The organism is Sporomusa rhizae (genome assembly GCF_041428845.1).
In the GTDB taxonomy this organism is placed as follows: domain Bacteria; phylum Bacillota; class Negativicutes; order Sporomusales; family Sporomusaceae; genus Sporomusa; species Sporomusa rhizae.
The window spans coordinates 175,344-233,014 of the sequence record NZ_CP156925.1 but is presented as its reverse complement, the minus strand read 5'-3'; the positions used below and the strand labels follow the sequence as shown (position 1 = coordinate 233,014).

The following is a 57,671-nucleotide window of genomic DNA, read 5'->3' as shown; positions in this document are numbered from 1 at the left end:
ATTTCTATCATTTATTTACTCAGATCAAAATTAATGGGTACATTTACCCGAGCTGACACAGGCTGGCCATCCCGGTAAGCAGGATTAAACCGCCACCGATATACGGCTGTTACTGCCGCCGCATCCAATGCATCATATCCGGAACTTTTGACTACACTGGCCTCGGCTACGCTTCCCGAAGCCGTTACCCTAATACTAACGAGTACAGCTCCCTCCCACTGATTCCGTCTGGCCACAGTAGGATATTCCGGCGGAGGTGCATAAGCTATAGACGGTCGCCGGTCAGGTTCACGCTCTGCGCCAGATGACCCAGCCGCAGCTGCACTGCCTGCCCCCTCACTTCCAGTACCACCTGCTCCTGCCGTCACACCATATCCACCGCTTATTGCTGCGACTGCACCTGGTTCGCCCCCGGATGCTACCGCAGCGGCAGGCATAACATCACCAGGAGTTGCAGCAGCACCCGGACTAACCGCAGGCAATGTGGCTCTCCCTTGAGCAGTATTAACTACGCTATTGTTTGGACGACCAGCCGGCACAACCGCCGCAGCCTGCGCCGTAGCCTGAGATTGAGGCACAGGCCTGGCAGGTGGCGTCATTTCGATTTCCATATATTCGATTTTAGGCTCCAAGGCTACTTCCCCGAGCAGCCCTTGACCCACACCTGTCCACACTGCAATATGGATGATAACGGCAAGGGAAAAGGCCGCCCACCAGCCGTCCAACCGCATACCCACTATCTTCCTTTCTCCTCGATAGCGATAGCCAGCTTCGTCACCCCGGCTTTATGGAGTTCGTCCATGACCTCCACTACCCGCCCATGACTGGCTTCTTTATCGGCCTGAATGGATACCGTTGGTTTTCCCATACTGCTTATCGCCGCTGCTATTTCCTCTTTTGCTACCGGCTGACCATTAACCGCAATCCGTCCATCCTTGGCTATTAACACTACAATTTGTTTTTCTGCCTGTTTTTCCGCAGACGCCTGGGGCAAATTCACAGCAAAACCAGGATAGACAGTAACAAACGCCGTAGTCATCATGAAAAAAATGACTAGCAGCATCATTACGTCGACCATCGGCGTCATATCCACATGTACCCCGATTTGGTGTCTCCTTGTTTTACCGGCCACTGCAAATTTCCCCTTTAGTAAGCAATGCCGCAAACTCTTTCACTCTGGTCTCCAACATACACAACCGCCGTGCTGACCAGTTGCGGTAATGGTTGTGGCAGATAATGCAAAAAATTGTGACAAACAAACCGGCAGCTGTGTTATATAGAGCTTCAGAAATGCCCTCGGCCAACAATTGCGGATTACCCGCCCCACTGAGCGCGGCAACGTGGAAGGTCTTAATCATCCCTAAAACCGTACCCAATAAACCAAGCAGTGGCGCAATGGTAGCAATTGTCGCCAATACATATAAATATTTCTCTAACCGTAAATTCTCTTTATCCAAAACTACTTCGGCGGCGACACCCATTTCACCAACTGCACCTGTAGAACATTCCTGCATAATAGCCCACAGCCTTGCCAGCGGTCCGTCGCTATCACCAAAAGGCCGGGTATTACCGGCAGCAACCGTTTGGCCCAGTCCTGGCATATATTTGGCGTCTTCCTGCTCTACCGAGCGGTAAAACCACCAGCGCTGAATTACAATTGTCATTGCCAGCAGCGAGCAAGCAATAATGATACAAAATACAATTCCGCCCTTTGCCACAATCTCATACATTCCAACCATCTCCTCAGGCTTTGCTACTAAAAATGCTCAATAATGAACAACTCTTTTTCCGGCAACTCCCTTGCTGCATGTAAATCAATATCCGGCCTTATTGTCAGCATAAGTTTCTGGTCTCCCTTAACCCACTGCACGGTTGCACGCTGGGTATTATTAAGATAAAAAAACCTATGAGGATTGGCGAGCCGTGCTCGGGTTAACCCCTGGAGAACATCGGCTAAGCACGCATCACCTTCTACCATTAGCGTTACGTCTGGTGACTGTAGTTTTCCAAAATGTGTCTCAACCAGCAGCGCCATCTTTACCGCCAGCTCCAACCCCAGGCATTGTTCGCCATGATGCGACAGCGCCTGCTTATAAAACTGCTCGCGGCGCGTTTGGTATTCGCGCGGCGGCAAATATGGAGTTGTCGGCGAAAAAATGATATCAGGCTCAAAGTATGGTTTTATATCCAGCACCAACGTACCATCCACCGCATCCAACCCCCGCACGTATAGCCGATCTTCTTCGATCTTTTCCAGTTTGACCAATGTCAAGGCTATAGGATTGGGCCTCGCGGCACTCCTTAGCCCGAACACTCCACGTTCCGGCAACCCCGGATCAACTTTGGACGGCACAACCCGCAGCACCGACCTGTTGGCTTGTCCAAACCAACTCAATACCCACAGATGGCTATGCTCGCCAATACGATACAAGCCAGGCTGAACCTCCGGCTTAATATGAATAACTGCCGATACCCCGCCAAGCGGAACCGCCATGGTACTCTGCCAGGGACTTTCAACATACCCTATCGGTCGTATTGTGCTATCATCGATGCCTGCTATTGTTAATTTAGTCATAACTACACTCTCCCCTTTGAATTACAAAAGCACCCGGCTACGACGAAGGCTTGTATAAGCCGCAACAGCACCCCTCCAGCTTTTGTCATAGGAATAATCCAATACAACGCGTCAAGACTTTGCAGACGGGTGGTGTGTTGGCAAAAGCGGAAGTCAAGCAGCTTACTCCCACCCACGTTTAGCCCTAGCCAGCAGAAAAACAAAGAAAGGCGCACCAATCAAGGACGTAAGAATACCAACCTGAATTTCCAGCGAGGCAATACTGCGGCTTAAATTATCCATGATCAACATAAATGTACCGCCCAAAACCATTGTTGCAGGCAGCAGTGTCGCAAAATTTGCCCCGAACAGCATCCGCGCCATATGGGGAATTAGCAAGCCGACCCACTGAATAATGCCACCCATACTGGTCGCAGCTGCTGCCAGCATTGTAGCACACGCTATTACCACAAGGCGTGTACGCCGGACATTAATGCCCAGCGTATGCGCTTCTTCTTTGCCAATACTTAGCACATTAATCTGCCAGCGCATAAAGTACAGTACTACCATGGGAAGGATTACCGGGATCAGCGCGTATAGCACATCCTGATCTTTCACCTTAGAAAGCCCGCCCATTAGCCAAAAACTAATCTCCGGCAGCGTGTTCATGGGATCAGCCAAATATTTCAACGCTGAAACCAGGGCCTGAAAAAAGGCCGAAACCACAATACCTGCCAACACCAACGATATTGTCGACTTATTGCCGAAATAAGAACTAATTATAACTGCACAAAAAACGGCAATTAAGCCAAAGACAAAGGCTGACGCCTCCACCCATATCCAGGACAAATGAAGAATCATCCCCAAAACCGCGCCGAAACCTGCCCCCCAGGAAGCTCCTAACAAAGATGGCGATACCAACGGGTTGCGAAACAAATTCTGATAAGCCAGCCCCGAGACCGACAATGCTCCACCCACTAATAAAGCGGCAACGATACGAGGTAAACGAATTTTTAACACAACCGTTTCCATAGTGTCAGTCCAATACTGGGACAGCGGCAATACCTTAGAGCAGAGAATAGCCAGTACTATATCTGGTGCAACCGGGTAACGTCCAATCAGAAAAGATCCAAAAAAGGCGATTACAAGTACGGCCAGCATGACCGATATCTTCAATAGCCCGCCACGCTTCTGCCGCGTCCGGCTGTCCCGGTTAATTTGTTCTGCCGGCATATTTATCTGTCTTGTCGTAACTAAGCCATCTCCTGTCTCCATTGTTCCTCCTAACTAACGCTTCTGAAAACTTCAGGTGACGCACATTGGCGCTATACTACCTGACAATAGTTACTGCGCAAGCTATGCAGGCAATTTTACCCTCACGCATCCTCGTCCACGGTTCCATTACTTGTTCACCACAAAACTCACAGCACGGCGAATGGAAAATGGGTTCTTTTTCTGGCAGAGTTACACTAACCGCTTCCACTTTTAACAGCTTTTCGTCCGGTTGTGTCAAAATCTCCCGTATCCGCGCTTCACGCTCACTCTTATAGCGGCGGTACTCCTCATCCGACACCCTGCCGCTCATTACTCTTCTCGTCAATGCGTCACTTTCCGGTGAATACTTATAGGGCAGTTGTATTACCCGTACAGCCTTGCCGCTTTTCCGGCAGCCCACCGTAAAAGCCTGTTTTCCGGTCGAATTTATATACAGTTTGCCTTTGCCAATAGTACAGCCAAGAACAATTTGGAAGGGATCAATTGTGCAGCGGTCACTCTCCGCAATTGTCACCAAGTCGCCCTCCTCCGGGTCCTGATACCCCAGAGCCTTGAGCGCCGCCTTGGCTAAACGGTAGCCGGTGGCCAAACCCGGACACACATGTCCGTGAAACTCCACAACCTTTTGCCAATCTTCTGAATATGTTAATTCCATATTTATCAACCTCTCTCCATTTGTATCTGTACCTAACCCGCAAACAGGTCTTCCTATTTCCCCAAATGATTGGGGACTAGCGATGAATTACCCCCAAACATCCCTGATTGGATAAATTCCTGGCAAAACATTCGATAGCAATATCAGTGCCTGTCACTGTATGCATAAACATGCTGCGATTGCCCACAGCAATACTCTTGCCGCCAAACCTTTCCCCGACCGTACCGGATGGCAGCGAAGTCAAATACCCCGAAAAAGGATATCCCTTATTTTCATCATCTTCTTGGTATGATTTATAGCCGGGGGGATACGCAAAAACTTGATGCTTGCCTGTGCTTATTGTCAAGTACTGGGCTTCCCCGTTTTCGTAAGTATACCAGCCTTTACTGTTACTACAGGGGGTATACGGCAAACGAAAATCTCTAATCCCCACTCCCTCAACCAAAATAAGTGCCACTTTTTTCCCCTGTAACAAAGCTTCAATACTGCTGCTGACATCGGCGATAGAACTTACCTTGCCCAGTTCTGCCGATACTGGAATAAAATAATTATGAGACGGTATCATAACCGGCCGCCGCAGTAATGTCGACCGAAAGCAACAGCCTTCTCTGGCTACTGCCAAGTATTCCGGCAAGTGCTCGGCATCAACAGGCTCATCACTAAATAAAGACATAAACTCTTCTTTTTTTACTAACCGTTCAATCCCCGCAATCTCCTGCAAATAACGCATATCTTGAGAGCTCATCCCATAAAGTCCGGCATATCGCGTCAACCAATGACTGGTAATCGCCAAGCCATCCAGCCTGCTCAAGTCTATATACTCATCAACCGGAATCATGTCACCTGTTCCCACAACCACCGGAAAGAATCCGGATTCCTTGCTAAACCGCTCGACTTCGGCAAAGACGGAATCAATAAGGTGTTCACGCTTAGCCTCTCCCGGGTGCTCAAAGCGAAATGAATAATATTGCTGCGCATAGATTAAAAAAGCAAAACTTGGGTCATATCGGTTAACTAAATCTAATGCCGTATCTGTCACCCATTGATTGCCTTGGTCGGCAATATCACCCGGAAAGGGGTGCTCTCTCAGTACAGCTTTTAGCATTTGGCTTTTGGGAGAATTGTCCTGCCGCTTGCGACCGGTTCTAAGATCGAATACATTTTGCCATTCTCTCGCATCAATAATTGCTAAGCTCATAGCTGTCCCCCTTGTGCATTCCACTCAACGCGATCGCCATACAACTTAATCTCATAACCACAGTCAGGACATGCTTTATCCCTGCAGTTATAGCGATCCAATCTATCGCCGCCGCAGCCCAGACTAAACCGTTCTATTACTGCCGTACCGCATCTTGGGCAAAGAGTGTTGACCCAGTCGGAACCAACAAAATTATGAAAATAAATATAAGGCAGCAACTCACGGCTTTTCTCCAAGGCAGCATTGATCGCCTCAATGTTGGGATACAGGGCTTCCTTCATTTTGTATTCTGGCAATAGACGAAAAACATGCCAGGGAATTTGCCGGTCAACGTCGGCCAGAAAAATTGCGATTTGATCCATTTCATGATCATTGACGGACTGAATTACCGGAGTTGTAACCTCAACATGGGTCAACGACGCCAGCTTGTCTATGTTGCGCAAAACAGGGTTAATATCAGGAATTCCTAAATATTCCCGGCAAAAGTCATTAGCCAGACCCTTTAAACTTACATTAACAAACGAAAATATCGAGGCCAAAAGTTCTGTTGCTTCTTCCGTGGTATACGCGTTAGTAAGACAGCCCATCGGAATTCCTGCCACCCGTGCCACCTTGGAGACTTCTACCAGCGAAGGCAACGAAACTGCCGGTTCATTAACATTAAATATGATATTATGGCACCCGCGTTTTACCGCCATCCGGACAAGCGCTTCCGGAGCAAACGCATACATTTTGTCCTGAAGTGCAGCCGGCTCTTCTTTGGCAACAAACGCATTAACGCAATACCGGCACGCCATGTTGCACCCGGTTGTACCAATAACCATACTTCTACTCCCCGGGTAAGCATGATAAAACGGCACCGATTCCACCCGCGAGATAGCATAGGTACACCACTTATGCGGAAAACGCTCTTTTATTGCCCCATTTTCCTCATGATACATGCGGCAAACACCGTAGTTATCATCTCCCAACTCACAATGCCATTCACAATAATTGCACTTCATGCCAACCCCTCTTTCTCCGTTTCCCCCGTAGATAAACAACAAAACTTTATCTCCGCTGCGTTCTATCTGCCAATTCATCTAACTCCTTTTCAGAAAGCTGGTAGTTATAAAATAGCGAATAAAACCGCTTAACCTCAGAACGAAACTCAAAAGGGTATACATCAGGGTACAGCAAATTCGCAACCCATCTGATGCCGATAAGACGACTTACCGCCGGTGGCCGGTCAAACCAGTTAAAGGGGCCTGTAGGAATTTCATAAACTCTTTTGTCTTGAACTGCCCGGATGTTCTGCCATGCCTTGTCACCCATGATCGCCGGAAAGCTGCTGCTCTCGCCGTCACGGAAGTAACCTATTAGTATAACCTCCGGATTCCAGGTCATCACTTGTTCCATTGACACCGGACTGCGGCCAATCATCCCCCGGCTCGGCAATCCCGGTTCAGCCACATTTACCCCGCCAACAAATTCAATAATCTCGGCATGCCACGACCCGCGCGGCTCAGTTTCCAAACCACTGCGCCCCTCGGCATAATAAACTGAAACCGGCTTACGATCAGCTAAAAGCGTTTTTTTCTCTTTTACCATGGTAAGAGTCTCCCGACAATATGCCGCAAGATCAACTACTCGCTTTTGACGATCCAAAACCTCGCCGGCAACCAGGTAGGTTTCTTCCATTTTGGTCATTTCTTTGTCCAGAAAAACTACCGGTATTTTGGTCAATTGCTGCAGTTCATCCGCATAATCCTTATTGGCCTGATTTATATCGCTTACCATCAGGATGATATCTGGCTTTAACTTCATAACTTCTTCAACATTGCCGGTAGAACCGCGAGAAATCCAGCCAAGTACCGGCAAATTACGATAGGCCGGTAAAATAAAGTCAGACTGGTCTGCGCCCATATGGTAACCCCATCCGGCCAAAAGCTCAGGATCAATCGTATAAATCAGCACGGCTTCTGCCGGCGAGACCGGATACACCTTCTTTATTTGCTGCGGTAATGTGACCTTACGGCCAGCCATGTCGGTAATAATCCTGCCGCCATTTGCCGTGACTGCCCCCTCGGGACGTAAGCTGGTTTGCTTACCGCATCCCGTTAAAACAACAAGCATCACAACGATAATCACTACCCGCACCACGTAAAACTTTTTCATATTTCCCTCCAAGAAAAAGTGTTTTACCATTTTTTCTTTCTTTTTATCCCGAAAATAGAATTTACCACAATCACTTAGTTTGAATTTTTTGTTTATTAAGATTTTTTATCTTAAATAAGTTGCTTTATGGGTAATAAGGAAAAATATCCTTGTTAAACATAATACTATCAAAACAAACACAAAGCAATAATATTTAGTTCATATAGTTTGTTTTTGTTCGTTTTTGTTAGTATTTGTTTGTTTTAACAAAAATCATAACTCAGCAAGCCTATTAATTCCTGTAAATTTGGATTAATTAATAAACCCCCTGCGTATTCCGCAGAGGGTTTATGAGATATGTTCATCATTTTCGATTTAATCCAAAAAACAGATCAAGTATACACCAAATTTCTTTCAAAAATGCAGCATTTAACTTTCCACAATTTAAAGAATCGTTAATGCCAAACATATCAGGTTGATTTCGTAATTCTTCCGCTCTTTTCGTCGCTGCGGCAAACTTAATTCGATGCAGGCTACAAATGTCGCCAAGTTCACTTTGTTGTGGCAATTTAATCTCCGGCCGGTTTTTCCGTATCACCCGCTCCCCCACGGTTTCCACCTCCTTGCAATTATTGACCTCATTTATCGACGTTCGTATTTAGTATAGTCACAAATTATATAAATTAAAAATATACTGTGTTTATATTTGTATAATTTATATTTATGAAACAGAAGATGTGTTGTTGCAAAGCCATTTTTTAAAACTGAAGAGCTATCATCATAATACCAATCGGTTTAAAAAAAAAGACTTCTCGATCATGAGAAGTCTTTTTTTGCCGGTTGATCCCAATTGAAGTCAGCAAAACCTTTACAGGATCCAACAAGAATAGTTTACTCCAAATTAAGATGTATGCTGGAAATAAAATCAATAAAAGCACGTGAAGCACTAGTAAGATATCTTTTCCTGTTCCAGGTTAAAAAAATAGGAGAAGTAATAGGTTCTTCCAAAGGAAGACTCTTAATAGCGGGGTATTTTCGGGCAATCGCATCAAATAAAAAAGTGATGCCAACTCCCATTTCTACCAGGTTGATGATGGTACCAATCTGACTGGAGGAAAAAATGATTCGTGGCGTAAAATGATGTTTTTGACATTCATTCATAACTATCTGGTAGTTATAGGTATCTTCTTTTAGCAAAATAAAGGGTTGGCCGCTTAACTTGGCAAAAGGTATGCTGGTAAAGCTATTTAGCGGATGGCTGTGAGGTAAACATACATGGAGCTGAGCCATAGTAATAGGCTGAGTTTCTAATACTAAGGACGAACTGGCTTTGGTGATAATGCCAATATCGATTTTTCCCTCTTCGAGTAATTTGGGAATAGATAACGAACCCGCTTCCACAGCGACGAGTTCGATCTCAGGATATTGCTCGCGGAATTTGGCAAAAATGTGCGGAAAAAGAAATACCCCGATCATTGGGGGAATACCTATCTTTATGGAACCCCCTTGGCAGGGCTTAAAATCCTTTACTTCATTAACCGAATCACCAATGCGCATGAGTATATCATTGACGCACCGAAAAAAAATACGACCTTCATCCGTCAGGGCGATTTGCCGCTGACTGCGGTCAAGGAGCTGAACGCCGAGTTCTTCTTCCAGCTTTTGAATAGCAATCGAAATAGAGGGCTGGGTAACATGCAGCTCAGCAGCCGCTTTGGAAATGCTGTTTAACTTGCAAACTGAATGAAAATATTCTAACTGACGTATTTCTATTTGTCTCAATCCCTTTATAGTTTTTAACTATCCTTATACAAATACAATATAATATTTATTAATATATTGTCAAATTGTTTTGAATAAAAAAGTATCCGTTCTTATTCCAGGTTGAAACTTTATACCGATTAAAAAAAGACACCCTTCTGCAGCTTCAATAGGCAGGAGGGTATCTTTATATAGACCACACAACGAATGGGAATTAAAAGCATATAATACGCGGAATTATGTTATAAATTAGTTACTTGCCTGTACTTGTCTTTTATAAGCATTGACAACAGCAGCGGATCTATATTACCGCCGCTGACTACCACTGCCACCTTCCGTTCCGGCAGGTTGATCTTATGTGCTAAAAGTGCGGCTACTCCAGCTGCTCCTGCCCCTTCGGTAATGATTTTACCTCTTTCCAACATAAATAATATTCCGGCGGTAATTTCTTCCTCATCTACCAGGACAAGCTCATCCACATATTTTTCCGTATAGCTAAAAGTAATATCTCCCGGCTGTTTTACGGCAATGCCGTCGGCAAGGGTACTGACGGAAGGCAGGCAGTGCGGCAAACCACAAGCCAGTGATTTCGCCATAGACGGCGCTCCCGCAGACTGTACGCCAATAACTTTTATTTTAGGGTTATGCTCTTTGGCAGCTACCGCCAAGCCGGCAATTAAACCACCCCCGCCGACCGGTGCGACAATGGCATCCACGTCATACATCTGAGACATAATCTCAAGCGCAATAGTACCTTGTCCGGCAATAATGGCTGGATCATCGAAGGCATGAATAAAGGTCAGATTCTTCTCCCTTTGCAGCTTTCGGGCATGTTGATAGGCTTCATCATAATTCTGGCCGTGTAATACTACTTGGGCACCGTAGGACTGAGTTGCCCGAACCTTGGCCACCGGTGCCTTTTCCGGCATAACCACAATAGCCGGTACACCTGAGGCTTTTGCTGCCCACGCTACCCCTTGCGCATGGTTACCAGCCGATGCTGAAATAACACCATATCCCATTTCCTCCGCAGTCAAACTAAATATCTTATTAACTGCTCCCCTAATTTTAAAAGACCCTGTCTTCTGCATATTCTCTAGTTTTAAATGAACATAACAATTAGTTATTTCACTCAATGTCCGGAACTGCTGCAGCGGAGTCTGGTGGACAAAGGGGGTAATTCGCTGTTTTGCCTCTTTTATCATTTGTAAGTTAAGATTATAGTCGCTCATAATTACCTCCTGAATAAAAATATATAAAAATAAAAACCTCCGTCCCCTTGATGCAAAGGGACGGAGGTTAATCCGCGATACCACCCTAATTATTGCAACCTATAAATAGCTGCAATCTCTCATAAAGTACGGAGCAAAGCTCGATACCCCAGCGCGATAACGGGCACTGTTTCCTTCTCACGAAGGCCCGGCGTGGCTTACTATTGTTCAGCCTGCAACTCACAGATGATTTTCGGTCATATTAAGCATTACTGGCTCACACCAAACCCAGCTCGCTGAAAATATCTATTTTATGCCTACTCTTCTGATCATCGTCTTTTATTCTGTATTATAATACATTGTATACAAAAAACCTATATTTTGTCAACTTTTTCCCGAAAAAGTGTAAATTGTTTTACTAAAATCATTTTGTTCTAACCTATGAATATCTTTGTGACATTAAATAAACAACTCCGGCTCTCGGCGAACGGAAAAATTAATTTCTAATTCTTCTTTATGCCATAGATAATCCCGATCATCATAATACTTTGCCTGAACAGGGCATTTTTTTATACACGCGCCGCATTTAATACAAATACCCGTTACAGTTGCTACGTCTTCATACATGATGGAACCCATCGGACATAATGATGCGCAACGTTTGCAATCTGTGCAGCTGCTGTTGGTTTTAGGCGTCACCTTTCTAATATCAGCAGGTTCGCCTTTTTCATTTTTAGGTATATAGTGCTTGCTATATGGTCTGCTGCCTTTTATAGCGACGTCCTTTGTTTGGTGCCGTCCGCGTATTTTTTTGCCAATTTGCTTAGCGAAATTTTTGACTATGACCATATCCTGTTCATCCGGACGGTCTTTTGCAAGACTCCTGGAAAAAGAATGCTCACCGATAAAAGCGCCGGCAGCAATCACCTTAAAACCGGTTTCTTCCAGAATATCCTGCAATTCTACCAGTGCATCATCATAGTTCCTATTGCCGTAAACAACCACAGCAACCGCAAGTGCACCATTACCGGTAATGCTTTTTAGGTAGTTTACCAGTACATTCGGAACTCGCCCTGCATAAACAGGGACCCCAGCTATGACAATATCCTCCGTATTGAAAGTCGGTGGCACTTTTCTTTTGTCCGGCAAAGTAAAGTCTATATTCAATCCGTCCTCATTGCCGGTATTCGCAGCAAGTTCTGTCCTTACACCTGTTACTACTTTTTTCGTTGTATCTGTGGCACTAAAGTACAGTGTATTAATTCGCATTATACTAAAACCCTCCCTTGAGACAGTGGTAATTATTTTACCTGTTCTCTATGGGAGGGCCGTATTCCTGTTACTTTACAGGCTATATCTTACAATTGCTGCGTCCACTGGCCTGCGTCCAACCTGTCAAACGCCCGGCAATATCAGCCGTAAGCATTCCTGGTGCCAGCCGCCAATTCCAGTTGCCGCCGACGGTACCGGGAGTATTCATCCGGGCCGTCGACTCCAGTCCCAGAATATCCTGCAACGGCAGGATAACCGTTTGTGCCTGGCTCTGGTACGTCAGCCTAATAAGTAATTCACATACCCCGGTATCACTCCGGTTATACCCCGGTTCCCACCGTTCCAGGTACTCCACCACAAGATGTTTTAACCAGGGCTCAGTTTTATCAAGCTTTTGCCACCAGCCCCGCAGAGTGTCATTGTCGTGCGTCCCTGTATAGGCAATGGTACTATAGCCAGTGTTATGCGGGAATAATGGTGCCGACCGGCCATCACCAAAACTAAACTGCAATACTTTCATCCCCGGATAACTAAACTTATGTTTCAACCTGTTAACGGCAGGAGTAATTACCCCCAAATCCTCAGCCACCAACGGCAGTTTGCCGAGATACTTTTCTAAAACGGTAAAAAAATTGGCTGCCGGCCCGGCTACCCAACGGCCGTTGACGGCCGTCGGTTCACCGGCCGGAATTTCCCAGTAGGCTTCAAAGCCCCGGAAATGATCAATACGAATAGCATCGACCAATGTAAGCAAGACTTCAATGCGGCACCGCCACCAATAGTAATCGTCTTCCGCCATGGCTTCCCAGTTATATAGCGGATTGCCCCACAACTGCCCGGTCTCACTGAAGTAATCTGGCGGTACACCGGCCACCTTAGCCGGGCTGCCGGTTTGGTCCAGTTCAAACAAACCAGGATTTGCCCAGACATCAGCACTGTCATGAGCAATGAACAACGGTAAGTCCCCGATTAACTGGATAGAATTCCTGTTAGCATAGGTTTTGAGCTCACTCCATTGTGACCAAAAAGCAAACTGCAAGAAGGTTTGATAAGCAATTTCCGCTTCCAGCTCCTGCCGGTAAAAGTCCATAGCCTCAGGCTGACGCAGGCTGATGTCCCTGTCCCATTCATTCCAGGGCAAGTTGCGGAAATGTTTCTTGAGTGCAATAAACAACGTATAATCAGGCAGCCATTCTGCTGTCGTTTCTAAAAAATGCCGGTACCTGTCATCCGCTTCCCGCACCTGAAAGCCGACATAAGCTTGACGAAGCACCTTTTCTTTTAACAATTTAACCTTAGGAAAATCAATCATGCCTGGATTGGAGTCAGCAAATTCGTTCACAGATAATTGACTTTCCGCCAGCCAGCCGGCCTCTACCAGTTTTTCCGGTGATATTAACAGTGGATTACCGGCAAACGCCGACAAACATTGGTACGGCGATTCACCAAAGCCAACCGGGTTCAAAGGCAGAAACTGCCAGTAGTGCTGGCCGCTGTTTGCTAAAAAATCGACAAATTTATAAGCCTCTGATCCCAAATCACCAATGCCGAAGGGTGATGGCAACGAAGTGGGATGCAGCAAAACGCCACTTGCACGGGTACATTCTTCAGCCTTTGGCAAGGCGTCGGCCAACAGCAACCGGCCAGTTAGCGGCGGCAGGGTAATACTAAGACGGCCGTCGTCAGGCACTCCGATTTGTTCTCCTGTCAGCACATCGGTAACATAGTCCTGGTCTGCGAACCATCTTGCCGTATCGATTGTGACCGTAGCCGATGTATGGCGGCTGCGATTTAAGATAACAGCAGCCGTATTATCGGCGGCTAACTCACCGAAGACATCCCTGCCGCCCTGAATCCGGCGCACATAACTGTATAAATCGCCTTCGGCGGCAAGCAGCAGCCACTCACCTGTCCCCAGCACGGGATAACTGTTGCGCAACCCGACAAGTTGTTTATACCAAGCCATTAAGCTGGTGTCTTCCTTCCCCCAGGGATAGGTGCGGCGGTTCAAAGGATCGCTATAGCCTTCCACACCGGCTTCATCGCCATAGTAGATACAAGGGGTGCCCGGAAAAGTCATTTGCCAGAGAACCGCGAGCTTCAGCCGCGCCATTCCCAAGGCGCGCTGCTCGGGTGTTAACTTATATTTATAGGCACTGAGAGGGCTGTGAGACTGCTCCGGGGCCGCCTCAGCCAATAGCGTCAAAATACGCGGCACATCATGACTACCAATAATATTAAGGCTGGCGTAAAAATTCTCTCTCGGATAGTTTTCATAGAGGCTGAACAAATCTCTGTGCACTGCCTGCGCTTCCCGCCAACCTAACATATAATCAAGCACCAATTTGCGAAACGGGTAGTTCATTACAGAATCCAGCTCGGTACCGTTGAAGTACTGGCGAAGATATCCGTAAGCAACCTTGTGCGAAGCATCTTCCCATACTTCACCAATTAAAACAGCTTCCGAGTCATGCTCTTTCAGCGTCTTATAAAACTTTTTCAAAAACGATTCCGGCAGTTCATCGGCAACATCCAGCCGCCACCCTTTCACGCCGGCCTTACACCAATGGTTGAGCACACTGTCAGGCCCGTCGATAATAAAATGCTGATAGGAAGGGGCTTCTTCATTGACGTTGGGTAATGTGCCAACGCCCCACCATGATTCGTATTTTTCAGGATAATCGGTAAACTTGTACCAGGAGTAATATGGTGATTCCTTTGATTGATAAGCCCCTACCTCGGGGTAGGTTCCTTCGGCATTAAAATAAATGCTGTCGCTGCCGGTATGGCTGAATACACCGTCTAAAATAATGGCAATACCAAGCTCGCTTGCTTTGGAACAAAGCTCGGCAAACACCTCATTATTGCCAAACATCGGGTCAATTGTCTTATAGTCGGCAGTATCATACTTATGATTAGACGGTGATGAAAAAATCGGGTTAAAATAAATAGCCGTAATTCCCAATTCAACTAAATAGGGCAGCTTGGCGATTACCCCTGCCAAATTACCGCCAAAAAAATCATAGGCAATGATTGCGCCTGTATTCATTTCGCGAGTATAGACGGGAGTATCCTGCCAATGAGCATGCAATAGGCTGCCCGGAGGCGGATTAAGAATTTCACCGTCAGGCATGCCGTTATAAAAGCGGTCAACAAAAATTTGATAAACAACGGCATGTTTAAGCCAATTAGGGGTAACGGCTCCCGAAAGGTAAGTGCTGATTTGATAGGACGGAGGGGGATAATCCTGGATTTGGCCTAGGCCGCCTTTTTCATCCTGGTTATTGCCATAATAAAAAATTTTCCCTCCCCTGTTAACAATAAAGTAGTACCAAAGTACTCCCGGGGTATCTGGCGTAGTGATGACCGCCTGGTATAGGTGCTGACCATATGATGCCTCAATATGATGCATGTTTATCAAGGTCTCGCCAATACCATCCTGCCATAATCTTAGCCGTACCTCAGTGACTGGCGTAAGTCCCTGGTGCTGCGGAGCAGCAATCATTAATCTAAGTTTTATTTCGCTGTGACAAGAAGCAGCTCCAAAAGGGCTGCGAAAATCTTTATTATGGGAGTCATGCAGTATCCATTGCTGATTCATGCCAAGTCACCTCTAGTATTAAACTTCCCTAATTACTACCGGTTTAATCCTCCAAATCCCGATAGCGTATTCCGAGACTGTCCGGTCACTGGAGAACCGGCCGGAAAAAGCAATATTATTTATCGCCATCGCCTGCCAGTGGGCTGAGTCACGATAGAGACTATTTATTTTTTCCTGGGCTTCCGCATAGGCGGCAAAATCCTTCAATACAAAAAACTCGTCATTTGCCCGAATGAGTGAATGATGAATACAATTAAATTCATCCGGGCTGACAGGTAAGAAACCATTGGTAAGTTGGTCAACAACCAGTCGTAAGTGTGGATTGTTATGATACACGTCAAGCACATTGTACCCGCCGTATTTGTAGTAGTTTAATACTTCCTCAGCGGTTAAACCAAAAATAACGATGTTGTCATTACCCACTTCATCACAAATCTCAATATTGGCGCCGTCTAAGGTCCCAATGGTTATAGCCCCGTTCATCATAAATTTCATATTGCCGGTTCCCGAAGCTTCCCTGCTGGCAGTTGATATTTGCTCACTGACATCAGCTGCCGGAATAATTAGTTCAGCCAAGGATACACTGTAGTTTTCCAAAAAAACAACTTTAATCTTACCACCGACATCCGGGTCATTGTTAATAACCTGAGCCAAGGTGTTGATAAACTTGATAATGTGTTTCGCCAGATAATAGCCTGTAGCTGATTTGCCGGCAAAAATAAAGGTGCGCGGCTCAATGTCCAGGCCGGGACTTGCCTTTAGCCGGTTATAAAGATCCAATATATGCAGTGCATTTAATGTCTGCCGCTTATAGGCATGAATGCGTTTGACCTGCACGTCAAAAATGGAATGCGGATCGACGACAATCCCCATCTTCTCTTGAATAAACTGCGCCAGCCGGTTTTTATTGGCCTGTTTAACAGCCTTAATGCGATCCTGAAGCTCCGCATCATGGGCATACCGGTGAAGACTGGCAAGTTCGTAAGGATGAGCCAGCCAGCTTGAACCAATGGCCTCGGTAATAATACCGGCCAAAGCCGAATTGGCTTTAGCCAGCCAGCGGCGGTGAGTAACACCATTGGTTTTGTTGTTAAAACGATACGGATAAACCTGGTAAAAGTTACTCATAACCTCTTTTTTCAGGATATTACTATGCACTTCAGCCACACCGTTAATACTGTGGCTGCCAACAACCGCCAAATGCGCCATATGCACATACCCGTCGGCAATTATGGCCATAGCCCGGATTTTATCCCAGTCGCCAGGATATTTTTCCCATAAAACAGCACAAAACCGTTCATTTATCTCGCGAATAATCATATACATGCGCGGCAACAGCCGCTCTACCATTTCGATAGGCCACTTTTCCAGCGCCTCAGGCAAGATAGTATGATTGGTGTAGGAAATAGTCTGTCTGGTAGTATTCCAGGCATCTTCCCAGCTTAACCCCTCTTCATCCATCAAAATACGCATAAGCTCCGGTACTGCCAAAGCCGGATGGGTATCGTTGATATGGATAGCGATCTTTTTATGAATTTTGGCCAAATCATCAGGGGTTGCCCCATGAGTTCTTTTATATCGCCTAATAATACTCTGCAGCCCTGCTGAAACAAAGAAATACTGTTGCTTAAGCCGCAACGTTTTGCCTTCCGGATAGTTATCATCAGGATAGAGAATCTGCGAAGTAGCCTCAAGGGAATATTTCTTTTCAACGGCTTTTAAAAAATCCCCTTTGCTAAAGGAGGGAAAATCAAAGTGATTGGTTTCAGCACTCCAAAGGCGTAACGTATTAACCGTATTACAGTTAGCACCAACAATAGGCACATCATAAGGTATCGCAACTACCGGCTCGTAGTTTTCATGAAAAACGACATAGCGCCCGCCCTGGTCCTCTAACCGAACATGACCACCAAACTTTACGGTAACCGCGCGATCGGCTTTGCGGACCTCCCATACATATCCGTCCCGCAACCAATTGTCAGGCAGCTCAATTTGATAACCATCAACAATTTTTTGCTCAAACATGCCATGACGGTAACGAATACCGCAACCATGTCCAGGCAGCTGCAAAGAAGCTATAGAATCGAGAAAACAAGCCGCCAGACGTCCCAATCCGCCGTTTCCCAAACCGGCATCATGCTCGACTGCCTCAAGCTCGTTCAAATCAATACCAAGTTCTTTAAGCCCTTCACTGCAAAACTCAGTTAACCCGAGATTGTACAAGTTGCTGCCTAACAACCGCCCCAATAAAAATTCCATAGAGAAATAATAAACTTGTTTTTCTTTACTCACGCGATATTGTCTGTTGGACTGATACCAGAGCTTGCTGATTTCTTCTTTAATCATTGTACTTAAGGCAACATATTTATCGGCGATAGATGACTCGTCAAGGCTTTGTCCGAACAGGGTCTGCAGTTTGTTAATAAAGGCCTCTTTAAATTCTTGCTTGGATTTAAGCATAACCTTCATCCCCTCCACTCTAAACACCATTCACAGTCCCCGCTCTTCCCCACTATCTGGCAGTTAGGGTTTCATACAACCGCCTATATTCATTTGCTGAACTTTGCCAGCTGTTATCAGAGCGCATTGCATTCCTGACAAGCTTTGCCCACTGCGTCTTATCCGGATACAAGGCCAACGCGTCTTCAATTACACTAAGCATTTCGTGTGCATTATAACTGACAAAACTAAAACCATTACCTTCCCCGGTCGCAGTATTAAACGGCGTAATGGTATCTTTTAATCCGCCAACCTCCCGGACAATGGGAATACTGCCATACCGAAGGGCAATCAGTTGGCCGATACCGCAAGGTTCGAACCGTGAAGGCATCAGGAACATGTCAGAACCGGCATAAATTCTATGCGCCAGACTATCGGAAAAGGTAATATTGGCCGATACCTTATCCGGATGGCGCCTAGCAGCCTCTTGGAACAAACTCTCAAACCGTGCTTCGCCTGTACCCAGCACAACCAACTGCACATCCCGTGCCAACAGTTCTTCCATAACATGCGCAACTAAATCAAGCCCCTTTGAATCTACCAGCCGCGACACAATTCCAATCAGCGGTGTTGTCCTACTTTCCGGTAAACCCAGTTCGGCTTGCAGCCTGAGTTTATTGCCAAGTCGTTTTGTTGTTCCCCGCCAAGTGTAGTTGGTATAAATAGTGGGATCATCGGCCGGGTTGTAAATATCGCAATCAATACCGTTGATAATCCCATAAATATCTCCTTGACGTTTAGTTAAAAAGCCGTCAAGCTTTTCGCCGAAATAGGGTTGCTGAATTTCAGAAGCATAGGACTTACTCACCGTAGTAATAACATCACTAAAGGCCAGCCCGGCTTTGAGATAATTCACCTGCCCAAAAAACTCCAGGCCGTCAGCGTTAAAAACCGTGGCCGGCAGCCCGAGTAAATCACCGAGAATATCTGCGGGGAATACACCTTGATACATTAAATTATGAACTGTAAATACTGTTTTTATGGCCGAGTACTCATTGCGGACAAGGTATTGCTGTTTGAGCATAGCGGCCAGTGGACCGGTTTGCCAGTCGTGACAGTGAATTATGTCCGGCATAAAGCCGAGCTGAGGCAAAATTTTGAGTACAGCCCGGCATAAGAAAGCAAACCTTTCGGCCTCATCATAATGACCGTACAAGGTACCCCGTTTGAAATAATATTCGTTATCAATAAAATACCAAGTTATATCCTGGTATTTGAGTTCAAGTAAACCGGAGTGCTGACGGCGCCAGCCAACAGGTACGGTAACAGCCGCTTGGGGCACCATTTGATTGACATACTCGGCAGGAATTGAACTGTATTTCGGTATAATTACCCGAACATCAATTGACTGCTTCTTAAGCTCTTTAGGCAGCGAGCCGATGACATCGCCTAAACCACCGGTCTTCGCAAAAGGTGCCGCCTCGGAAGCCACAAATAGTACTTTCAGCATAATTAAATCACCGTTCCCTTCTCAATCACAATCGGGTGATTTAACTCGCCTTTAAGCTTCCTGCCTGCCGAAATTTTTACATCTTTATCGCAAATAACATTTTCTAAAACAACCCCTGGGCCGATTTCGCCTTTTTGCATAATAATACTGTTAATAACCCGAGCATCTTTATGTACTCTGACACCGCGGAACAATATACTGTTCTCGACCTTACCGGCGATTACCGAGCCATTGGCAACCAACGAATTCCGTACGTTGGAATCATGCTGGTACTTAGCCGGTGCCTCATCTTTGACTTTTGTATATATAGAGCCATTGGCAAAAAAGAGTTCCTGCCACTTTTCAGGACGAAGAAGTTCCATACTTTGATTAAAGTAGTTTTGCACTGAATCAACCCGTGCCAAATATCCGGTAAATGGATAGCCATAAATTTTAAGCTCTTTTAAATTCTTCATAAAACAATCGCGAGCAATATTTGTGCCCCCCCGTGACATGCTGCTATCAATCAAATCCACCAGCAGTTGGCGATCCAGCAAATACATTTCCAGCGATAATTTATTGCTGCGGGGATTAACAGGGCATATTTCCATATCAATAATACGGCCAGCTTGGTCTGTTTCCAGCATGGTAGCACCGGCTAGCCGTTTAACTGCGGCCGCGGTATATTCTTTATACAATACCGTTATATCAGCCTGTTTTTCCAAATGAAGCTTAAAAACATCCTGAAAATTAATATTGCAGACAGCCCGGCTGCCTGCCAACAATACATAGGGTTGACGGCTGCTGCGGATATAGTCCAGGTTACTGAAAAAGTCAGCCAAATCATCAGGAAAAGCTCCTTGCACTGTTCCGGACTGTAAAGAAGGCAGCAGAAACAACCCGTCTCTTTTTCTTGCCAAATCCCATTCTTTGCCCGAACGAATATGATCCATCAAGGAACGGGAGTTACCGGCAGACAGGATTCCCACATTGGTTATACCGGAGTTAATAAAATTAGATAAAACAAAATCAATCAGCCGGTACCTGCCGGCGAAAGGAATTGCGGCTACCGGACGGTATCTGGTTATCTCCCGGAGCAAGTCATGACTTTCATGTAAATTAATTAGTCCCATTATATTCTTCAATAAACTTCCTCCCCCTCAACGGCAAGCTGCTTTGCGCCGGGAGCTAACAGCGGGCAAGCAGGGCATTGCGCTTAATCTTCGTCTCACTGGTAATATTTAAATTATCTCCTATTAAAGTGATACCGGAAAACCAGCGGCTGCCTTCCTGCTCGGCAGGACCATCAGCCCCAAGCTGGGCACCGGCTTCTACAACTGATTTACGACCAATTATGGCTTTTGTGATAATTGCATTAGCGCCAATAGAAGCGTAAGGCATAATAATGGAATCTTTAACCTTAGCCCCTTCGCCAATCTGTACACCAGGGAATAATACTGAGTTTTCTACTTCTCCGGAGACTTGACACCCTTCCGTTATCAACGAACAGACTACCCGGGCAGTATCCGCTAAAAAATGCGGCGGCTGAGTAGGGCTTACCGAGTAAATCCGCCAGCTTGGATCAAACAAATCAAGTGCCGGCTCATCTCCTAAAAGATCCATATTAGCTTCCCAATAGCTTTCTATCGTACCAACATCTTTCCAATATCCTTCAAACCGGTAGGCAAACAGGCGCTCACTCCCGGCCAACATGTTAGGAATAACATTCTTGCCAAAATCATGGCTGGACTTAGTATCTGTTGCATCGGCCGCCAAATAAGCCCGTAGCGCAGGCCAGCTAAATACGTATATTCCCATAGAGGCCTGATTATTCTTGGGATTTTTGGGCTTTTCCTCAAATTCGACAATCCGCTGATCTTCGGCAGTATTCATAATGCCAAATCGGCTGGCTTCTTCCCATGGCACTTCAATTACGGCAATCGTAGCATCAGCCTGTTTGCTTCTGTGGTAGTCCAGCATCATTGAATAGTCCATCTTGTAGATATGATCGCCGGACAATACCAGTACATACTCAGGGCTAAACATTTCAATAAAATTAAAGTTTTGATAAATGGCATCAGCCGTGCCCTTGTACCATTCACCACCTTTTTCCCGGACATAGGGCGGCAGGACATACACCCCGCCGTTGCGCCTGTCAAGATCCCATGCACTGCCTATGCCAATATAAGAATGAAGAGCTAACGGTTGATATTGAGTAAGAACGCCGACAGTATCAACGCCTGAGTTATAACAGTTACTTAAAGGAAAATCAATGATCCGATACTTGCCGCCGAACGGCACGGCGGGCTTTGCCAGCTTTTTGGTCAGTATTCCCAGTCTTGAGCCCTGGCCGCCGGCTAAAATCATGGCAACACATTCTTTCCTTAGCAAGGTGCCCCACCCTCCCTATTGCCGCTTGTAATCTGCGAGAAAACTTATATTTAAGGTTTTTTGATTTTGAGGACTGACCGCTATCAACAGGCTTTAAATAAACCGCAGCCAACGGCGGTAAGGTAAGCTCCAGAGACTGTTCGTACCCATGCCAGCCGACAGCTTCAGGCACCAATTTACCGGAATTGCCCTGACCTGACCCACCGTATATGGGGTTATCACTATTTAGCACTTCAATATAATGACCGGCTTCCGGTACGCCAACCCGGTATCCATGCCGGACAACCGGCGTAAAGTTAAGTATGGCAATCATAAAATCTCCGGACTTTTTTCCTTGCCGTTTGAAAACAATAACACTGTGCTGGCTGTCCTGGCAGTCAATCCAGGAAAAACCGTGCCAATCCTTATCATTCTCCCACATAGCCGGGTTTTCCAAATAAAAATGATTGAGATCCCGGACATAGTTGTGCAGCTTTTGATGCATGTCGTATTCCAGCAGATGCCAATCCAAACTATCATCATACTTCCACTCGATAAATTGACCAAACTCCCCGCCCATAAACAGCAGTTTTTTACCGGGATGGGACATCATATACGCATAAAAGGCGCGCAAATTAGCAAACTTTTGCCAGTAATCGCCTGGCATCTTATCAAGCAACGACCGCTTGCCGTGAACCACTTCATCATGGGATAAAGGCAGGACAAAGTTCTCTGAAAACGCATACATAAAGGAAAATGTCACCAAGTTATGATGATACTGGCGATGAACAGGATCAAGCTCCATATAGGTAAGCATATCGTTCATCCAACCCATATTCCATTTAAAGTTAAAACCCAATCCGCCCAGATACGTAGGATGGGTAACCAGCGGCCACGCTGTTGAGTCTTCGGCGATGACCAGTGCACCGGGATAATTAGCGAAAATAGTCTCATTGAGCTGCCGTAAAAAACGGATGGCTTCTAAGTTTTCGGTTCCGCCATAGCAATTGGGCTGCCATTCACCTTCCTCGCGGCCATAATTGAGATACAGCATATTGGCGACAGCATCAATCCGGAGACCATCAATATGATACACATCCATCCAAAACAATGCATTAGATACTAGAAAACTCAATACCTCCGGCCGGCCAAGGTCAAAATTCAGCGTCCCCCAGCCCCGGTTTTCACTACGCCGGCAATCGGTGTATTCATACAAAGTCGTACCGTCAAAACGGGCTAACCCATGGGCATCCCGGCAAAAGTGCCCAGGTACCCAGTCCAAAATAACGCCGATACCCTGCTGGTGGCAGCAATCCACCAAATACTTGAAATCATCGGGTGAGCCATACCGGCTGGTAACGGCATAATAGCCTGTTGCCTGATACCCCCATGAGCCATCAAAAGGATGCTCGGCAACAGGCAGCAATTCGATGTGAGTATACCCCATGTTAGCAGCATACTCGGCTAACGGCCGGGCAATATTCCGATAGGACAGTCGCTCGCTGTCAGCCTCCCGTCGCCAGGAACCAAGATCAACTTCATAAATATTCATTGGACGTTCATAAGGAGATTGAGCAGCCTTATTCTTTTGCCAACTGTCGTCTTGCCAGGCATACTTTTTAATATCGGCCACTTTTGAAGCGGTTTTCGGCCGCAGCTCTGCGGCAAAGGCGTAGGGATCGGCTTTATGCAGGATTTCGCCCCAGGAAGTAACAATTTCATACTTATAAAGAGTGCCTAAACCAATTCCCGGAACAAACAACGTCCAAACACCGCAGGTAGTTGACCGCTCCATAACATGATTACTGCCATCCCATTTATTAAAATCGCCAATCACCCGGACTACGTCAGCGTGAGGAGCCCAAACGGCAAACCATACTCCACCGGAGCCTCCTTCTTGTTCCACATGCGCGCCCAGCATATTATAACTGCGAACATTGCCACCTTCGTGGAATAAATATGCATCGAAATTAGTAAAAAGAGCCGTAGTCATGTAGTTACTTCCATCCTTTATCATAAAGTAGACTTAGTTTCTTAACCCCATCTGAAGGTTAATCGCCTTATCCAGGGACTTAGTTACTCGCCTGTACCCGTAGGAGTATAACTCCCGCTTGTAGAAGCGGGAGTCTTAGAGCAACTTGGTCACAGGATAAGATTGTGAGACGTAGCATATGTACTCAACTATTCTCCATACCGGTAATTTTTTCCTGTTAAAATATGGTAATTATTTTAAAGCAATCTATTTTCTTTTTCTAGTTAACTTGCGGTCTTTAAGCCGTTGCCGCTATCTTTCCACAGCACTCGGCTACCTGAATAACTCCTTGGGGCTCAACCTCCTCGCTTAGTTCTTTGAGTACAGTATTTGGTGTAATAATAGCTCCATCTACAGTAACATCACTTTCTATCCGCGCGTACTGCATTACAACGCTGTTCTGGACTTTGGCACCAGGACCAATATAGACCCCGGGGAAAATAATAGAGTTCTCAACTTCACCTAAGACAATTGCACCGCCGGCAATGAGCGAGCAGCTCACTTTCGCGGCGGCGCCGTGGTATTGGGGAGGCAGATGCAAACACGGTGAATATACAGGCCACTTTATATCATCTAACAGCAATTTAGGGGTATCCCCTACCAAATCCATGTTGGCTTCCCAGTAGCTATCCACCGTACCAACATCTTTCCAATAGCTGTTAAACCGATAGGCAAACAAACGATACCCGGCAGCTAACAATCCTGGAATAATATCTTTGCCAAAATCATGACTGGATTCCCCCTGTAAAGCATCATACTCCAGGTATTGTTTTAACACTTTCCATCCAAAAATATACACACCCATAGATGCCTGATTACTTTTGGGCTGACGGGGCTTTTCTGTAAAGTCCCTGATTCGTCCATTCCCAGCCGTCTCCATAATGCCAAACCGGCTGGCTTCCGGCCAGGGCACATCAATAACACCAATAGTAACATCGGCCTGACAGGACTTGTGGTACTCCAGCATCGCCGCATAGTCCATTTTATAAATATGGTCTCCTGACAGCACCACTACATACTCAGGGTTAAAATGCTCGAGAAACTCGCAGTTTTGGTACACAGCATCGGCCGTACCTTTATACCATTCCCCTCCCTTTTCCTTAGCGTACGGCGGCAGAATATGAACTCCTCCACCCATTCTGTCAAGATCCCAGGCGCTGCCATTCCCTACATAAGCATGCAGAGCAAACGGCTGATACTGTGTCAAAATACCTACTGTGTCCAGTCCGGAATTCCGGCAATTGCTTAAGGTAAAATCAATAATGCGATATTGACCGCCAAATGGCACAGCAGGCTTGGCAAGTTCTTTAGTTAGTGCACCCAGCCGGGTACCTTGCCCCCCTGCCAGCACCATAGCAACCCACTCTTTGTTACCCAAAAGCGTTCCCTCCTCGATGATAAGCCATACGACAGTCATAATTACCTTATGCCTTACGGGGGGATTGTAGAACAACTTTAATCGAACGGATGCTATTATTATTTGGTTAGTTGATCACTCACAAAAAAATATCCTACAACGAATTTTCGCTGTAGGATATTTCTGTTATTCCGATAGTTAGAAGTACTAGCCGATGACAGCCATTACTTCGCCGGGTTTAACACCCGTACCGTTTTCCACATTCAGTAACTTGACATTTCCGTTAGCCGGAGAAGTGATTTCATTTTGCATTTTCATGGCTTCAAGAATCATCAGTACATCGCCTTTTTTAACCATATCGCCCTTTTTAACAAGAACTTTCGTAATCTTACCAGGCATCGGCGCCTTCACGGCAACCTCGCCTGTAGCAATTTCCACCGGGGTAGCCGGAGCTACTGACGGTGACGGAACAGCAACGGACGGTATAGCAGCATGAACAACGGGAACAGCAGTCGCGGATGTGCTTGTTTCCTCTACCTCAACATTATAAGAAACACCATTAACAGTAACCTTAAATTTTCTCATTCCTATCGTCCCCCACTTTTTTTACCAAACCAGACGATGATTCATATTATTTAGTCGGCCGGCATCTTTCCAGGAGCTGCGATTACGGTTTCTGCGTACAGCAAAGCCGCCCTGCCCCTTGGTTTTTTTGTTTTTATCGCTAAGCATTATGCCAATACTGGCACTGATTGCTGCAATTATTTCCGGAGGAATGCCTTGTGCCTCTTTCACATTCTCACTGTCCTCTCTCTTAACAGTAAATTACAACGGAATGTTGCCGTGTTTCTTATGAGGCCGCGCTTCGCGCTTACTGGCCAACATTGCTAGGGCGGTAATGATGCGTGGTCGGGTTTCACTAGGTTCAATAACTTGGTCGACAAAACCACGTTCCGCAGCCTTATAGGGAGTAGCAAATTCCTCAACATACTGAGCGGTTTTTGTTTCCACTTCCGGGTCCCCACGGAAAATAATGTTGGCCGCGCCGGCCGGACCCATAACCGCAATTTCAGCCGAAGGCCAAGCTAATACCTGGTCGGCACCCAAGTCCTGCGAACACATTGCCAAATAGGAACCGCCATACGCTTTTCGCGTAATCAGAGTAACTTTAGGGACTGTCGCCTCCGAATACGCATACAACATTTTTGCACCATGGCGAATAATGCCACCATATTCTTGCGCGGTACCAGGCAGAAACCCAGGCACATCAACAATATTAACCAACGGAATATTAAATGCATCACAAAAGCGAATAAATCTAGCTGCTTTATCTGACGCATTGATGTCCAGGCAACCGGCCATGACTGACGGTTGATTTGCAATAATACCCGCCGTCTGCCCATCAAACCGGGCAAAGCAAGTAATTATATTAGCAGCATAATGCCCATGTACCTCGTAGAATTCACCATTATCGACAATCATTTGAATAACCTGCTTCATATCATAAGGCTGGTTGGAATTATCAGGCATAATGGTGTTCAGTTCAGGCTCAATACGGTCTGGGTCGTCGCCGGTAGCAAGAATAGGCGCTTCTTCCAGGTTATTACTGGGTAAAAAGCTTAGAAGACAGCGCACTTTTTGCATGCAATCGTCGTCGTTCTCCGCCGCAAAATGAGCTACACCGGATGTAGAATTATGAGTCATTGCACCACCTAATTCCTCGGCGGTAACCTCTTCAGCCGTAACCGATTTGATTACCTGCGGACCGGTAATAAACATCTGACTTGTATTTTTTACCATGAAGATGAAGTCAGTCAGGGCAGGGGAATAAACTGCCCCGCCGGCACAAGGACCCATAATAACCGATATCTGTGGAATTACGCCGGAAGCCAGCGTATTCCGATAGAAAATTTTGCCGTAACCGGACAGTGCATCCACAGCCTCTTGTATCCGCGCACCGCCGGAATCATTTAGGCCAATCAGCGGCGCACCCATTTTCAAAGCCAGATCTTGAACTTTGACTATTTTAGCAGCATGCATTTCGCCAAGTGAACCACCAATAACGGTGAAGTCTTGGGCAAAGACATAGACCAAGCGGCCGTCTACAGTACCATACCCGGTTACCACACCTTCTCCCGGAGCCTCTGTGTTCTCCATGCCAAAGTTAGTACACCGATGCTTTACAAATTGATCCAACTCTACAAATGTACCAGGATCCAGTAACTTTTCTATCCGTTCACGGGCAGTTAGTTTACCACTGGCGTGTTGCTTCTCAATCCGTTTTGCACCACCACCATGTATTACTTTTTCCCGGGCTTTCTTCAAGTGGTTTATTTTTTCCTGAACAGTAGCCATAAAACACCTCCAGATGAGTAAGTAAGCCATATAAGTTACTAAAGGCTTTAGCGCTTTAGTTAGTTGCGTTCCGACAGTTCGAGTAAAATACCGCCGGTGGCTTTGGGATGAATAAAGGCAATGCTGGCACCGCCCGCACCATAGCGCGGAGTTTCGTCAATCAGACGAATGCCTTTTTCTTTTAGTTCCTTTAGCGCATTTTCAATATTATTCACTCTAAGCGCGATGTGTTGGATACCTTCCCCGTTTCTTTCGATAAACTTGGCAATAGGGCCATCCGGAGAAGTTGATTCTAATAGTTCAACCTCACTGTCACCACTGGGAATAAAACACACCTTTACCTTTTGCTGTTCAACCACTTCTTCTCCTTGAGCAGTCATGCCCAAAACATCGGTGTAAAACTTCTTGGCTGCCTCCAGGTCTTTCACTGCAATACCAATGTGATCCACTTTGAGCACTTTAAACATATTAGTTCCTCCCTCATAACTACCTATCTCAAGCATTCTGCTAAAATAATATTAGCAATAGTGTATGGATCTTTTTCGCGCCGTTCAATACTGGCTACCAGCGAATTGAACTGTCCTGATACGCTCATCCTGTTAACTACATAACGGCTGATACCCTCTTTTATAAGTGACAGCAATTCATTATTAGCTCGCAATCTTCGCTTTCGCTCAAGTTCACCGGATTTATTCAAATAGTTTGTGTGTTCATCAATGGCGGCCGCCAGTTCATCTATGCCGCTTCCGCTGCTAGCCACCGTCTTTTTTATGGGCGGCCGCCAATCCAATTCACTTTGATTGAGTACAAGCATCATCTCAAGTTCGCTGTTAAGCCGTTCCGCATCCGCACGATCCGCTTTGTTGATTACAAAAATGTCACCAATCTCCAGGATTCCTGCCTTAATGGCCTGAATATCATCACCAAGCCCGGGAACCATTACAACCACCGTAGTATCAGCCGCCTTTACAATATCCACCTCCGACTGACCTACCCCGACGGTCTCAATAATAATGACCTCTTTGCCAAAGGCATCCATAATAGCAACAACATCCGCGGTCTTGCGTGATAAGCCGCCAAGGCTGCCTCTGGTTCCCATACTGCGGATAAATACTCCTTCATCTAGAATCAGTTCATTCATGCGAATGCGATCTCCCAGAATAGCGCCGCCAGAGAATGGACTCGTTGGGTCTACAGCAACAATTCCGATTGTTTTTCCTAATTGCCGGTATTTCTTTGCTAATTTATCGGTGAGTGTGCTTTTACCTGCTCCCGGCGGACCGGTTATACCGATTATCTGGGCCTTGCCGGTTCTCGGATAAAGCTGCTGCATCATAGCGGCAGCTTCGTGGCACTCATTCTCCACCATCGTAATGGCCCGCGCCAGGGCACGCCTTGATCCGCTTAACAATTCAGCTACTATGTCCACTCCGCTACTACACCACCTCACGAACCGAGCTAATCTCGGTTCAGTGTCTTGCTGCCACTTCGGCCTTAATAAACTCTACAATATTTGTTGTGGGAGTGCCTGGAGTAAAGACTTCAGCTATACCCGCATTTTTTAAGCCAGGAATGTCGGCATCAGGAATTACGCCGCCGCCAATAATCAGTACATCATCCATCTTCTTGTCGGTTAGAAGACGTACCACCTTAGGAAATAGTGTGTTATGCGCACCTGATAGCAGGCTTAATGCCACTACATCAACATCCTCCTGCAAGGCTGTTTCGACAATTTGCTCCGGAGTTTGCCGAAGTCCTGTATAAATTACTTCAAAACCGCCGTCCCGCAGGGCACGGGCTACGACTTTTGCACCACGGTCATGACCATCAAGCCCAGGCTTGGCCACCAACACTCTAATACGCTGTTCCATTATTGTCCTCCTATCTCTTTGTTTACAGGCTTACATGTGCTTCGTACTCACCAAATACCTTGCGCATTACGCCGCAGATTTCACCGAGGGTTGCATACACCTTAACCGCATCAAGGATAAACGGCATTAGGTTTTTATCTTCATCTCCGGCTGCTTCCTCAAGCAGTGCCAATTTATCCCGGACAGCTGCATTATCGCGTTTGGCACGAAGTTCAGCTAGCTTTTGCTTTTGTAGTTCGCCAACAGAAGAATCCACCCGCAGCAGGCCTTCTACCGGCTTTTTCTCTATCTGAAACTTATTAACGCCAACTATGACCCGTTGCTGGTTCTCAACCTCCATTTGCCACTTGTAGGCACTTTCCTGAATCTCGCGTTGAATATAGCCTTTTTCAATAGCAACAACGGCACCGCCGAGTTCATCAATTTTTTCAATATAGGCCATAGCTTCTTGTTCAATCTTATCAGTAAGTGCTTCGATGAAGTAGGAGCCACCTAACGGATCGACAATATCGGCCAGGCCGCTTTCATAAGCAACAATCTGCTGTGTCCTGAGAGCCACACGTACAGAATCTTCCGTAGGCAATGCCAACGCTTCGTCTTGTGAATTCGTATGTAATGACTGGGTTCCGCCAAGAACTGCTGCTGCCGTTTGCAAGGCAACACGGACGATATTATTGGCAGGTTGCTGGGCTGTGAGCATGGACCCGGCAGTCTGAGTATGGAACCGCAGCATCATAGATTTAGGTTTTGTCGCCCCAAAACGGTCTTTCATGATTTTGGCCCAGATACGGCGGGAAGCACGGAACTTAGCCACTTCTTCCAAAACGTTGTTATGCGCATTCCAGAAGAAGGATAACCGTCCTGCAAAATCATCCACATTCAGGCCGGCCTTAATAGCCGCTTCCACATAAGCAATACCATCGGCAATCGTAAAAGCAATTTCTTGTGAAGCCGTCGAACCGGCTTCCCGAATGTGATAGCCCGAAATAGATATGGTATTCCAATTAGGAACATCCTGCGAACAGTATTCAAAAATATTGGTAATGAGACGCATGGAAGGCTTGGGCGGAAAAATATAAGTGCCGCGCGCCGCATACTCTTTTAGAATGTCGTTTTGAATGGTGCCCTTAAGCTGTTCGAGACCTACCCCCTGTTTTTCCGCAACTGCAATATACATAGCCAATAGTACGGAAGCCGGGGCATTAATTGTCATAGAAGTAGAGACCTTGCCAAGGTCAATGCCGTCAAACAATATTTCCATATCGGCCAGTGAGTCAATGGCAACGCCCACTTTGCCTACTTCGCCTTCTGCGATTGCATCATCTGAATCATATCCAATCTGCGTAGGCAGGTCAAAAGCGCAGGATAATCCGGTTGCACCCGACTCAATCAGATAACGGTAACGCTTATTGGATTCTTCCGCTGTAGAAAACCCGGCATACATCCGCATGGTCCAAAACCGGCCACGATACATGGTAGGTTGTACACCTCGGGTATAAGGGTACTGACCCGGAAATCCGAGCTTGCGTTCATAATCAAAGTTTTCGAGGTTAAGCGGGGTATAGAGTCTATCATAGGGCAACTGCTTGCGCTCAGGATTTTTGGCAATTACTTTTTCAACCTTGGCTTCATACTCCGCCTGTTTAGTTTTAATCGATTCATCAGACATTTTTCGTTCTCCTTTAAAAAATACTAGTCTTGGTTATCACGCGACAATCTCAGAAAAATAAATAACCGTAACGAAATCCGACTGGTTTATTGTTTTTTTAAAAGCGTCACAATACCATGCAAGAAAATCCTCGCTCGTATTTAACTGCTGGTTCTCTCCTTGTAAATCCCGGGCAGTTAATAACGATATGGGTTTTACAAGTACCTGGTCAATGTAGGCCGTGTATACCTTTCTCTTTTTCATATACATGTCGCCAAATGTAATATCAATAACTTGCCCTGCTTTGTATTGCGCTGCTTTATTTCCATAACGTATTGTGCAACCGGCGCTTTGCCTTAGCAGAGAGGCATACGATTCAGATAAAGTAAAGTTTATAGCCCGCATAGTGCACCTCAACAAATTGACTTATTCCTGTAATCGGAAACTTATCACATATGACTGTCAATGTAAGGTTGTGTCATGATGTAACCAGCATAGTTTTGAGAAGGTCTATGGGTTGATTACATCATGACATGCAAATCCCTTAGATGCCAAATGGGCTCAGTTCAATGCCTTCCTGCACCAGTCTTGTTCTAATTTCCTTGATCATATCGACCGCACCGGGAGTATCGCCATGTACGCAAATCGTTTGTGGTTTTAACGCGACTTCTGTACCGTCGATGGCGTTTACTTTTCCGGTCTTAATGATAGTAAGAACTCTGCCGGCAACGGCCTTAGGGTCATGAATAACAGCCCCCTCTTGGCGCCGCGGTACCAATGTGCCTTCCTTGGTATATGCCCGATCAGCAAACGCCTCCTCGACATATTTAACACCCACAGCTTTAGCACCTTCGACCATCTTGGAGCCACAAGAACAAACCATGTAAAGATTCGGGTCGACGCTTTTTATGGCCTTGGCGATCGCAGCGGCCACATTACTATCCTTTTCCGCCATATTATAGAGCGCCCCATGCGGCTTAACATGCTGCAAGGTAAGGCCCTCCGTTTTGCAAATTCCCATAAGCGCCCCAATCTGATAAGCCGCATCAGCAAATATCTCATCAGGAGAGGCCGCCATTACTCTTCTGCCAAACCCCACCAAATCCGGGAAGGATGGGTGCGCACCAATGGCCAGATTATATTTTTTGGCTTTCCTAATTGTCTTAACAATGTTGACGGGGTCAGATGCGTGAAAACCGCAGGCTACATTAACTGAAGTTACATAGGGCATAGCCGCTTCATCATGCCCAAGAGTATAAACACCAAAGCTTTCTCCCATATCACAATTTAAGTCAATCCTCATGCCAATAACCTCCTATTAAGACTTTCTTCAAGCCAACTCTATTCAAGTTCTCTTCCTTTTGATTCAGGGATAAGGAAAATGGTGGCACCGGCAAGGATATAGGAAAGTGACGTTAGCCCCAGGGCCGAACCCATACCGTAAATACCCGCGAAATAGCCGATAACCATAGGCGATACAGCACTAATCATACGACCAACATTATAAGTAAAGCCGGTACCAATTCCTCTTGCTCGCGTCGGAAACGACTCTGAACAAATAGCACCAAAACCGCTGAATGCACCAGAACCAAACAAGCCAACAAAAGGTCCCATCAGCAATATGGTGTTTAAATCACGAACACTGCCGTAGAAGTACACCAAAACTGCCGCAACAACTAAATAAGATGCGAAAACCGGACGCCGGCCAAACCGATCAGCAAAGAAACCATATGTTACATATCCTACCCAAGCCCCCAGCATTGTGGGAATCATAAAGCTTGAAGATTTTAGAATACTTAACCCTGCGCCACCCTTGTCCACAGGAGTGCTTAAATACCCCGGCAGCCAGGTAAACAAACCCCAGTACGCAAACATCAGGAACGTACTTGCCAGTGTAATAACTACTGTATAACGAAGCAAATCGGGGCGGAATATTTGAGAGAAACCCATAGAAGCATCTTTCTTCAGATGGCGGGTTTGTTCCCACATTTCGGTTTCCTCAACAGCAAAGGTAATCCATAACAACAAAATTATTCCGGGAATAACACCAATTATAAAGAGTGCCCGCCACCCCCATACCGGAAGAACAAACATGGCGGCAACTGCAGCCATAACATAGCCGAAAGCCCAGCCGCTCTGCATAATACCAATCGCTTTGCCACGGTGTTTGGCAGACCAAGTCTCTGACACTAAAAGCACGCCGGCCGTCCATTGACCGCCCATTCCCAGTCCCAATATCGTACGGGCAATCGCCAGTTGAACAAGACTTTGCGTCAATCCGCTGAGGCCTGTAAAAATGGTAAATAAAAAAATCGTCACCATAATTCCTTTTCTGCGTCCGAGTTTGTCGGCAACAGCACCGGCACCAATACCGCCGACTGCGGAAGAAAATAAAGTAACAGTGGCTAAAAAGCCCGCTTCTACCGGCGTCAGACCCCACTCTTTTAAGATTGTAGTCAAGGCAAAAGCGTATACCATAACGTCAAAGGCATCAAGAGCAAAACCGAAAAAGCCGGCCCCCAGTGCATTCCATTCTTTTCGGGTAACTTCCCGCCACCAAGCTTTAGAAGACACGCCTTCCATGTCTTGTGCAACTTTTATTGATTCCATTACCATACCTCCATTCGAAAATTTATGAACGGACAATTAATACCAGAAACACGGTACTTAAAATACCGATAGGTCTTCATCACGAGTGTCGCAGATGAACATATATCCTGGAGCATGAGTAATCATCAAATCAGGTTTTACCCTCATCGCCACTGCTTGGGGAGTAACCCCGCAAGCCCAAAATACCGGAACTTCTCCCTGGTTTATCGTTACTGCATCGCCAAAATCCGGCTTAGTAATATCCTTTATACCAATCCGCTCCGGCGAACCGATATGGATGGGAGCACCGTGGACAGCGGGAAAACGGGATGTTACCTGGACGGCACGCACCACTAGCTCTGCCGGAATGGGGCGCATACTGACAACAACGGGACCGGCAAAAACCCCCGCCGGGTTACATTCAATATTTGTTATATACATCGGAACATTGCAGTTTTCTTCAATATGCCGCACAGGTATCCCATTTCTGATCATTGGTGTTTCAAAAGTAAAACTACATCCTAACAAAAAAGCTACCAAATTTTTATTCCAATAGTTCTCTAAATCAAAAACCTCTTCGTAGAGCTGACCTTTTTTATATACCCGGTATTTGGGTACATCATAGCGTAAATCGGCTCCCGGTGCGGTCAGTTTGGGTTCAGGAGAACCTACCTCTGTTACATCAAGAATTGGGCAGGGTTTGGGATTACGTTGAGAAAACAGTAAGAAATCGTACGCCAATTCTTTCGGCAAAATAGCTAAATTGGCCTGAGTATACCCCTGCGCAATACCGGCAGTTGGCCTCACTAACTGGTTCTTCCTGATTAAGCTTCTTACATCTTTGGGATTCATACAGCCTAAATTCTCCATGCATAACATCCCCTCTCTTTACAGTTACAAACTCCAAACCAGGTCGTACTAACCATTATTCGTACTCTTCCACTTGAACTCTAAACCCCTTGTTATTAATAATAAGGTTAAATTGCCGCGCATTTTGGGAAGCAAGCTTCTGTTGGTGAATACTGCCGGCAATATCTCTATAACATTGCTGCTCTGCTTTTAAGGCATTTACCGCTTCTTCTTCCGAACATAATCGGAAACAAACCTCATCTCCTGGCTTAGCTTGTGCCAGTTTGAACAAGTCTGGACAAATAACGGCACCTATTTTTGCGTAGCCACCTGTGGTTTGACGATCCGCCATCATGACGATCGGCATACCATGCGCCGGTACTTGAATGGCGCCTAAGGGCAAAGCGTCTGAAATAATATCGGCTTTATCGATATGTGCAATTTTAGGACCAACCAATCGATACCCCATACGGTCAGCCTCATCAGTAATTACATACTCATTGTTTAGCAGCGTCGCTTTCGCTTCTGCCGTAAACATATTATCCTGAGGTCCTAAAAGAATACGTAAGGTAATGCTTTGTTCATACTTGGGAACATACTCTGCCTTCAAAATTCCTGGCCGGACATCGGTTTCTCTGTCGTCCCCGACATCCAAGACATCGCCTTGCTGAAGAGCTCTGCCCTCCAAGCCGCCAACTTTTGCCCGTGTATAAGTAGAACGACTGCCAAGCACACTAGGTACATCAATTCCGCCGCGAACTGCGAGGTAGGCTCTACAACCTGTTACCGCATATTCAAGCTTAAGCTCACTGCCTTTTTGTACAACAAAAGAAGACCAGTTTGGAACGCTGACGCCATCTAGTTTGGCTTGCATATCAGCACCGCAGAGAGAAACGAGCTGGCTTTCATCAAATTTAAATGAGGCCCCAAGTAAGGTCATTTCAATAGCAGCCGCACTCATCTTATTACCTACTAATAAGTTTGCAACCCGGTAAGCATAGCGGTCCATTGCCCCCGCCACCGGCATACCGAACGCTTGATAACCCCAGCGTCCGCCATCCTGGATAGTTGTAAAAAATCCTGGGTTTATTGTCGTAAACACGTAGTCACCTCCTCTATGATTTCGTAATCTCCGGAATATAGGTACCTGCATCCACTTGTTCACGGATTTCGTAAAATTCATCTATAGATATAGGTTTAAACTGTAAATAGTCACCTGCGGAAAATAAGAACGGATTGGGAATATCGGGATTAAATGCTTTTACTGGTGTACGTCCAATCAGTTGCCAGCCCCCAGGACTTTCTACGGGATAAAATCCAGTTTGACTGCCTGCAATTCCAACAGATCCCGGCGGAATTTGCAATCGGGGCTTGTCTAAGCGTGGCGTGGCAATCCTTGGCGACATGCCTCCAAGGTAAGGAAATCCGGGTGTAAACCCAAGCATATATACCAAATAAGGAGTAGCCGCATGAATACTTACAACTTCATCAACAGAAATTCCATTATGTTGTGCTACATACCCTAAGTCAGGAGCGAATTCACCCTGATAACAGACAGGAATATGAACAATATTAGTTGTTTCTTTTCCCAGCTCCGCAGGTGATACCTGATCTTCCGACATCAGTAAGCTTTCTATTTGCGCAATCAATTCGTTGCGACTCAAACTCAGCGGATCAAAATAAACAAGCAGTGAGCGGTATGTTGGCACAATTTCAAGAATTGCCTTGCTGGCGTTGGCCTTTAATACTTTCGCAAGCCTATGAACCTTAGTATTGATTGTTTTATCAACGTCCTTACCAAACTCCACAACCAACCCTTGCTCCCCCGCATAGAATAACTCTACGCCATTCATCTGTTCACCAACTTCCATATATATTGCGGCTTTACACTGAAACTTTGTATTTTAGCTGAATCTTTCGATAATTCTAGGTACGCACAAGGATACTGAGTATCCCTGTGCATATACGGTTCATAACTTTTTTCAGTTGATCATTTCCTTAAACGTCATCCAAAACTTCCGGTATCTTTGATATATTACTTTATAGAAGCAATCCCCAACTCTAAAGCCTGTTTATTAATTTGTTCCGTTCCTTTCGGAACGCGCGCCAATACAGCTTCTTCCAAGGCTTTAAAAGTTACGGCATTCGTAATCTTAGCTACAGCTCCTAAGGCAATGATATTGGCAAACAAATCGCGCCCAAGTTTTTCTTTGGCCATCTGGGTAATTGGTATTGAATACACTTTTTTAAATTTAGCGGGTACTTCCTTTATCGTGGTACTGTCCACAACAAGGATACTGTCTTGGTTAAGATCAACGCTATATTTGACAAGTGCCTCCTGGGTCATAGCCAACAAAAAATCAGGCTTTTCCACTTTGGGGTAATATATTGTCTTATCACTGATAATAACTTCCGATTTACTTGATCCGCCACGTGCCTCCGGCCCATAAGACTGCGATTGCACCGCTTCCTTGCCATCAGCAATAGCTGCCTCTGCCAAAATGATACCGGCCAAAATCAGTCCCTGTCCGCCAGAACCGCTTAATCGAAATTCCATCATATTACTTACCACTCCCCATTGCCCGCTGAATTACCTTCTGGTACTCAGTTACATATTCCGGACCTTCGCCCTGATACAATACGCCAATCGGGAATTTCCCCTCGAGCTGGGTCTCGTTCATTTTTGCCATTGCTTCTACCATCACAGCGTGCTCTTGCTGCCATCTCATCATCTTGGCCGGGCCACCCATTTTATTCTGGCGGCCAAAGGAGATTGGACACGCCGTAATCGCTTCCACAAGGGCAAATCCCTTGTGACTAATTGCCTTCGCGATGAGGTCGGTTAGAAGGGTAGCATGATATGTGGTTGCTCTCGCTATAAAGGTAGCGCCAGCCCCTTTGGCCAGTTCATATAAGTCAAATGGTCTGTCAACATTACCGTAGGGAGCAGTAGTCGCCATACCCATATGCGGTGTCAACGGTGAATACTGACCGCCGGTCATCCCATAAATGTTGTTATTATAAACAACCACAGTTAGATTGATATTGCGGCGGGCCGCATGAATGAAATGATTACCTCCGATAGCGCTGGCATCGCCATCGCCTGTGAGTACAATTACATTGTGATCCGGTTTTGTCAGTTTCACTCCGGTAGCAAACGGAATAGCTCGTCCATGTGCGGTGTGCAAGGTATCAAAGTTCAGATACCCTGATGCCCGGGATGAACAACCAATACCTGATATAATTGCCGTCTGATCCTGATCAAGCTGTAGCTTATCAATAGCTCTGGCAACACAGGCCGTAACAATACCGTTACCACAGCCAGGACACCAAATATGAGGCAATTTCGGCCGAAAATATTTTTTTAATAGCTTTTCCATGATGTTCTCCCCCCTTAGCGGACTGCTTGGATAGACGCAAGCATTTCACTCGGTGTAATCGGTTCGTTATTCCATTTGGCCAGAGAAACAACTTCAGTTTTGCCGCTAACAATCTGGCGTATTTCTTTAACATATTGGCCATAATTCATTTCAGCCACGATAATGGTCTTAACCTTATCCGCCAAACGTAACAGTTGTTTTTCCGGTGCAGGCCAGATGGTTATCGGGCGGAATAGTCCAGCCTTAATCCCCTGGGACCGGGCACTCTCGATAGCGGCATAGGCACTGCGTGCAGTACCGCCAAAAGCGATCACAGCTATTTCAGCGTCGTCAAGATCGACTTCTTCGAACTTTACAATATCGTCAATATTTCTTGTGATTTTAGTATGAAGCCGATCAATAACCTCGTGCGTTACCGTATTACTGCCTGTCGGAAAACCGGTATAATCATGAACCAGGCCAGTAGTGTGAAAACGATAGCCTTCCCCATAAGCCGGCATGGGAGGAACGCCATCTTCATCTGGTTTAAAAGGTAAAAACTCACCCGGGGGAAGGTTCGGTTTCTTGCGATTTATAATCGCTTGTTGGTTAAGCTCCGGCATTACAAACTTCTCACGCATATGGCCAATAATCTCGTCCAAAAGAAGGACAACAGGCGTACGATATTTTTCAGCGAGATTAAAGGCTTCGATAGTGAGCGTAAAGCACTCAGGAACACTTGAGGGACTAAGGGCAATTACCCCCCTGTCGCCATGGGACCCCCAGCGAGCCTGCATAACATCTCCCTGTGCAGGAGAGGTTGGCTGACCGGTACTTGGACCGGTACGTTGGACATTTACAATGACACAGGGTACTTCTGCAATAGACGCATAGCCGATAAGTTCCTGTTTAAGCGAGAATCCTGGACCACTAGTTGCAGTCAATGATTTGGTTCCTGCTATAGATCCACCGATAACCGCAGCCATACCAGCTATCTCATCCTCCATCTGGATGAATGTACCGCCGACTTGCGGAAGTCTTTTGGCAAGCAACTCAGCAACTTCGGTCGAAGGAGTAATGGGATAACCGGCAAAAAAACGGGCTCCCGCCGCGATAGCTCCTTCGGCGCAAGCTTGGTTACCTTGCATTAACACAGCTTTAGCCATTGGGTTGATTCCTCCTAATTACTTTTTTGTAACAAATATGGCATAGTCCGGACAATGCAACTCACATTGACCACAACTAACGCAATCTTCTTCGCGAGCAACATTTACTTTGCCCAGTTCATTTAATTCGAGTACTTTTTTAGGACATAACTCTATACAAATGCCACAACCTTTACAATGAGAAACAGTCGTTTTCAGTTTCATCATTTTCACCTCCTTCTTTCAAATTGGAAATTAAGTATGATTGAGTACATGTATATACAATATACTATATACAATATATTGTATTACGCGTTTAGGGAAAGAAGAGCCCCTATAACCACATTCCGGCTAATCTATATCGATTGGAAAGTAGTAATCTCGGGATTGTAGGAGCCATCCTCAACCTTGCTGAAGATTTCGAAAAATTCATCTACAGATATTGATTTAAATTGCAAATAATCTCCTGCTTCAAATAAAAATGGATTCGGTTTATCCGGATAAAATGCTCTTATTGGCGTGCGACCAATTAATCGCCATTGCCCGGAACTTTCAACTGTATAAAAACCGGTCTGCCTGCCAGCAATTCCAACTGATCCGGTTGGAATTTTATCTCTTACCTTTTTCGGAACTATAAGTTTTTCATCTAATCCTCCCAAATAAGGAAATCCGGGAGTAAAGCCCAACATGTAAATCAGATATTGTCTTGAGGTATGGATACGTATTACTTCTTCCTGCGATAATTTTGTCCGACGGACCACAAAATCGATATCCGGGCCGAAGACTCCTCCATAACATACCGGAACATGAATCACCCTGCGGGTAATCATCTTAGGCTCCGCTTTTCCCATTTGTGCTAAAAAACGCTTAATACCGGCAGTCAGCTCATCACGAGTAATTTGTAATGGATCAAAATATATAATAATGGAACGATATGTCGGTACCACCTCGATGATTCCGTCCAATGCCCAATCATTAAGATCTTTCACTAGTTCCTGAATAAGTCGATTAATAGTAACATTAATCTCATCGCCAAAATCAATGACTATTCCTTGTTCACCTGCGACTAATATTTTCACCTTGCTGATATAATCGTCCACGATTATACTTCTGCTCCTTTATTGTCTAGATTTTAAACCATACTACCAAAGTTAAAACCTTTTGTAATATCGAAAATTTGGTAAGATTCAGAATCTTAAAGACAGACTACCCTATTTATTGTAAGCGATTCTCGCTCTAGACTTTCGAAAGGCATCTGTCTGCATCGAATAATCATCAGTGTAAACGCTAGACATCTTTCGACATTTATAATATCATTAATGCATGCACTGGTAAAATTGAAAGATTAAATACTCTTGTTCGATTTTATTGAAGGCAGTGATTACAGTGGAAATTCGTCAGCTAAAAACCTTTATTAATATTGTAAAGCTAGGAAACTTTTCTCATGCAGCCCAGTTTTCAGGGTATACACAATCAACAGTAACTACTCATATCCAGTTGCTTGAAAAAGAATTAGATACTCTCTTATTTGAGCGATTCGGCCAACAAATTTCGCTTACGGAAGACGGGCAGCACCTTTACAAATACGCGGAAAAAATCGTTAAACTGGAAGATGAAGCCAAGAATGCCCTGAATAAATCAAATATTCCGCATGGACCGTTGATTATCGGAATGCCTGAATCAATATGTGTATTTCGCATGCCTTCTTTGTTAAAGGAATATAATACCCTTTATCCTGATGTCGAATTAAAAATCAAATTTGGCACAAGTAATGACTTTCATATTTTGTTGCGAAAGAAAGTAATGGATCTTGCCTTATTTCTTGAACCGTCAATAAATGATTCAGACTTAATAAACACTGCTCTCTGGCCGGAACCACTTGTCTTTGTTACTTCACCCAACCATGAACTTGCTACCGTCAATGAGTTATACCCGAAAATGCTAGCTGATCAAACTCTGGTTTTGGTTGAGTCTGATAGCAGTTATCGCGTCATTCTGGAAAAAATACTGCAAAAAGAAAATGTGCACTTAAAAACAGTTTTGGAAATTGGACAAATAGAAGCAATTAAGCAAATCATTATGCAAAACTTAGGCATCACCTTGCTGCCACTCGTTTCAGTAGCAAAGGAGCTTGATGCAAATAAACTGGTTTTATTGCCGTGGAAAGGACCGGACATTAAGTTGTCTGCCTTTTTAGTGCATCATAAGGATAGATGGATTAATCATTCCATGAAAGCCTTCATCAAACTGCTTAAGGAAAGACTTATCAATATACAGCGATAATCTAACCTCTAGTTTGTACATTATTCACTATGTATACCTCTAATAAGATGGAGCTTACTAAAGTGTTTATTGGTTAGTGTTCGAAGAAAAATGGGGCTATTGGCAATTTTATCAATACCCGTTTTTGTATTTGCGTATTCCCTAGTCTTACTCGTTGTTGCCAAGTATCTTAAGATTAGCCTCTGAAAACTTACAAAGGAAATACCTAATAAAAACGGCAAGGCTCAGAATTCCCTGAAACCTTGCCATAACTATATTCATAAAACATTGTAAAAGCTTACTTAGCTATTCTCCTGTACTGCGTTTCTTCTTCCACCCGTATTACCTTATCAATATAGACGAATTCCGGCTGTTCCCCTTTTCCTCGTTGCACGGCAAACAAATGTTGCCGGCCCCAATCGTGTACCAGCAAATACTCTTCCCCATTTCCGGTAATGAGCATTGTTAATTTGATTGGCTTAACCTCGGCACATTCAATTTTTTCATCCGCTATATACAGCGTCACCATATTGAATACCCTCCCTTTTAGGAATGGAGGCTCTATGCCCTCCTGTAATGACCCATGATTGGGATTTTTACAGGAGGAAATTAAAAAGGATCACATACGCAGGATTATTCACCCTACACATGCGATCCTATCGTTTGTTGCTACAGTATCAAGATACCGGACAGACAACTAGCAGAACCCGTCAGCGCGGCCTGCCAAACCGGTATCAAGATAATATTCAAGCGATTATTGCATGCAGTCGCTCAGCCCCTGCTTTACACGCCAATCCTAAAACCCAAATTGCCAAAACTTGTAATCAAGATAGCAAACAGGTATAATAAGAATGTCGTCGTGGACAGTTCGCTGTTGCGTGTAGGTGTTATGGCACCTGCTCGTGCCGATAGGTGCTCGAACACCTGTCGGACACGGCGACTTTACTTTTTAATTTCCACCTATTTCTAATAATAGTATCTTTTTACATAGATTGCAAGTAGATATAGTAAAAAATTATTGAGTTGTATCAGGACACTTCTATCATCTAGGGCAAGCTAAAAAGCGCCGGTTAGGCAATTATTCCCCACAACCGGTAATAAAAAAACCTCGAACGCGGGCCTTGGGGGATGAGTAGGCAATCTGTCCACTCAATTCCTGCTGACAAGACTGATAGGCTCCCAGAAAAAGCACGGCTTGTCCTTTTGTCCATCGCCACAAAAGGACCAAAAAGGCTAGGCCCAAGGCCTCCAAAAGCTGAAAAGCCAGGCGGTACTCCTAAAATCCCGTAAACTCGCTGCGCTCAAACAGTACGGATTTCTTAATGGAATACCGCCTGGCTTTTCTCCTGCGGAACGCTTTTTCCGGCAAAGGGCCAGGGGTTACCGGAGTTACGGGGGCTATGGCTGTCATCACCGATTCACGCCTTTTTTCAGAAATGGCCGGAAGAACTAAGAAGACGGTGCTTATTTCTTTCGCTCTTTGTTTTCGTCCTTGTCGACCATTACGAAAATGGCCGTCCCGCAGGGTGGAAGCAGGCCTTCCTTGCGGGATTAAAAGGGCAACTGTTTGAGCGCAGCGAGTTTTGCCCTTTCCGCAAGGGAGGCCTGCTTCCAAGGCCATTTCCGTACAGGTCTTGACTTTTTGGTACTTTTGTGTCAAGACAAAAGTACACCACGGCCATAACTTTTTTCCTTCCCTTGTTTCCCCTGGCAGCCTGGTGTCTCATTAATTTATCCGACAACTAACCCGTTCTAATACTCCCGTCCTCTGTAGGCGGAAGTAAAGAACGGATAAGTCGTACAGATAAGTCGACTAAGATTCAACCGGGTTAAAGCCCCATCTGAATCAAGTCTCATTTATACTTGCTGAAAAAAGAGCTACCTGTTAGGTAGCCCTCAAATCTTATACTTTCTTATCTTACAAGAAAAGCGCCTGCCCTTTGTTATAGGCAGGCGCTTTTGCGCTTTACATGCCAGCGGCTTTGACTAGTTCGACCGCTTGCTGTGGAATATAGACTTTTCCGGTTTTGGGAGCAATCACAGTAATTCCATTCATTTCGTATATCTTGCCGTTAATTTTAATAATATTCTTGCTTAGAGGCAATTCGGCCTTTTTCGTGCCTTTTTTTACAACCAGCACTTTATTCTCAGGATCAGCAGCATCAAGGCTTATTTCGGCGCCGATGGCCTTAAAGGCTTCGCCGGCCTCAATAAATAAATTACTGTCCACTTGTTTCAGCGAAAAACCCATGGCCTTGGCTGCCGAGTGAGCAATCTCGGTATTTTCAATTAACCCGGAAGGGTGATGGGGACCAAACGAATAGAAAAATACATCCTCCCCGGTGTGGCCGGTTGTTGTCCAGCCAACAATCGACCGTTTGCTGATCATCGGACCAACTACATAGTTCAGATTACCTCTTTTGGCCTTTTGAATAGCCTGAATTTCCTCATTGGTTAAATCACTAATTCCATAGTACTCATCCATAACCTGGCGAATGTTGCCCGCTTCCAGGTTACCGGCTAAAACTGCTTCCACGCCTTCACCGGTTAGTACAGCCTTCTTCAAAGGTACTAACAAACGGTCAACAGAGGTCTTAGAGTAAGTTTGGTCAGAGGCTTTACTGCCAATCGCCATACCACCATTACTATGGTCGGCAAAGGCCATCACTAAGGTATTGCCGTCCTTTTTTGCAAAATCCAGAGCCACCTTTACTGCTTCATCATAGGCCATCAGATCGCTGATAACACCAACAGGATCGTTGGCATGAGAGGCCCAGTCCACTTTGCTGCCTTCGACAAATAAGAAGAATCCGTTTTTGTTCTGTGACAAAAGTCCAATAGCCTTTTTCGTCATTTCAGCTAACGAAGGCTCCTGGGGCGCCAGTTGCTTACGGTCAATATCGTAAGCCATGTCCTCGCCGGCAAACATACCCCACAGTTTTTTCCCCTTAAACTGCAGCATGTCTTGCCTATTTTCAACGAAACCATAGCCCCTGGCTTTCAGAACGTCGATTAAATTTTCTCCATCAACCCGTTGACCGCCCTGGGCCTTGGGCAACAAATAACTTTTACCACCGCTTAATACTACATCTATACCTAAATATACCTGTTGCTCGGCAATCTCGTTATAGTTATTACGGTCAGGCCAATGGGCAGAATAGGCTGCAGGGCTGGCATGCTGGATGTTAGAGGTAGCTACCAATCCGGTAGCCTTGCCAACAAGCTTAGCGCCTTCCAATACACTGGGTACAGGCTTGGTTTTTAGCGTATCCGGCAATTCGGCAACGCCCGGGGTAGTAACCTTGTCAGGCAAGATGCCAATAAATTTGTCGCTGGTCTTGTAGCCGGTAGCAAAAGCGGTGGCTGCCGGCGCTGAATCGGTAATAATGGATTCGGCACCATAGGTTCTCACACCACCCGTCAATATCTCATCAAGGGCCAAGGGCGATCCTTTAAACCAGCGTGTTGCCGTGATATGGGTAGAGCCAGTACCATCTGTCATTAAAACGATGACATTCTTAACCGGTGTTTGTGCCGCCGATGCCATCCCCGGTAAAATTGCCAGGGTAAAGCAAATGGCCACCAGCCAAACAGCAAATTTTTGTGAACGTAGCAGCTTAGTCAAAATTTAAAACCCCCTTAATTGGTAAATAATGCTAAATATATTATACATAATTTATATACACTTTTGATTAAAAAAATGTGTTATTTTTAGTTTTAGTTACCACACCCACTTGGTATACTCCCAATTATTCATGGCTAAGGTCATATGTAAAGGCTTTTTGGTTGAAAATAATTAACCCGTGCAGGACTTTTGTATTTGTATGATAAATGTAGATAACAGCAGTTTACCCAACCAGCAAATCTAACTGCCTGCCATTATTTTGCAGAGTAAAATTATAGACTTTGGCTTTAGGGTAAATAAAGTAATGGGTGTGATTATTATGAATGTAAGCATAAGTGATGCAATAGCGCTTGTCGAATTATTCGAACAGGCAACTTCCGCTTCTGTTAAAGCACTATCCTCTGTTGGCAAAATGCGCCGCCTGGCAAAAGGAGAGCATTTGTTTTTTGATAAAGAGCAGGTAGACATGATTTACATTGTTATCAGCGGTCTTGTCACACTGTATAAGATTGATTCTCAAGGAGAAAAAAAAGTTATCTTTGTCTTAGATAAAGGAAAAATTATTAATGAAGTAATTTTGCAAAATGTTACTGCATCCATCAATTGTGAAGTATTCGAAGACGCTCAGATTCTTTGCTTTAACAGATTGGACTTCCTGCGCGTTATGGAGCAGGATTTTGCCTTTACCAAAAGCGTGTTTGATTCCCTGGCCATGAAAGTTAGACGGCTTTACCGCCAATTAAAAAATACCCCTAACTCCGTACGCAACGATAAACGCATTGCCGCCAAACTGTGGAAACTATCCAGAGATTATGGGGTTCCCTGCCAAGGCCAAGATGGAACCAGAATTATTTTGGATTTGAGTATTACTTATCTCGCGGACATGCTGGGCTCCAGACGCGAAACGGTCTCCCGCCAGTTAAAAATTTTTGCTGAACAAGGATTGATTCGGATTGATGACGGACAAATAATTATACCGGACCGCGACAAACTTTCGCAATATTTCAAACTGCCGTGATTTCAGTCACAGCAGTTTTTTTTATTCTAACATACAATTGAATTGTTAAAAAATACACAAGGGAAGCATCTATTATCTTTCCCTACCATATCAAGCAAAGAAAGAGGTGTAACCATGGGTTATTGCTTCGACAAAGAGGGTTTCAACCAAGTACTGCAGGAATTGGCCAAAGAATACGTCGTTTATGCTCCTAAGCGTTTTAAAAATGGGGGTAGTTTCTCGGATACTGACCGCATCAGGTACGGAGAAATCCAAACAGTGGAAGAAATTGTTTTTGACCGTAAATCAGACTATTCCTTTAAAGAGATTTTGCTGCCTCTGTCACAAACTTTGTTTTTCTTCACCGAAGACGCGGTAAAGGAAGCTAACCCTCCGAAAAAGGGAGCGGTTATCTTCTTGCGCAGCTGTGACCTGCATGCGGTGAAACGCCTGGATGCTGTCTATCTTGAAAACGGCGGTGAAGATTACTATTACAAGCGGCTGCGGGATAAAGTAAAATTTGTTCTGATGGGCTGTCGACATTCGTTTGAGAACTGTTTTTGTGTCGATATGGAAACTAACCGAACCGATGCCTACGATGCTTATCTGGAAATAAAGAGCGGCAAAGTATACGTAGACAATCATAACGAGGCCTGGGAAGCAGCCTTTGCCGCTCAAAGCACTGAAACATCTGAGGTAATTCCGGCCTATGTAACTAAAAATGAAAACCGTGTTCATATTTCGGACGGAATGACACTGGATGTAATGCATTCAAAAATGTGGGACGAATATGATAGCCGCTGCATTAATTGTGGCCGCTGCAATTTCGTCTGCCCTACCTGTACCTGCTTTACCATGCAGGATATTTTTTATACCGATAACGGCAAAGTCGGAGAGCGCCGCCGGGTATGGGCATCTTGTATGGTAGACGGCTTTACTGAGGTTGCCGGCGGTGGCTGTTACCGTAAAAAGAATGGGCAACGCATGCGTTTTAAGGTACTGCACAAAGTATATGACTACAAAAAACGTAACGGGTACCATATGTGCGTAGGCTGCGGACGCTGTGATGATATCTGCCCGGAGTATATATCTTTTGCTAATTCGATAAATAAACTGGCTGATGCAATCAAGGAGGTGTCTACCAATGCCGGCAAATGAGTATATTCCCTTCCTGTCTGAGATTAAGGAGGTTATCAAGCACACTGATATTGAGTATACTTTTCGCCTTGCCTATAACGGCCCTGTAAAGCCCGGACAATTTTTTGAAGTTTCTATTCCGAAGTATGGTGAAGCACCTATTTCTGTCAGCGGTATCGGCGACGGCACCGTGGATTTAACCATCCGCCGGGTAGGCAAGGTTACTAATGAAATTTTCGAGCGTTATGTTGGTGATACACTGTTTATGCGCGGCCCCTATGGCAACGGGTTTGATATTAGCCTATACCAGGAAAAGGAAATCATTGTGATTGCCGGGGGAACAGGCCTTTCACCGGTCAAGGGCCTAGTGGACTACTTTTGTAGTCACATCGAAGAGACGAATGGCATGACTCTGATCGCTGGATTTAAGACACCGCAAGATATTCTGTTTATTGAAGATTTTAGACGCTGGCAGCAAAAGCTTGCTGTCATTCTAACTGTCGACCAGGCAAAAGACAATAGTGACTACCGGATTGGTCTGGTTACTCAATATATCCCTGAGCTAAAGGTAAAAAACATTGATGAAGCAGTCGCCATTGTAGTCGGGCCACCGCTGATGATGAAATTTACTACACAATCTCTTCTTAAAAGAGGATTTCACCAGGAGAATATTTGGATTTCCCATGAACGAAAAATGTGCTGCGGCATTGGAAAATGCGGCCACTGTAAAATTGATGATACCTATGTTTGCCTGGATGGACCTGTATTCAATTTTGTCAAAGGAGTCCAATTACTTGATTAGAAGGGAGGGTATCTTACATGGACGTTACTACTAAAAAGCTGAAAAAAAATGCATTTCGTGTGACAAAACACAGAGGTTTGGCCGCTTCCCGAATCCGTGTTCCCGGTGGTTATCTGGAAGCAAAATATTTAACAATGATTCAAAACATTGCCGAAACCTATGGTAACGGTATTGTAAATATAACAACACGGCAGGGTTTTGAACTTCCGGGCATTAGGTTTGAAGATATGTCCAAGGTGAATGAGCTACTCCAGCCGATTATCGCGGGAATGGGCATTAACCAAGATGTTTCGGGGCAAGGCTATACTGCCGCAGGTACAAGAAATGTTGTAGCTTGCATAGGCAATAATGTATGCCCGTATGCTTGCTATAACACCTCGGCCTTAGCAAAGAGAATTGAAGCAGCAATCTTTCCCCATGACTTGCATTTTAAGGTAGCGCTTACCGGCTGTCCTAATGACTGCGCGAAAGTAAGGATGCATGATTTTGGTATCATGGGCATGACCTTTCCTCACTATGACCCAGATCGCTGTGTTAGTTGCGGCGCCTGTGTTAAAGCCTGTGCAAAAAAATCAGTAAGCGCTCTAGAAACAATAAATTATAAGGTAGCGCATGACGCCAAAAAATGTATCGGTTGCGGCGAATGTGTTCTAAATTGCCCGACAGGTGCCTGGACGCGCAGCCAGGAAAAGTACTACCGGCTAACTATCTTAGGCAGAACCGGCAAGAAGAATCCTCGATTGGGTGAAGACTTTATTAAATGGGCGGACGCGGACAGTATTATCAAAATCATTTGTAATACGTATGACTATGTACAAAACTATATTGACCCTTCAGCCCCCGGAGGTAAAGAGCATATCGGATACATTGTAGACAGAACTGGTTTTGAGGAATTCAAAAAATGGGCATTGAAAGACGTTCAGCTCCCGGCAAAGGCAGAAATATATACCCCCATTTATTGGAATGGAATTACCTATTAGTACATCTGTACAGCTGCGTGAACAGCTAATCATGGGTAATGTGCCTAGAATTTCGCGGGCAGGTAATGGTTTCTGAACTAACACCCCAAAAACGGTTTGAAATAAAAACGGACAGTGAGACAAAAGGCCGGAGCCATTCGTCTTACTATCCGTTTTTTAACTATAACCTATGTTAGACAAAATATAACGAGGGTTTAGTCTTCACTGATTTTGCTCTCTTCCACCATATTTTTTACAAGCACTTCCCCTTTATCATAATCTATCTCAATTTCATCGCCCACTATATTGGCCCATTGATATTTATCGTACTTCTCGTCCCACCATTGCTCACAAGCAGTCGAGACTTCTCCCATTTCCCGAATGAGAATATCATAAAGACAGCAATACAGCTCCTCTTTATCCATATCAATTAGCTGCTTTAGCAAAGACTTAATCTCAGCCTTACGGGTTGTCAAATATTTTATAGCAGCCGCTTCTTCCCGGGTAACCTTGCCTATAACAATTTTTTCTCCTACTTTGGCAATAGCCGACTCATACGACGGCTGTACATAGGACTCCTCGTTCTCCCGCTTAGCAGCAGGCTGTAAGGCTGCCGTGACCTTTTCCGGTAAAATAGTCTGCAACTCCTGGGCTTTGAGCGGTTTGACAAGGTAATCATACGCACCTATCTCCAGCGCCTGTTTAATGCTGGCTGTATCGGCCACCGCCGAGTAAATAATAACCGGAATATGCTTATACAGCACACTCTCCTTCACCTGGCGCAATACATCAGCTCCCGCAACTGTTCCCGGCATGACAAGATCCAGAATAACCAAATCAACTTTCTGAGAGTAAATCAACTCCAGCGCGTTGACCCCGTCAGCAGCCTCCAAGAAGTTGACATCCGGCAGACCACTTAGAGCTACTTTGACAACTTTTCTGTTTAATAGCACATCATCAACCAGCAATATATTATAAGCCATGCCTTATCACCACTCCTTTTAATTATAAAGCAGCTCAGCTTCATGTGGGGTTTTATCCTCACCTAAAGGTAGTCATCCAATTTCCGGGAATCCGCACCTGCGCCTGTAGGAGTAATCACTTAAAAGGCAGGGGGCTTAGAGCAGGTTATTCCCTGGATTCAATAATTTGGCAGCCTGCTTCAAATCTATCCCTATCTGCTTAATTTCTCCGGCAATCTCGGCTAAAAGTTGTTGAATCTCTACACACTTTTCTTGTTTGGCCTGTTGTTCCAAACGTTTAAACAATTCAGCAAGACGCATAGCTCCCATTGTCGCGCTCATAGACTTCAGGCTATGAGCTGTACTCATCACCTTGGCGGTATCACCGTCCTGTATTGCCTGTGCCAGGCTGTCAAAAAGCGGTGGCAGTTCTTCGATGTAAGCATCAATAAATAGATTAATATCCTCCTGGCCTCTTTGGGCTAACTCGTTTAGTTCCCGCAGCACAACCATGTCAACGCAATCGATAAAACTCGGCTTTAACCACTTCTCTACCATCTGTTTCAACTCTTCGCCTGAGGCCGGTTTTCCTAAGCAGTCGTCCATGCCCGCGTTAAGACAATTTTCCCGGTCTTCGGGCAAGGAGTTGGCCGTCAGCGCAACAACCGGAACATGTAAACCTGTTGACTTTTCCTGTTCTCTAATTCGGCGGACAGCCTCCAATCCATTAAGTACCGGCAAACCGCAATCCATAAAGATTAATCCATACCTATTTACCGCCGCCATGGTAACGGCATCCTGACCATTACCGGCCAAATCCGGATGTAATCCCAGCCGTTTGAGCTGCGCCAAAATTACCTGTTGATTAACCGGATTATCCTCAACGACTAACACGTTACCGCCTTCTTGGGAAATTTCTTTTACAGGCTCACTCAGCCATCCAGGTAATCCAGTTGTAGTCTGCTGCCCACCATCAGTCGTAAACGAAACTTCCGGCTGACCACTGTCAACAGTTGTAAATCTAAGGGAAAACCAAAAGGTCGACCCTTTTCCCGGTTTACTTTCGACCCCGATTTCTCCACCCATAAGGTTTACTAATATGGCCGAAATAGGTAATCCCAGTCCGGATCCCGGGTATTTTCGCGTATTGGCTCCTGCCGTCTGCACAAAAGGTTGAAATACTTTTTCGATATCTTCAGAGCTAAGACCTATCCCCGTATCGGTTACAGCAATTTTTACCAAGACCGCATTTTTATCTTGACTACTACATTCGACGGTGATTTTTACCTGTCCTTTGTCGGTAAATTTAACAGCATTGCTGCCAAGGTTTAACAGCACTTGCTGCAGCCGCGACGGGTCACCGTTAACAACAGATGGTATCGAAGCGGCAATCGTTGTTGTCAGCTCAATCCCTTTATTAACAGCAACCGCCTGGAGAATCTTATCCACCCCGGTCAGCAACTGTCGAAAATCAAACGCAACATTTTCTATCGTTATTTTTCCAGCACCAGCTTTAGATAAATCAAGAACATCATTCAAGACCGTGAGTAATGAGCGTGCTGAGTAGTCAATGGCATTGATATAGTCACGCTGGCGACTGTCCAGTGTTGTAGTCTGAAGCAGTTCGACTAACCCCATAATACCATTAACCGGCGTGCGCACTTCATGACTAAGATACGCCATAAACTTTCCTTTGGCTTCACTGGCAGCCTCAGCCGCCTCTTTAGCTTGTCTTTCTATGCTATAAATTTTCTGTGCCGCAGTTACTGAAACATGCATGGCATAAAACAAAGCACATACCATTCCCAGCACGGCAAATGTCAAAACAAAGACTGCCAGCCGGGCAGAAGTAATGGCGGCCCGCCAATCATGAGCATCAATATCCATGCCCAAAACTGCAATAACCCGTCCATTTACCGGATCCCGCACAGCGGCAACACCAGATACCCAAACCCCCCATTCATCACCAAGAGGTCCCTCAATAAACGCTTCTCCACTTGCAAATATATCGCGCAGCTCATTAGACGCCTCATCATAAGCCGAACCGGGTGGTGAATAGTAGTCGGAAGTCTCCGGTTCCGAGTCCATTATAAATTGCAGCTGCCCATCTACCATCTTAAGCAAATAAACAAACCGGCAATCCGGATTGGCAGAACGAGCCGCCATAAGCTGCGCTCGTAAATATTCATAATCAGGTGAGCTACTATCTGCTGCTGTCATTGTCAGCCGTTCCACCCGTTCATGACTAATCATGGTGGCCGCCGTTATTGTCCGCAGCAGCAATTTGTTCCTAAGTTCATCTTCGGTTATCTTTGCGGCAAAAAGCATTCCCGCCCAGCCAATGGCAACTACTGTTATGGCAATGGCAATTAACCCGCGCCGGAACTTCTTCAAACTGCGCCCTCCCCCTCGCCATACAGCCTATATTTAAAAATTAACTTAAAGGAGAATTCGCCATTAATCGACAGGTTCCTGTTAAATATTCGATTTTTCACCATCCATCATATCTGAACGTTTTTTCGGACACAATAGGGGCGGAGGGATGTAAATGAATGAAATTGTATGTAGTAGTTGTTATCAGTGTTTACCGGCCGATTTAGCCGCTTGTCCGGGCTGCGGCAGCCAGCTTGTCCACGAAGGCGACAATAAAAATGTAATTGACCGGCTACAACCCAATTGCCTGATTCATCGTTATGAAGGATCAGACTTGTTGGAACCGGCCGTGATTATCAAAGAAACCAAAGTTAATTGCAAAGTGGCTACAAAGCTCAAAGAATACACCAAGCCGGTAACAATACAAAAAAGTAAGGTATATGCTTTTGATCAAAAAATACTGGGCGCCATTCAAGCGCTGCGCAATGAACGTACGGCCACCATGCACCGGTATGACCAGCTTATCCAGGCACACTGGCAAACCTTAAAACAATTCGCTTCTAGAAATTAGTTGATCTCCTCATAATATTGCAGTAATTCACTAACTGTAACCAATTGATAACCCTGATCACGGAGTTTGTCAATAATTATCCCTATTGCCTGTGGGGTAGGCAGCGGATATTGTCCGTCATGCATAAGGACAATGCTTCCCGGTTTTACATTATCCATCGTAGTCTTAATTACATGCTCAACAGACGGTCTCCGCCAATCTCCTGTATCAACGGACCATAGCACAGTCCGATAACCCCGCTCGCGCAGCATAGCAACAATCTTGTCGTTGTATACGCCGCCAGGTGGACGAAACAGAGTAGGTGCAGGCGCTCCGGCGGCCACAATGGCAGCTTGGGCACGATCAACTTCGGCAGTCACTGCTGCCAGCGGCATAGAATTCAGCAGTTGGTGGCTATAGGCGTGACAAGCAATTTCGTGGCCATCGGCTACTTCCTGAGCCACTATCTCAGGATGCTCTTTGACGTTAACTCCCAACACAAAAAAAGTAACTTTTGCCTGCTTTTCCCTCAGCACCTTTAATAATTCAGGTGATGTTTTATAATGTGGGCCGTCATCAATAGTAAGCGCCACAACCTTATGTGTTGTAGGTACTCTTTTAATCACAGAATCTTTGTCTTCTAGCACAATCATTGTCTCATACATCAAGCTGCATAACACTCCGACGGTCAATACAATAATGCTGAAAAAATTGCGACTAACTAACCTTCGCAAAAGAATTCCCCCTATGTAGTATTCTTGTTTGATACTACGCCAGTCGGGGGCAAGATATGCCCGTTTACCACGAGAATTTCGTACTAGTCACTGCAGTCAAGATAAGGGGGTACTCTATTATTCTATGAGACGGATATTACGTTCCATCACCTTCCTGCTAACTTGCACCTGTTTGCTTACTTCCAGCGTTTATGCTGCAAAACCTACTATTTCAGCGCAAGGAGCTATTCTAATGGATGCCAAAACCGGTCAGGTACTCTATGACCGGAACATGAATAAGAAGCTGGCTCCTGCCAGTACTACCAAAATTCTAACGGCCATTATTGCCATCGAAAGCGGCCGGTTAGACGAAATCGTCCGGGTTAGCCCTAATGCTGCAGCCACTAGTGGCTCCTCCCTAAACTTGTATCCCGGACAGAGCATACCCCTCAGAGAACTGGTTACCGGACTTTTACTCCGCTCCGGCAATGACGCTGCAGTAGCTATTGCTGAACATTTGGCCGGATCGGTAGATGCGTTTGTAGAAATAATGAACAAAAAGGCGGCCAGCATTGGCGCTATTCACAGCAACTTCCGCAACCCTCATGGTCTAAGTTCGCCTAATCACGTATCTACCGCCTTCGATTTGGCTTGGATAACACGATATGCCTTGACAAACCCCACATTTGCCCAAATTGTCAGTACAAAAGAAACCAATATTGAATGGCTTGACCGTAAAGGAAAAAGTCATGACCGCAGCCTTCGCAATACCAATAAACTGCTCTGGATGCTTGAAGATGCCGACGGTGTAAAAACAGGCACAACTAATGCTGCCGGTCCATGCCTTGTCTCTAGCGCAACCCGCAGCAACCAGAAACTGATTGCGGTTGTCCTGCATGACCACTCCCGTTGGTATGACTCTATGCAATTGCTCAAATACGGCTTTGACAGTTATGACCTGTACGAATATGCGGAAGAAGGAATCGTCTTTGCTACGCTGCCTGTCGAGAACGGTATGTCAGGATTAGTAGATGCCATTGTAGCCGCCCCCGCTTCTCTGGTAGTCAACGCAGCTGATTATTCGTCGGTGACAGTGGAAGTAGATATCCCGGATCAAATAAAAGCTCCGGTATATCAAGGCCAAAAAATCGGCGAAATTGTATTCTACGTACAGGATAAAGCTGTTAAGACCGTCGATCTGGTTGCCGGTAATGCCGTCGAAGAAAGTACCATGAGCAAAATTTTGCTCCGGCACTGGATGAATACTATGCGGCGTTTATCCGGTTGGGGACTTTTATAAAGAAAACACGGCTTGCGCCGAGCCTCTGGCGAAAGCGGAAGCCGATGTTGCCCTTATCCAGGCGAAAGTTATACTTTCTAACAGGATAAAAAAGACTAACCTTCAGGTAGAAGGTTAACCCCACCCTAAGGTTAGTCACAGAATTGACTTATTGCGGCTTGCGGTAGAAAAATGGCAGGTAGTGGGTATAGCCCATATCACGGAAATTCAGTATTGCCTCCGTACCGCCGACAAATAGCACCCCGCCGGGTTTTAGTGCGGCAAAGAAACGACGATACAGCGCATCTTTGGCTTCTTCGGTAAAGTAAATAACAACATTGCGGCACAGAATGAGGTCAAATCCCGTTTCAAATTTATCTACCAGCAAATTGTGCCGCTGAAACTCTACCCGGCTGCGCATATCTTCATTAATGGTAACTATACCGTCTGTCTGCTTAAAATACTTGTTAAGCCGGGCAGGCGGTATATTTTTTAGCTCATTTGAGGCATAAGACCCCTGCTTGGCTTTTGCCAGCATTTCCACATCCAAGTCGGTAGCCAAAATACGATGCTTGGTGTGCGGAGTAATTTCATTGAGCATAATTGCCAATGAATACGGTTCAGCACCAATCGAGCAACCGGCACTCCAAATATTGAGGCGGGAACTTTTTTTTAATAAATCAGGAATAACCGTTTTCTCAAGTTCATCAAACTTCTCCGGTGTCCGGAAAAACTCGGTAACATTAATTGTCAAAAAATCAATAAACTCTTTATATAATTTTGGGTTAGCTTCAAGCTTACCAAAAAAATCGATATATCCGCTAGCTCCATGGCGGCTCATCATATTGCCAATACGCCGTTGCATTTGCGCTGGTTTATAGTCATTAAGATTGATACCCGACTTCACATGAAGTTTTTGTTTAAACAGCTCCCAGTCCTTTTCGCTCATGGCAACCCCCTGTTTTTATTCAGCATATAATACTTTTGCAAATTTATATGAAGGGGGAATTCGACGCAAGACCACAATTCTCCTACTTATGTTTAGTTGCTAAAGAAGAAAATTCAATAAATAAACATTATCCGTCGTACTTTATTACATAATTGTTTCTCCGTCTTTCGTCGTCATTGCAGTTATTAACTCCGCTACCTGGTTATTGCGTTCCCGTAAAATGTTACTATATGTATTTATCATTGATACAAATTCTTCTTGGATTTTTGTTCGATTTTGGACATTTTTTTGAAACACCAGCAATAATTCGGAATATTCCCCCTGTGCACCTGTAAAATTATATTTCTTATCTTCACGATTATGAACACGTCGGGGGAATAAGAACTGCTCCTTAGCTAGGCTGGTGGCCTCCATGAATTTGATGGGTTGAGTGCTTTTATGCAATTATACTTTGAATCTTGCGGTGATCTCATTGAGTTCAGTAGCCATCTTAGCTAGCGCTATTGAACTGGAATTAACTTCATGGAGGCTAGCGCTTTGTTCTTCTGCGGACGCCGCTACTGTCTGGGTATTAGCGCTTGTTTGTTGAGCTACTGTACTGATATTTTGAACATTGTTGACTACAGACTGAATACCATGAGCGGTTTCTTCCACCGCGTAACTAATTTGCTCGATTCCGGTTTTCACCTGATCCAGTTTACTAATAATTGTCTGAAAGCCCTGCTGAGTTTCATCAGTTGCCGCTTTATTGGCCACGACTTCAGTATTAGCCTTAATAATTATCTCACCTGCGAAATTAATATCTTCCGTCATTTTACTAATTATTTCTTCAATGTGGTTTGTGGCGGCGGCACTTTGTTCCGCCAGCTTGCGCACTTCTTCCGCAACTACGGCGAAACCCCGGCCGGCTTCGCCGGCCCGTGCTGCCTCGATAGCGGCATTCAAGGCCAACAGGTTGGTTTGTCCGGCAATATTGCGAATGGTAGTAACAATCTGCTGGATATCTTCCGAGCCTTTTACAAGGGATTCGGATACATTATTAATATCGGCCATTGATCTTTCGACGGTGTTATTTTGGGCAACCAGTTTATGAATGAGTTGCATTCCCTGGTTAGCTTCACCGACCGCGTCCTGAGTAACACTATTAACCTGAGAAGCGCTGGCACTCATTTGCTCAGCCCCGGCACTAACTTCCTCGATAACCGCAGAAATTTCCGTAATATGACTGGTATTTTGATCCGCACCTTCTGCGACGTCAGTAATAGTTCTGGCAATGTTTTCCGATACTTGCAGCTGCTCGTGCACCGATGATGATAATTGCTGACTGGAAGCTGCCAGTGAGTCAGCTTCATTTCTAACCGAACGGACAATCTCTCTGAGCGAGTGTTTCATAGTAATTAGCGCTTCAGCCATATCTCCTAATTCATCATTACGAGTAGCATTAGTATCCTTAAGAGATAAATCTAATTCGCTAAGTGCCACAAGCTGGACACGCAAACTAGCCATGCGGCGTGCCAATTGACGGCTATACCAGATCAAAATTGCGGTAATAGCAATGATACCTAGTACACTTGATCCAATTACCAGTTTGAATACTTCAGCCTGTTTCTCACTTAGATAGTTTATTCGTTGTTTTAGGGCTACATCCTGAGCGGTCATAACATCATTGAAAAGATTGTTAACGATTTCGGTTTTTTGCCTAGTGCCAGCCAGGACATTGGCAGAGCTCGGATCGTTACTTTGTTTCAATGCAATAAATTTCTTAATATCATCTATATAGGCAAGCATCACGGTTTGAAGTTTCTCCCCGTCCTGTTTGTTATCATTTGCATTCATGGATTCAGTAGCCGTCTTAATTTTGCCATAGCTTTCTTTCATCAAATTCAGGGTTTCAGTT

At 45.2% G+C, this 57,671-nt stretch carries 53 protein-coding genes and 1 other annotated feature (1 of these 54 only partly in view); of the genes, 7 read left to right on the top strand and 46 right to left on the bottom strand.

From position 1 onward, the window contains the following. Positions 1-11: 11 nt before the first annotated feature. The 38 genes from SRRS_RS00945 to pxpB (SRRS_RS00760) all read right to left on the bottom strand — a co-directional run bounded on the left by SRRS_RS00945 (position 12) and on the right by pxpB (SRRS_RS00760) (position 40,266). Positions 12-731, bottom strand: coding sequence for an energy transducer TonB (locus SRRS_RS00945; protein WP_371369687.1), 720 nt, complete (start codon positions 729-731; stop codon positions 12-14). Positions 732-736: 5 nt separating this feature from the next. Continuing rightward, positions 737-1,132, bottom strand: coding sequence for an ExbD/TolR family protein (locus SRRS_RS00940; RefSeq protein ID WP_371365389.1), 396 nt, complete (start codon positions 1,130-1,132; stop codon positions 737-739). Next, on the bottom strand, positions 1,122-1,730 hold the full coding sequence (locus tag SRRS_RS00935; protein WP_371365387.1) for a MotA/TolQ/ExbB proton channel family protein: 609 nt from the start codon (positions 1,728-1,730) through the stop codon (positions 1,122-1,124). Before SRRS_RS00935 ends, SRRS_RS00940 begins: the two co-directional genes overlap by 11 nt. Before the next feature lie 26 nt (positions 1,731-1,756). Beyond that, a complete protein-coding gene (tsaA, locus tag SRRS_RS00930; protein WP_371365385.1) occupies positions 1,757-2,575 on the bottom strand; it encodes a tRNA (N6-threonylcarbamoyladenosine(37)-N6)-methyltransferase TrmO in 819 nt (272 codons plus the stop codon). A 162-nt stretch (positions 2,576-2,737) separates the two neighbouring features. Next, the gene (locus SRRS_RS00925; protein WP_371365384.1) at positions 2,738-3,829 is read right to left on the bottom strand and encodes a FecCD family ABC transporter permease; all 1,092 of its coding nucleotides are present in this window, start codon (positions 3,827-3,829) and stop codon (positions 2,738-2,740) included. A gap of 55 nt (positions 3,830-3,884) precedes the next feature. Beyond that, entirely contained in the window at positions 3,885-4,484 is a 600-nt protein-coding gene (locus tag SRRS_RS00920) for an FmdE family protein (RefSeq protein WP_371365382.1), read from the bottom strand. 76 nt (positions 4,485-4,560) lie between these two features. Further along, entirely contained in the window at positions 4,561-5,682 is a 1,122-nt protein-coding gene (locus SRRS_RS00915) for a hypothetical protein (protein ID WP_371365380.1), read from the bottom strand. Then, positions 5,679-6,764 (bottom strand): radical SAM protein, encoded by a 1,086-nt coding sequence (locus SRRS_RS00910; RefSeq protein WP_371365378.1) that lies wholly within the window; start codon positions 6,762-6,764, stop codon positions 5,679-5,681. Before SRRS_RS00910 ends, SRRS_RS00915 begins: the two co-directional genes overlap by 4 nt. Then, positions 6,733-7,839: an ABC transporter substrate-binding protein gene (locus SRRS_RS00905; protein WP_371365376.1), complete on the bottom strand. Its 1,107-nt coding sequence runs from the start codon at positions 7,837-7,839 to the stop codon at positions 6,733-6,735. The genes SRRS_RS00910 and SRRS_RS00905 overlap by 32 nt, the downstream gene beginning before the upstream one ends. 343 nt (positions 7,840-8,182) lie before the next feature. Beyond that, complete coding sequence (locus SRRS_RS00900; protein WP_371365374.1) at positions 8,183-8,428, bottom strand: hypothetical protein; 246 nt, start codon at positions 8,426-8,428, stop codon at positions 8,183-8,185. 281 nt (positions 8,429-8,709) lie between these two features. Continuing rightward, entirely contained in the window at positions 8,710-9,600 is an 891-nt protein-coding gene (locus SRRS_RS00895; protein ID WP_371365372.1) for a LysR family transcriptional regulator, read from the bottom strand. A 221-nt stretch (positions 9,601-9,821) separates the two neighbouring features. Beyond that, positions 9,822-10,811, bottom strand: a complete 990-nt coding sequence (ilvA, locus tag SRRS_RS00890) for a threonine ammonia-lyase (protein WP_371365370.1) — start codon at positions 10,809-10,811, stop codon at positions 9,822-9,824. Between the two features lie 53 nt (positions 10,812-10,864). Beyond that, positions 10,865-11,132, bottom strand: a binding site (T-box leader). A gap of 117 nt (positions 11,133-11,249) precedes the next feature. Then, positions 11,250-12,059 (bottom strand): EFR1 family ferrodoxin, encoded by an 810-nt coding sequence (locus tag SRRS_RS00885; RefSeq protein WP_371365368.1) that lies wholly within the window; start codon positions 12,057-12,059, stop codon positions 11,250-11,252. A gap of 82 nt (positions 12,060-12,141) precedes the next feature. Beyond that, positions 12,142-15,663, bottom strand: a complete 3,522-nt coding sequence (locus SRRS_RS00880) for a bifunctional glycogen debranching protein GlgX/4-alpha-glucanotransferase (protein ID WP_371365366.1) — start codon at positions 15,661-15,663, stop codon at positions 12,142-12,144. 18 nt (positions 15,664-15,681) lie between these two features. Further along, positions 15,682-18,123 (bottom strand): glycogen/starch/alpha-glucan phosphorylase, encoded by a 2,442-nt coding sequence (locus SRRS_RS00875; protein WP_371365364.1) that lies wholly within the window; start codon positions 18,121-18,123, stop codon positions 15,682-15,684. A 52-nt stretch (positions 18,124-18,175) separates the two neighbouring features. Beyond that, positions 18,176-19,612: a glycogen synthase GlgA gene (gene glgA, locus SRRS_RS00870; protein WP_371365362.1), complete on the bottom strand. Its 1,437-nt coding sequence runs from the start codon at positions 19,610-19,612 to the stop codon at positions 18,176-18,178. 2 nt (positions 19,613-19,614) lie between these two features. Next, positions 19,615-20,736, bottom strand: a complete 1,122-nt coding sequence (gene glgD / locus SRRS_RS00865) for a glucose-1-phosphate adenylyltransferase subunit GlgD (protein ID WP_371365360.1) — start codon at positions 20,734-20,736, stop codon at positions 19,615-19,617. A gap of 43 nt (positions 20,737-20,779) precedes the next feature. Beyond that, positions 20,780-21,958, bottom strand: coding sequence for a glucose-1-phosphate adenylyltransferase (locus SRRS_RS00860; RefSeq protein WP_371369685.1), 1,179 nt, complete (start codon positions 21,956-21,958; stop codon positions 20,780-20,782). Next, positions 21,861-23,954: a 1,4-alpha-glucan branching protein GlgB gene (glgB, locus tag SRRS_RS00855; protein ID WP_371365358.1), complete on the bottom strand. Its 2,094-nt coding sequence runs from the start codon at positions 23,952-23,954 to the stop codon at positions 21,861-21,863. Before glgB ends, SRRS_RS00860 begins: the two co-directional genes overlap by 98 nt. 277 nt (positions 23,955-24,231) lie before the next feature. After that, positions 24,232-25,371, bottom strand: a complete 1,140-nt coding sequence (locus tag SRRS_RS00850; RefSeq protein ID WP_371365356.1) for a glucose-1-phosphate adenylyltransferase — start codon at positions 25,369-25,371, stop codon at positions 24,232-24,234. 186 nt (positions 25,372-25,557) lie between these two features. Next, complete coding sequence (locus SRRS_RS00845; RefSeq protein WP_371365355.1) at positions 25,558-25,935, bottom strand: biotin/lipoyl-containing protein; 378 nt, start codon at positions 25,933-25,935, stop codon at positions 25,558-25,560. A gap of 21 nt (positions 25,936-25,956) precedes the next feature. Then, positions 25,957-26,145 (bottom strand): hypothetical protein, encoded by a 189-nt coding sequence (locus tag SRRS_RS00840; protein ID WP_371365353.1) that lies wholly within the window; start codon positions 26,143-26,145, stop codon positions 25,957-25,959. Between the two features lie 30 nt (positions 26,146-26,175). Beyond that, complete coding sequence (locus SRRS_RS00835; protein ID WP_371365351.1) at positions 26,176-27,705, bottom strand: acyl-CoA carboxylase subunit beta; 1,530 nt, start codon at positions 27,703-27,705, stop codon at positions 26,176-26,178. Positions 27,706-27,764: 59 nt separating this feature from the next. Next, positions 27,765-28,172 carry a methylmalonyl-CoA epimerase gene (mce, locus tag SRRS_RS00830; protein ID WP_371365349.1) on the bottom strand — a complete coding sequence of 136 codons (408 nt, stop codon included), beginning with the start codon at positions 28,170-28,172 and terminating at the stop codon, positions 27,765-27,767. 23 nt (positions 28,173-28,195) lie between these two features. Beyond that, entirely contained in the window at positions 28,196-29,134 is a 939-nt protein-coding gene (gene meaB / locus SRRS_RS00825; protein ID WP_371365347.1) for a methylmalonyl Co-A mutase-associated GTPase MeaB, read from the bottom strand. 40 nt (positions 29,135-29,174) lie between these two features. Continuing rightward, on the bottom strand, positions 29,175-29,576 hold the full coding sequence (locus SRRS_RS00820) for a cobalamin B12-binding domain-containing protein (protein WP_371365345.1): 402 nt from the start codon (positions 29,574-29,576) through the stop codon (positions 29,175-29,177). 22 nt (positions 29,577-29,598) lie between these two features. After that, complete coding sequence (locus SRRS_RS00815) at positions 29,599-31,245, bottom strand: methylmalonyl-CoA mutase (RefSeq protein ID WP_371365343.1); 1,647 nt, start codon at positions 31,243-31,245, stop codon at positions 29,599-29,601. A gap of 36 nt (positions 31,246-31,281) precedes the next feature. Further along, positions 31,282-31,629 (bottom strand): RNA-binding protein, encoded by a 348-nt coding sequence (locus SRRS_RS00810; RefSeq protein ID WP_371365341.1) that lies wholly within the window; start codon positions 31,627-31,629, stop codon positions 31,282-31,284. Between the two features lie 139 nt (positions 31,630-31,768). Further along, positions 31,769-32,527: a LamB/YcsF family protein gene (locus SRRS_RS00805; RefSeq protein ID WP_371365339.1), complete on the bottom strand. Its 759-nt coding sequence runs from the start codon at positions 32,525-32,527 to the stop codon at positions 31,769-31,771. A 38-nt stretch (positions 32,528-32,565) separates the two neighbouring features. Further along, positions 32,566-33,834 carry an MFS transporter gene (locus tag SRRS_RS00800; protein WP_371365337.1) on the bottom strand — a complete coding sequence of 423 codons (1,269 nt, stop codon included), beginning with the start codon at positions 33,832-33,834 and terminating at the stop codon, positions 32,566-32,568. Positions 33,835-33,891: 57 nt separating this feature from the next. Next, positions 33,892-34,683, bottom strand: coding sequence for a putative hydro-lyase (locus SRRS_RS00795; protein ID WP_371365335.1), 792 nt, complete (start codon positions 34,681-34,683; stop codon positions 33,892-33,894). A gap of 55 nt (positions 34,684-34,738) precedes the next feature. Then, positions 34,739-35,764 (bottom strand): biotin-dependent carboxyltransferase family protein, encoded by a 1,026-nt coding sequence (locus SRRS_RS00790; protein ID WP_371365333.1) that lies wholly within the window; start codon positions 35,762-35,764, stop codon positions 34,739-34,741. 13 nt (positions 35,765-35,777) lie between these two features. Next, a complete protein-coding gene (gene pxpB, locus SRRS_RS00785) occupies positions 35,778-36,533 on the bottom strand; it encodes a 5-oxoprolinase subunit PxpB (RefSeq protein WP_371365332.1) in 756 nt (251 codons plus the stop codon). Between the two features lie 164 nt (positions 36,534-36,697). Then, positions 36,698-37,222 (bottom strand): 2-oxoacid:acceptor oxidoreductase family protein, encoded by a 525-nt coding sequence (locus tag SRRS_RS00780; RefSeq protein ID WP_371365330.1) that lies wholly within the window; start codon positions 37,220-37,222, stop codon positions 36,698-36,700. 1 nt (position 37,223) lies between these two features. Beyond that, positions 37,224-38,042, bottom strand: a complete 819-nt coding sequence (locus SRRS_RS00775) for a 2-oxoacid:ferredoxin oxidoreductase subunit beta (RefSeq protein ID WP_371365328.1) — start codon at positions 38,040-38,042, stop codon at positions 37,224-37,226. A 14-nt stretch (positions 38,043-38,056) separates the two neighbouring features. Next, a complete protein-coding gene (locus SRRS_RS00770) occupies positions 38,057-39,187 on the bottom strand; it encodes a 2-oxoacid:acceptor oxidoreductase subunit alpha (protein WP_371365326.1) in 1,131 nt (376 codons plus the stop codon). 18 nt (positions 39,188-39,205) lie between these two features. Further along, positions 39,206-39,391 (bottom strand): 4Fe-4S binding protein, encoded by a 186-nt coding sequence (locus SRRS_RS00765; protein WP_371369683.1) that lies wholly within the window; start codon positions 39,389-39,391, stop codon positions 39,206-39,208. Between the two features lie 131 nt (positions 39,392-39,522). Further along, positions 39,523-40,266, bottom strand: a complete 744-nt coding sequence (gene pxpB, locus SRRS_RS00760) for a 5-oxoprolinase subunit PxpB (protein WP_371365324.1) — start codon at positions 40,264-40,266, stop codon at positions 39,523-39,525. Between the two features lie 286 nt (positions 40,267-40,552). Here pxpB (SRRS_RS00760) and SRRS_RS00755 point away from each other — a divergent pair, with 286 nt between their 5' ends. Further along, positions 40,553-41,449 (top strand): LysR family transcriptional regulator, encoded by an 897-nt coding sequence (locus SRRS_RS00755; RefSeq protein WP_371365323.1) that lies wholly within the window; start codon positions 40,553-40,555, stop codon positions 41,447-41,449. Between the two features lie 277 nt (positions 41,450-41,726). Here the strand turns inward: SRRS_RS00755 and SRRS_RS00750 are convergent, their stop codons facing one another. The 3 genes from SRRS_RS00750 to SRRS_RS00740 form a co-directional block, all read right to left on the bottom strand. Further along, complete coding sequence (locus tag SRRS_RS00750; protein WP_371365321.1) at positions 41,727-41,957, bottom strand: hypothetical protein; 231 nt, start codon at positions 41,955-41,957, stop codon at positions 41,727-41,729. A 747-nt stretch (positions 41,958-42,704) separates the two neighbouring features. Beyond that, a complete protein-coding gene (locus tag SRRS_RS00745) occupies positions 42,705-43,088 on the bottom strand; it encodes a hypothetical protein (RefSeq protein WP_371365319.1) in 384 nt (127 codons plus the stop codon). A gap of 306 nt (positions 43,089-43,394) precedes the next feature. Then, positions 43,395-45,053, bottom strand: a complete 1,659-nt coding sequence (locus SRRS_RS00740; RefSeq protein WP_371365317.1) for an alkaline phosphatase — start codon at positions 45,051-45,053, stop codon at positions 43,395-43,397. Between the two features lie 319 nt (positions 45,054-45,372). On the opposite strand from SRRS_RS00740, the gene SRRS_RS00735 reads away from it, so the two are divergent. The 4 genes from SRRS_RS00735 (at position 45,373) to asrC (ending at position 48,969) form a co-directional block, all read left to right on the top strand. Beyond that, a complete protein-coding gene (locus SRRS_RS00735) occupies positions 45,373-46,071 on the top strand; it encodes a Crp/Fnr family transcriptional regulator (protein WP_371365315.1) in 699 nt (232 codons plus the stop codon). Between the two features lie 114 nt (positions 46,072-46,185). Next, positions 46,186-47,208 carry an anaerobic sulfite reductase subunit AsrA gene (asrA, locus tag SRRS_RS00730; RefSeq protein WP_371365313.1) on the top strand — a complete coding sequence of 341 codons (1,023 nt, stop codon included), beginning with the start codon at positions 46,186-46,188 and terminating at the stop codon, positions 47,206-47,208. Then, positions 47,195-47,989 carry an anaerobic sulfite reductase subunit AsrB gene (gene asrB / locus SRRS_RS00725; RefSeq protein WP_371365311.1) on the top strand — a complete coding sequence of 265 codons (795 nt, stop codon included), beginning with the start codon at positions 47,195-47,197 and terminating at the stop codon, positions 47,987-47,989. The genes asrA and asrB overlap by 14 nt, the downstream gene beginning before the upstream one ends. A gap of 17 nt (positions 47,990-48,006) precedes the next feature. After that, entirely contained in the window at positions 48,007-48,969 is a 963-nt protein-coding gene (gene asrC, locus SRRS_RS00720; protein ID WP_371365309.1) for a sulfite reductase subunit C, read from the top strand. Between the two features lie 194 nt (positions 48,970-49,163). On the opposite strand, the gene SRRS_RS00715 is transcribed toward asrC, so the two are convergent. Both SRRS_RS00715 and SRRS_RS00710 read right to left on the bottom strand, forming a co-directional pair. After that, positions 49,164-49,931: a CXXX repeat peptide modification system protein gene (locus tag SRRS_RS00715; protein ID WP_371365307.1), complete on the bottom strand. Its 768-nt coding sequence runs from the start codon at positions 49,929-49,931 to the stop codon at positions 49,164-49,166. A gap of 135 nt (positions 49,932-50,066) precedes the next feature. Then, a complete protein-coding gene (locus tag SRRS_RS00710) occupies positions 50,067-52,304 on the bottom strand; it encodes an ATP-binding protein (protein WP_371365305.1) in 2,238 nt (745 codons plus the stop codon). 154 nt (positions 52,305-52,458) lie between these two features. On the opposite strand from SRRS_RS00710, the gene SRRS_RS00705 reads away from it, so the two are divergent. Continuing rightward, positions 52,459-52,854 carry a hypothetical protein gene (locus SRRS_RS00705; RefSeq protein WP_371365303.1) on the top strand — a complete coding sequence of 132 codons (396 nt, stop codon included), beginning with the start codon at positions 52,459-52,461 and terminating at the stop codon, positions 52,852-52,854. Here SRRS_RS00705 and SRRS_RS00700 read toward each other — a convergent pair. Beyond that, a complete protein-coding gene (locus SRRS_RS00700) occupies positions 52,851-53,567 on the bottom strand; it encodes a polysaccharide deacetylase family protein (protein ID WP_371365301.1) in 717 nt (238 codons plus the stop codon). The genes SRRS_RS00705 and SRRS_RS00700 overlap by 4 nt on opposite strands. 124 nt (positions 53,568-53,691) lie before the next feature. Between SRRS_RS00700 and SRRS_RS00695 the strand changes: the two genes are divergently transcribed. Beyond that, positions 53,692-54,846 carry a D-alanyl-D-alanine carboxypeptidase family protein gene (locus SRRS_RS00695; RefSeq protein WP_371365299.1) on the top strand — a complete coding sequence of 385 codons (1,155 nt, stop codon included), beginning with the start codon at positions 53,692-53,694 and terminating at the stop codon, positions 54,844-54,846. A gap of 148 nt (positions 54,847-54,994) precedes the next feature. On the opposite strand, the gene SRRS_RS00690 is transcribed toward SRRS_RS00695, so the two are convergent. After that, complete coding sequence (locus tag SRRS_RS00690; RefSeq protein WP_371365297.1) at positions 54,995-55,774, bottom strand: protein-glutamate O-methyltransferase CheR; 780 nt, start codon at positions 55,772-55,774, stop codon at positions 54,995-54,997. 444 nt (positions 55,775-56,218) lie between these two features. Further along, a protein-coding gene (locus SRRS_RS00685; RefSeq protein WP_371365295.1) for a methyl-accepting chemotaxis protein crosses the window boundary here: on the bottom strand, positions 56,219-57,671 show its 3' portion. It continues 239 nt past the right edge of the window; only the last 1,453 of its 1,692 coding nucleotides appear in the window; the start codon falls outside the window, past its right edge — the gene reads right to left on this strand; it ends in the stop codon at positions 56,219-56,221.

What these genes read in the sequence shown, in the direction of transcription:
- SRRS_RS00945 (WP_371369687.1), bottom strand. Translation starts at nt 731, where the DNA reads ATGCGGTTGGACGGCTGGTGGGCGGCCTTTTCCCTTGCCGTTATCATC.
- SRRS_RS00935 (WP_371365387.1), bottom strand. Translation starts at nt 1,730, where the DNA reads ATGTATGAGATTGTGGCAAAGGGCGGAATTGTATTTTGTATCATTATT.
- tsaA (WP_371365385.1), bottom strand. Translation starts at nt 2,575, where the DNA reads ATGACTAAATTAACAATAGCAGGCATCGATGATAGCACAATACGACCG.
- SRRS_RS00925 (WP_371365384.1), bottom strand. Translation starts at nt 3,829, where the DNA reads ATGGAGACAGGAGATGGCTTAGTTACGACAAGACAGATAAATATGCCG.
- SRRS_RS00920 (WP_371365382.1), bottom strand. Translation starts at nt 4,484, where the DNA reads ATGGAATTAACATATTCAGAAGATTGGCAAAAGGTTGTGGAGTTTCAC.
- SRRS_RS00915 (WP_371365380.1), bottom strand. Translation starts at nt 5,682, where the DNA reads ATGAGCTTAGCAATTATTGATGCGAGAGAATGGCAAAATGTATTCGAT.
- SRRS_RS00910 (WP_371365378.1), bottom strand. Translation starts at nt 6,764, where the DNA reads ATGAATTGGCAGATAGAACGCAGCGGAGATAAAGTTTTGTTGTTTATC.
- SRRS_RS00905 (WP_371365376.1), bottom strand. Translation starts at nt 7,839, where the DNA reads ATGAAAAAGTTTTACGTGGTGCGGGTAGTGATTATCGTTGTGATGCTT.
- ilvA (WP_371365370.1), bottom strand. Translation starts at nt 10,811, where the DNA reads ATGAGCGACTATAATCTTAACTTACAAATGATAAAAGAGGCAAAACAG.
- SRRS_RS00885 (WP_371365368.1), bottom strand. Translation starts at nt 12,059, where the DNA reads ATGCGAATTAATACACTGTACTTTAGTGCCACAGATACAACGAAAAAA.
- SRRS_RS00880 (WP_371365366.1), bottom strand. Translation starts at nt 15,663, where the DNA reads ATGAATCAGCAATGGATACTGCATGACTCCCATAATAAAGATTTTCGC.
- SRRS_RS00875 (WP_371365364.1), bottom strand. Translation starts at nt 18,123, where the DNA reads ATGCTTAAATCCAAGCAAGAATTTAAAGAGGCCTTTATTAACAAACTG.
- glgA (WP_371365362.1), bottom strand. Translation starts at nt 19,612, where the DNA reads ATGCTGAAAGTACTATTTGTGGCTTCCGAGGCGGCACCTTTTGCGAAG.
- SRRS_RS00860 (WP_371369685.1), bottom strand. Translation starts at nt 21,958, where the DNA reads ATGATTTTAGCCGGCGGCCAGGGCTCAAGACTGGGAATACTGACCAAA.
- glgB (WP_371365358.1), bottom strand. Translation starts at nt 23,954, where the DNA reads ATGACTACGGCTCTTTTTACTAATTTCGATGCATATTTATTCCACGAA.
- SRRS_RS00845 (WP_371365355.1), bottom strand. Translation starts at nt 25,935, where the DNA reads ATGAGAAAATTTAAGGTTACTGTTAATGGTGTTTCTTATAATGTTGAG.
- SRRS_RS00835 (WP_371365351.1), bottom strand. Translation starts at nt 27,705, where the DNA reads ATGGCTACTGTTCAGGAAAAAATAAACCACTTGAAGAAAGCCCGGGAA.
- mce (WP_371365349.1), bottom strand. Translation starts at nt 28,172, where the DNA reads ATGTTTAAAGTGCTCAAAGTGGATCACATTGGTATTGCAGTGAAAGAC.
- SRRS_RS00820 (WP_371365345.1), bottom strand. Translation starts at nt 29,576, where the DNA reads ATGGAACAGCGTATTAGAGTGTTGGTGGCCAAGCCTGGGCTTGATGGT.
- SRRS_RS00815 (WP_371365343.1), bottom strand. Translation starts at nt 31,245, where the DNA reads ATGTCTGATGAATCGATTAAAACTAAACAGGCGGAGTATGAAGCCAAG.
- SRRS_RS00810 (WP_371365341.1), bottom strand. Translation starts at nt 31,629, where the DNA reads ATGCGGGCTATAAACTTTACTTTATCTGAATCGTATGCCTCTCTGCTA.
- SRRS_RS00805 (WP_371365339.1), bottom strand. Translation starts at nt 32,527, where the DNA reads ATGAGGATTGACTTAAATTGTGATATGGGAGAAAGCTTTGGTGTTTAT.
- SRRS_RS00800 (WP_371365337.1), bottom strand. Translation starts at nt 33,834, where the DNA reads ATGGAATCAATAAAAGTTGCACAAGACATGGAAGGCGTGTCTTCTAAA.
- SRRS_RS00795 (WP_371365335.1), bottom strand. Translation starts at nt 34,683, where the DNA reads ATGGAGAATTTAGGCTGTATGAATCCCAAAGATGTAAGAAGCTTAATC.
- pxpB (WP_371365332.1), bottom strand. Translation starts at nt 36,533, where the DNA reads ATGGAAGTTGGTGAACAGATGAATGGCGTAGAGTTATTCTATGCGGGG.
- SRRS_RS00780 (WP_371365330.1), bottom strand. Translation starts at nt 37,222, where the DNA reads ATGATGGAATTTCGATTAAGCGGTTCTGGCGGACAGGGACTGATTTTG.
- SRRS_RS00775 (WP_371365328.1), bottom strand. Translation starts at nt 38,042, where the DNA reads ATGGAAAAGCTATTAAAAAAATATTTTCGGCCGAAATTGCCTCATATT.
- SRRS_RS00770 (WP_371365326.1), bottom strand. Translation starts at nt 39,187, where the DNA reads ATGGCTAAAGCTGTGTTAATGCAAGGTAACCAAGCTTGCGCCGAAGGA.
- SRRS_RS00765 (WP_371369683.1), bottom strand. Translation starts at nt 39,391, where the DNA reads ATGAAACTGAAAACGACTGTTTCTCATTGTAAAGGTTGTGGCATTTGT.
- SRRS_RS00750 (WP_371365321.1), bottom strand. Translation starts at nt 41,957, where the DNA reads ATGGTGACGCTGTATATAGCGGATGAAAAAATTGAATGTGCCGAGGTT.
- SRRS_RS00735 (WP_371365315.1), top strand. Translation starts at nt 45,373, where the DNA reads ATGAATGTAAGCATAAGTGATGCAATAGCGCTTGTCGAATTATTCGAA.
- asrA (WP_371365313.1), top strand. Translation starts at nt 46,186, where the DNA reads ATGGGTTATTGCTTCGACAAAGAGGGTTTCAACCAAGTACTGCAGGAA.
- asrB (WP_371365311.1), top strand. Translation starts at nt 47,195, where the DNA reads ATGCCGGCAAATGAGTATATTCCCTTCCTGTCTGAGATTAAGGAGGTT.
- asrC (WP_371365309.1), top strand. Translation starts at nt 48,007, where the DNA reads ATGGACGTTACTACTAAAAAGCTGAAAAAAAATGCATTTCGTGTGACA.
- SRRS_RS00715 (WP_371365307.1), bottom strand. Translation starts at nt 49,931, where the DNA reads ATGGCTTATAATATATTGCTGGTTGATGATGTGCTATTAAACAGAAAA.
- SRRS_RS00705 (WP_371365303.1), top strand. Translation starts at nt 52,459, where the DNA reads ATGAATGAAATTGTATGTAGTAGTTGTTATCAGTGTTTACCGGCCGAT.
- SRRS_RS00695 (WP_371365299.1), top strand. Translation starts at nt 53,692, where the DNA reads ATGAGACGGATATTACGTTCCATCACCTTCCTGCTAACTTGCACCTGT.
- SRRS_RS00690 (WP_371365297.1), bottom strand. Translation starts at nt 55,774, where the DNA reads ATGAGCGAAAAGGACTGGGAGCTGTTTAAACAAAAACTTCATGTGAAG.